We start from the raw sequence: 44,106 nt of genomic DNA, 5'->3' as shown, positions 1-44,106 counted from the left end.
AGGGGCTGCTGAGCGGTTCCTGGAAATAGCCCTCCACAAGACCGTACCCTAAACCGACACAGGTGGACTGGTAGAGAATACCAAGGCGCTTGAGAGAACCACATTTAAGGAACTCGGCAAAATACCTCCGTAAGTTCGCGAGAAGGAGGCCCCGTTGGCAGGCAACTGTCGGCGGGGGGCACAAACCAGGGGGTGGCGACTGTTTACTAAAAACACAGGGCTCTGCGAAGCCGTAAGGCGACGTATAGGGTCTGACGCCTGCCCGGTGCCGGAAGGTTAAAAGGAGAGGTGCAAGCCTTGAATTGAAGCCCCGGTAAACGGCGGCCGTAACTATAACGGTCCTAAGGTAGCGAAATTCCTTGTCGGGTAAGTTCCGACCTGCACGAATGGCGTAACGACTTCCCCGCTGTCTCAAATGTGGACTCAGCGAAATTGAATTGTCTGTGAAGATGCAGACTTCCCGCGGTTAGACGGAAAGACCCCATGCACCTTTACTATAGCTTCGCACTGGCATCAGGATTGCGATGTGCAGGATAGGTGGTAGGCATTGAGCCCGGGACGCCAGTTCCGGTGGAGCCATCCTTGAGATACCACCCTTCGCACTCTTGATGTCTAACCGCGGCCCGTTATCCGGGTCCGGGACCCTGCGTGGTGGGTAGTTTGACTGGGGCGGTCGCCTCCCAAAGAGTAACGGAGGCGCGCGAAGGTTGGCTCAGAGCGGTCGGAAATCGCTCGTCGAGTGCAATGGCAGAAGCCAGCCTGACTGCAAGACTGACAAGTCGAGCAGAGACGAAAGTCGGCCATAGTGATCCGGTGGTCCCGAGTGGAAGGGCCATCGCTCAACGGATAAAAGGTACGCTGGGGATAACAGGCTGATGATGCCCAAGAGTCCATATCGACGGCATCGTTTGGCACCTCGATGTCGGCTCATCTCATCCTGGGGCTGGAGCAGGTCCCAAGGGTATGGCTGTTCGCCATTTAAAGAGGTACGTGAGCTGGGTTTAGAACGTCGTGAGACAGTTCGGTCCCTATCTGCCGTGGGTGTAGGATACTTGAGAGGAGTTGCCCCTAGTACGAGAGGACCGGGGTGAACGTTCCACTGGTGGACCAGTTATCGTGCCAACGGTAGTGCTGGGTAGCTATGAACGGACAGGATAAACGCTGAAGGCATCTAAGCGTGAAGCCCCCCTCAAAACAAGGTATCCCTTGAGAGCCGTGGAAGACCACCACGTCGATAGGCCGGAGATGTAAGCGCAGCAATGCGTTCAGTTGACCGGTACTAATCGCTCGATAGGCTTGATTTGATCCGGAAGAAGACAGACCAGCTTGTCAAGGACAAGCAGCCCGCCTTCTTCCAAAAGCATCCTTGGACAATGTCTTCCCGATCCCGAAGCGGCGAAAGCCCGAAGGGAAGCGGAAACGCCGATCTCGCTCCTTTTCCGGTCTGGTGGCTTTAGCACGAGCAAAACACCCGATCCCATCCCGAACTCGGCCGTTAAGTGCCGTCGCGCCAATGGTACTGCGTCAAAAGACGTGGGAGAGTAGGTCACCGCCAGACCTGAAAAGAAGCGAAAATCTCTCGGAACGAAAAAGCACCGCAAACCACGCGATGCAAATGGCGCGGGGTAGAGCAGCCCGGTAGCTCGTCAGGCTCATAACCTGAAGGTCGCAGGTTCAAATCCTGCCCCCGCAACCATCTTTACTTGCGATTGCCCCGCCCCTCCGGCGGGGTTTTTCGTTTGTGCGGAAATCATAAGGATTCCAGCGAGATCGCCCTGGACGTCGATCTCCACTTTCCCCTCCACCGGCGTCAGCACGATCTTGTCCACCAGCGAGCGCAGGATGTCGGCCGCCTCGATCCGCTTTTCTTCCTCCTCGTCCTGCAAGGCTTCGTAGAGCTGCTGGACCCGCTTGCGGTATTGTAGCGCCATCGAGGGTTGCAGCAGGGGAGGCGGTTCTTCGGCCTCGGCCAAGAACGTGCGCAACTCGGCCTTCCGGCCTTCCAGCCGCTTCATGTCCTCCACGATGGCCTCAATCGGCCCGCCTGATTTGATGGCGGTCAGTAGCTTGGCCAGTTCGCGGTCGATCTTCGCCATCTCCGCCTCGGCCCCTGCGATGCCCGCACGGCCTTCCATCCGTAGCCGATTCATCTCCTGCGTGAACGTCTCGCAGAAGCGGGCGAACAGTTCGGGATCGACCAAGCGGGTCCGCAGCGCATTCAGCACGCGCGTCTCCAACTCGTCGCGCCGGATGTTGGTCCGGTTGTCGCAGGTGCCTTTGTTGCGCGCCGTCGAACAGCCGATCAGCGTGGCCGAGATCGCCGAATAGCCGCCCCCGCAGCAGGCGCAGCGGGTCAGGCCGGAAAAGAGGTATTTCGGCCGGCGGCGATGGTTCATCTTGCGGACGTCAGCCAGGCCGCTTTCATCGCGCTCGGTCCGCATCTCGCCCTGCCGCGCCTTCACCGCCTCCCACAGATCGTCATCGAGGATGCGCAGCTCCGGCGCCTCCTGAATGACCCATTCCGATTCCGGGTTGGGCCGGGCCTGCCGCTTGCCCGTATCGGGGTCTTTGACGAAGCGCTGGCGGTTCCAGACGATCTTGCCGACATACATCTCGTTGTTGAGAATGCCATTGCCGCGCTTCGGGTTGCCGTTGATCGTGCTGAAGCCCCAATCGCCGCCTGACGGCGCAGGGATATGGTCCCTGTTCAGGGCGAAGGCGATGGTCTTGGCCGACTTGCCGGCCGCGTAGTCGCGGAAGATGCGGCGCACGACCTCGGCCTGCGCCTCGTTGACGGTGCGATCGCCACGGACGGGCTCACCGTTGGCATCGAACTTCTTCACCACGTCATAGCCGTAGGAATTGCCGCCGCCCGACTTGCCGGCCTCGACGCGGCCGCGCTGTCCGCGCCGGGTCTTGTCGGCCAGATCCTTGAGGAACAGCGCGTTCATCGTGCCCTTGAGGCCGACATGCAGTTCGCTGATCTCGCCCTCGGACAGGGTGAACATCTTCACGTCGGCATAGCGCATGCGCTTGTAGATGCCGGCGATGTCTTCCTGGTCGCGGGAGAGGCGGTCCATCGCTTCGGCCAAGATCAGATCGAAGCGGCCGCCCATAGCGTCGGCCATGAGCGCCTGAATGCCCGGCCGGATCAGCGAGGCGCCGGAGATCGCGTGGTCCGAATACTCCTCGACGATGTGCCAGCCCTGTTTCTCGGCATGGAGGCGGCACATACGGAACTGGTCGGCGATGGAAGCGTCGCGTTGATTGTCGGAAGAATAGCGGGCGTAGATCGCGACTTTCAAAACGTGGCTCCCATCCGTATCAGGAGGAGCGCTTCCTCCTTTGCCGTGACATCTTCACTTCCTCTGCATAGCACTCCTGCGCCGCCTGCCTCGCCAGGATGCCGACCAGACGCAGAAGGCGCGGGTCTGGAGCGCCGCGCGGCGTAAACGTCAGCTCCGGCTCGTCCAGCAGCAAGGATTCGAGCAGCGCTTCGCGCTCTCCTCCTGTCATCTTTGCTGTGTTTCCTGGGGCTCGCAAGGTCATAACTTGCAGCATTCGCCCCGGAGGAAGCATAAGCAACGGAAATTGATGGCGAATATTCGGCGACAATTGGCGCGGGTGAGCGGGCTGTAGCGTAGCCCAGCGTGTCCCGGCGAGCCATGGCGTAGCAAAATAACCTATCGGAATCCCTCGCTGGCCCGGTCATCATTGGCCTCGTCGCCCCTCCTCATGAGGTCATTGACTGTTGATGTAACCCTATCGTATTGTAATTCGCGATACAAGGCACTATGTGCCGACCAAGGAGATTCGCCATGGCCACGAACGCCGAACGCAAGGAATATCCGATCTCGATGCGCCTGCCCGAGGCGGATGTCGCAATGATTGATCGCGCCGCCAGCCTCCGCGGCCGCTCGCGCACCGATTTCGTGCGCGACGCCGCTGTGCGCGCGGCCGAGGAGGTCGTCATGGAGCAGGGGCTGATCCGGATGAGTCCGGAGGGCTTCGCCGAGTTCATGGATGTGCTGGCGCGTCCTGCTGCTCCCGTTCCGGAGATGGTGGAAGTCCTGAAGCGGCCCGCGCCGTGGGAGCCCGGCTACGTGGCGAAGCGGTAAGCCATTGCAACTGTCAGGCCCCGAACCGCTTACCGCCGGTCACGAAGTGTCTGATTTCTCCTGTGGCAAGCCCACGCTTGACCACTGGCTGAAGACGCGCGCCCTCTCCAATCAGCAGAAGGGCTTCACTGCTGTTCTCGTGGTGCATGAGGCTGGGCGCGTGGTCGGTTACTACGGCCTGGCGCCGACTGCCGTTGTACCATCGGTGCTGCCGCGTTCGATCCGGACGGGGCAGCCACCCAATCCGGTCCCGTGCATGTTACTCGGCCAGCTTGCGACCGATACGGGATGGGCAGGGCTGGGCATCGGGACCGGTCTTTTGAAGCATGCTCTCCAGCGCTGCGTTCAGGCCGCTTCGCTGATCGGCGGACGGGCCTTGTTGGTCAATGCCGTCGATGGTGAAGCCGCCGAATTCTGGAGGCGGCGCGGCTTTGAGCCGTCCAGGGATGATCCCCTGGTTCTGCTCCGATCGATCAACGACATCGCAGCTTCGCTCCGCGAGGGTGGCGGATGAAAGCCGAAACTGCTTGCAAACGTAGCAGTCCGCCCAACCATCAAGATTGCAGCAGATCAGATCCGACCATGCAAATTCGTGTTTCTCTATTCTCCAACCTTCGCCAACAGATGGCCATCCTCCCCCTGACGCTTTGTGCCGCCGCTGGCGCTCCGCTCGAACCCGCCGCAGCTCAACCTCGGCCGCAGATTGGATACGCGCCTGACACGCCAGCAACGCGCGCGCCTCCGACGGATGCTGCGGGCCTTCGATGGCCATCGGGCCGGCGCGACGCAGCAGGAGATCGCGCGGGTTCTCCTGAACGCCGGCCGGCTTGACCGGGACGAATGGCAGGCATCTTCCGCCCGTCATGCCATCAAGGCACTCCTGCGTGACGCCCGTGCAATGGTTGCGGGCGGTTATCGAAAACTCCTGCGTCATCGCCGCCCACGATAGTGCGGCTTTGCGTCGGCAACAGCCACTTCGCCGCGCCGGTCGCCGGCGCGCGGCACTTCGGCGCGACGCTGCTCTACAAGATCAACTCCAGCACCAATGCGCGGATGCGCGGCTGGCTGGTGCTGAACGGCATAACGGAAATCCGCGGCTCGCGGGGGGGAGTTTCCGGCGCGCGTGTCTCCGAGGCGACGTAAGCGTCCGGCCTGACCGCCCTGCCGCGTGGTGAAAGAGGCGGATAGTGTCCACCATTGATAGTGGACACTATGGTGATGGCGTGGCGCGTCGGACGAAGCGACTTTGGACGGATGAGGAGTAAGCGCGACGCTGATCCCCTCCTGCCGCTGGTGATCTGAACGGGCCAATCTCCGTGCGCATGAACGTCGGAGGTGTTGGCTTGGAACGAGACGGCAAAATGGGCGGCCATTTGGACGGCTTCTCGGATGGTGGGGTTTCGCGGCTGGAAGTGATGGAGGGGCCGACCGGGCGTCAGCGACGCACGAAGGCGGAGCGGGCGCGGATTGCGGCGGAAAGCTTGGTGCCGGGAACTTCGGTGACCGAAGTCGCGCGGCGGCACGGGACGACGCGCTGGCAGGTTTATGACTGGCGGAAGAAGCTACGGGACGGACAGCTTGTCGTGCCCGAGAGCGTGGCGGCACTGCCGATGTTTGCAGAACTGGTCGTCGAGGGCGCCGCAGCGGAGATGCCGGCAGAGACGGAGGCCAGCACCGGCGTGGAGATCGTTGTGGGTGATGTCGTGATCCGCGTCGGCGCAGATACCGATGAGGTTCTGCTTACGCGGTCGATCCGAGCGGCGCGGGCGGCGGCATGGTGATGCTCGGCCAGGGCGGGCCGGTGAAGGTCTACGTGGCGACGCGGCCGGTGGACTTCCGCAAGGGCATCGACGGGCTGGCGCTGGCGGTGCAGGAGATGTTCGGGCTCGACCCGTTCTGCGGGGCGGTCTTCGTCTTCCGGGCGAAGCGGGCAGATCGTATCAAGATTCTGGTCTGGGACCAGACCGGGATGGTGCTCGTTCACAAGCGCCTCGAGGGCGGCAAGTTCGTCTGGCCGCAGGTGCGGGATGGGGTGATGCGCCTGTCCTCGGCGCAGCTGGCGGCGCTGTTCGAGGGGTTGGACTGGAGACTGGTAAGACCCGAGCGGGTGCGCCGCCCGCTGGTTGCAGGGTAAGTGCATCCGACGCACTGGAGGCCCCGTTTTTACTGGCCAGAACGGCATCAGCGTGATTCACTTCAGGCATGGATGCCGACACTCTCAGCCGCGAGAACGCTCATCTGAAGGCCCGCCTCGCGGAGGTCGAGGCAGCGCTCGCGGAGGTACAGGAGGCAAACCGCCGGCTGGAGGGTATCCTGCGCACCTCGCAGCGCGAGCGCTTTGGCAAGAGTTCCGAGAAGTTGTCACCCGACCAGTTCAATTTGCCGCTCGAGGACGCCGAACTGGCCCAGGGCGTGCTTGAGGCCGCGCAGGAGAAGGCTGAAGCCGCGCTTTCCCGGGCGCGAGGGGAAGAACCTCGCAAGCCCGCGCGCAACCGTGGGCATCTGCCGGCGCATCTGCCCCGGGTCGAGCGCGTGATCGAGCCGGCCAGCACCCTTTGCCCCTGCGGTTGTGGTGAGATGGCCCGGATCGGGGAGGATGTCTCCGAGCGGCTCGACGTGATCCCGGCGCAGTTCCAGGTTCTTGTGACGCGGCGCCCCAGATATGCCTGTCGCCGCTGCTCGCAGGCCGTAGTGCAGGCTCATGCGCCCGAGCACGTCGTGCCGGGCGGCCTGCCCACCGAGCGGCTGATCGCATGGATCATCATCTCGAAGTTCGGCGACCACCTTCCGTTTTACCGCCAGGCGGGGATCTTCGAGCGGCAGGGGCTCCACCTCGACCGCGGCACATTCGGCAATTGGGTCGGCCGCGCCTGCTTCCACCTGATGCCCGTGATCGACCACATGAAGGTCCACCTGCGCGTCGCCGACCGGATCTTCGTCGACGAGACCCGCGCGCCTGTTCTGGAGCCGGGCCGGAAGGCCACCAAGAGCGGCTACTTCTGGGCCGTCGTATCCGACGATCGCGGGCATGGCGGTGCCGGCCCGCCCCTCGTGCTGTTCCACTACGCTCCCGGTCGGGGACGGGAACATCCGCTTAGGTTCCTGGCCGGATACCGCGGCCGGTTCCTGCAATGCGACGCCTACCAATCCTACAATGCGCTGACCGAGATCACGCGCGATGAGGGGCCGTGGCAGCTGGTCTATTGCTGGACCCACGTCCGCCGCCGCTTCGTCAAACGCGTCGAGAGCGACGGCTCGCCCATCGCCGAGGAGATGCTGCGCCAGATCGCATTGCTGTATCAGATCGAAAAGACCGTGCGCGGCAAGGACCCGGCCGTCCGCATGGCCATCCGACGCGAGCAATCCGCCCCGATCATCTCCGCGCTCAAGCCCTGGCTGGAGACCCAGCTCTCGCGCATCCCGCGGAAGTCCCTGCTGGCCGAGGATATCCGCTACACCCTCGCGCACTGGCCCGGCCTGATCCGCTTTATCGACGATGGCACCCTCGAGCTGGACACCAACCCGGTCGAAAACCAGATCCGTCCGATCGCGAGTGGTGAGTCATTGTGCCCCTCTTCTTCAAGTATCTGGAAACATTTGAAGTTGGTCTCGGCTAACGGTGTGACGCGGGCGCCCTTTCTGCCGGAGGGCCTTGATGACGTCATCATTCTCAAGATCATCGGCCCGGATTTGCCATGGCGCGCCCGGAACGACCTGCTCGGCAGGCAGGATCCCGTCCTGGATCATCCGCCGCACGACATGGCTGGTCACCCCGAGTTTTGCCGCGGCCTCGCGCATTGTGAGCCATGCTCCGTCCTTCTCGGCCGAGCGAAAGGCGTGGATCCTGCGGACCCTGCGGATGGAGGCCACTCGGTGCGCCGTCCATGTCTTGTCCTGGCCGGTCCGCACGCCCATCCGGTTCAAGGTTGCCGCGATATCGGCGTCGGAAAAGCGCGTTGCCATGCTTTCCATCACGACAAGGGCCTGCTCAGGCGTCTGGCAACCGTGCTCCCCCGTCCGTGGCTTGCGCACCCGCAATTGCGAATGCTGACCGCCTTGCCAGTGGATCGTCAGCACGACCTCCCGTGTCGCGTCATCGACATCGGCGATGATGTCCGAGATCAGCGCCCGGATCAGTTGCTGGCGGCTTCGGGTCGTGACGCCCTGCGCCGACCAGGCTGCGGAGAGGTCCGCCGCCAAGCCCTCGAAGTCGGGCATCGGCGCGGTCGGGTCCAAGGTATCCGTTGCGGCAAGGCGCGCCCGGCAAGCCTCGACGCGCCGCAACGCAGCTTCCCAATGCTTCTCGAGCTGGGCTGCGATAAGCCGGTTCTCCGGGTCGCAGGCGGCATAGCGCCGTTCCGCCAGCGAAGCATCGTATTCTGACTGCTGCAGGTCGAGTTCGGCTACGCGCCGGCGCTCGGCCTCTCCTTCCCTGTGCATTCGCTCCGCCTCCAGCGCGGCCTCGATCGCCATCGGCTCGACCACGCGCAGTATCTCCGATGCGATCGCGGCGTCCACACGGGATCCGCCGAAGCTGAGACAGCGCGGCAGGCCGAGCATGAGATTGGGCCGGTCGCAGCGATAGGTCGGACGCCCCGGCGGGGCGCCGGCATAGGCGACGGCCAGGCCGCGGCCACAGCGCCCGCAGGTCAGCATGCCGGCAAGAAGGGCACGACCGCCCCGCCCCGACTTCTGTCCTCCCGCACGTCCATAGGCGTTGGCTGCGAGCAGCATCTGGTTCCGCTCGTATTCCGCCCAATCGATATAGGCGGCATGATGATCGCGGATCAACACGTCCCACGCCTCAGGCGGCTTGCCATGGCCGTAGGTCTTGCGCGCGCGACCGTCGACCAGTTCGATGCGCTTCTCGCTCTTTCCATAGACATAGGCCCCGGCGTAGAAGGGGTTCTTCAGCAGCCCGATGACGTTGCGATAGCGGATCGCCGTCCAGTCGAAGGAGGTCAGGCGCTTGCCGTCCGAGGGGCGCGGAAAGAACACCCCCTCCGCCGCCAGCGACAGATGCGCCTGCCGTGCGCTGCCGAGCTGGCGGAATCGCTCGAAGACCAGCCGGATGACCTGCTGGAGCCGGAAGTCGGGATCGAGGCCGAGGCCGGCCTCGCGATGCCAGATATAGCCATCGGCACGCTGATCCGAAGTTCGCCACGGCGCGCCTTCGCCCGGGCGGCGTCAAGCATGCGCGCCCGGATCACCCCGAGCTCGAACTCGCTGATGCTGCCCTTCATGCCGAGCAGCAGGCGGTCGTTCGGCAGGCAGGGATCGTAGATGCCATCGAGGTCGATGACACGCGCCTCGACAAGCCCGCACAGTTCGAGCAGGTGGTGCCAGTCCCTGCCGTTGCGCGCCAGCCGCGAAGCGTCAAAGCAGAGCACGGCGCCGACTTCCCCGGCGCACAAGGCGGCGACAAGCTTCTCGAAGCCGGGCCGGGCCACCATGCCGCTGGCGGAGCGGCCGAGATCGTCGTCGATCACATCCACGGTCCTGAAACCACGACGACGCGCGACCTCGACCAGTTCATATTGCCGTCGCCGGCTCTCGGTGTTGAGCTCCACCTGGGCCGGGGTCGATTGGCGCACATAGACCACCGCCTTGCGCTGCAGGATGGCCGGTGGAAGGAGATCACCGTCCATCATCGTCTTGCTCCAACTTGCTCGTTCCCGCCGCTTCGGCCAGCAAAATGGCCAGGCGCGTCAACACCTGCTGGCGCTCCCGTGGGCTCATTCCGCGCAACCGCTCCGAGTCGAACTGCATCTGCAGTTGCCTGGGGCTCGACGGCCCGGTGGGCAGGTCTTGCATCGGTCTGTTCCTTTCCGGCGATGACATCACCGGAAGAGCTTCGCCGAAGACCGTGCCGACTCAGAAGGTCATCGAGATCCGACAGGGCCGCGAGCGATACGCGCGGTGTGCCGAGGTCCATGCCGGTGCAAGCCGCCGGGTCGAGCATCCACGCGGCCACGACCATGAAGATACCAGGCAGCACCTCGATATGGACAAACTGACCGGACTTGCGTCGGTCGACACGCTCGACCCGAAACTGTCGGCCGAAAAGCGCGTGCCACCGGTAATGCACCTCAACAAGTTGCCCGACATGGGCAGAATGAACGGGTGATGGCCCTCGGGCGGAAAAACTACCTATTCGTCGGTTCCGAGGCAGGTGGAAAGGCCGCCGCCATCGCCTACACCCTGATCGAAACAGCCAAGCTCAACGTCAGCGATCCCCATGCCTGGCTCGCCGACACCCTGGCCCGTATCCCTGATTACAAGATCACAAAGGTCGATGACCTGCTGCCTTGGAAATGGCCCGGGTAGCGCTCAGGCCGGACGCTTACTTCGAGGTCGGCAATGCAGCGGCTGATTGCCGATTGCGACAGACCCAGTGAATTTCCTGCCTTTCGGAAGCTGCCGTGCTCGGCAGCGGCTATGAAGTAACGTAGGTGGCGAAATTCAATAGCATCCGAAGATGTAACCAATTTTCTGGTCATGCTGCCCCGTCCGCCTTTGTCGGCAGGGCTACTGTCACCACGGGCGCGCGCTAGGCTTTGTCCTTTCGAGATCAACATTCTGCGCCCCTTATATACAGATGCATCCTGTTCCGGCGGACACAGCCAGCCCAATAGTTTTCAGATCTGCTGGCCGGCTATCGGCTCAACGAAAGACTGCGCTCGCCTGGCTGGGCGGTATTGGTTGCTTTGAAGCTGTCGGCAAAACCACCGCCGCTTCAAAGCCAGACGAGCTTCCCGGTCTCGGCGACTGCAAGGTGAGCTTTGACGAAATCCGGTCCGCAATGCTGGCGACGATGGCAAGGCCAAGCCCGCTGCCTTCCGTTCCGGTTGTCCCCCTCTCAAAACGGCGGGCCAGCCGGCCAAGTGCTTCTGTCGGCACAACAAGGCCGTCATTGGCGACGCGGAACGTGCCATCCTCACCGAGGCTTACCTCGATCGGCTCGTCAGATGCGCCGTGCCGCAGGGCGTTCTCGACCAGGTTGCGGCAGATGATGCCAAACGCATCGGGGTCGAGGTCGGACATTACCGGGTGCTCCGGCAGAGCGAGTGCGATCCGGTTCGGTGCGGTCCTCTCGATATCGTCCACGACCAGACGGGCGGTGATGCGAAGATCGGATAGGTGATCGAGCCGCAACCGCCCGCCCTCCGCCCGAGCCAGTTGCAGCAGCCGCTCGGCGATCCGGGCCAGCCGCTTCAGCGAGGCCTCGATCTCGGCGGCCCTGTGGCCGGCGCCGGTATCTTTCGTTTCCACCTGTATCCGCTGGGCCTGCGCGATTGCGCCTGCCAGCGGTGTTCGCAATTCATGCGCTGCGTTGGCGGCGAAGGTGCGTTCGGCCTCGAATGTGGACTTGAGCTGCGCCAGCAGCACATTGACCGCCAGCCCCACCGGGGTGACCTCGACGGGGAGATCGTTGCAGGCGACGGGGGCAAGGTCGCGCGGTGAACGCGCGGCCAGCCGGTCGCGGTAGCGGCGCAGCGGGGCCAGGCCCGAGCGGACGGTCAATACGATCGCCAGCAGCGCGGCCGGGATGAACACCAGCAGTGGCAGTCCCAGGCCCGCCCAGACATCGCGTGCCGCCGCCGCGCGATGGGCAAGCGGCTCGGCGACCGTGAGGCGGATCGTGCCTTGCAGGGCGTCCTCGCCATACAGGCGATGGGTTGCGGTCGTGTGAAAGCCCGGCCCATCCCATTCCGGGAAGATGGAGGGGTCGGCCTCATGCGATTGCAGAAGGATTCTCCCCATGTCATCCCGCACGATATAGGTGAGGAATTCGTCGTGGTCGCGCAGGTCGGCAAGGTGTTGCGTCACACCTTCCTCCTCACGTCCGACGATCTCGACAGCGGCCAGCGGCAACAGGCGCTGCGCCGCCTCCTGTAGTGACGAGTCGAAGATCCTGTCCATCTCGTGCCGCAGCATGACCGCCGTGGTGGCGGCGGCGGCGATCCACAGCAGCGTCAGAAGGATGCCCAGAGACACCCCCAACCGCATCTGAAGGCTGCGTGGCATCGTCATGGCGAACCCAGCCGGTAGCCCAATCCGCGCTCGGTCTCGATCACCTCGGCGCCCAGCTTCTTGCGCAGCCGGCTGACATGGACCTCGATGGTGTTGCTTTCCACCTCGGTATCGAAGGCATAAAGCTTTTCCTCAAGCTGTGCCTTGGACAGAAGCTGGCCGGGGCGCGTGAGGAACGCCTCGAACAGCGCCCATTCGCGCGCCGTCAGTTGCACCGGCCGGCCGTCGCGGCGGATGCTGCGCGAGGCAAGGTCGACGGCAAGCGCGCCGTGGACGATGATCGGGTTGGGATTGCCGCTATAGCGCCGCGCGACCGAGCCGATGCGCGCGGAAAGCTCGGCCAGATCGAAGGGCTTGACCAGATAGTCGTCGGCGCCGGCGTTCAAGCCTTCGATCCGGTCCGAGATCTGGTCCAGCGCGGTCAGGATGATCACCGGCGTCACGTCGCCGCCGGCGCGCAGCGACCGAAGGAAGGTGATGCCGCGTCCGTCGGGCAGCATGAGGTCCAGCAATACCAGATCATAGCCGGCGCCGGCCATCGCATCGCCGGCCGCATCCAGGCGCGTGACCCAGTCCACCGACTGGCCACCCGCGGCGATCTGGTCCCGCACGGCGGCGCCCAGAACGGTGTCGTCCTCGATCAGCAGGATTCGCATGATCTTCCTACTCATTTGCCTCTGGCCATTATGGCGATCCGGGCTGACGCAAAGCTGATGGCGGGACGCCCCAGGCTTCAGCATCCCGTCAGGTTCGCGACGCAGAATGTCATCCGATGGCCGTTATGCGGAGTGTGGTCCATGAAGAGATCGCTGACAATTCTGACCTTTCTCGCGGCCCTTCCGTGCGGGGCTGCACTTGCCGGCGACGACTGTGCCGTGCCGCTGGCAGACTGGCAGCCAAGAAGCGCGGTGGTGCGGCTCGCGGAAGAAAACGGATGGGTGGTGCGGCGCATCAAGATCGACGACGGCTGCTACGAGATAAAAGGCACGGACCGGGAAGGACGCCGCATCGAGGTGACGGTCGATCCCGGCACGCTTCAGGTAATCGAGGTCGAATACGAGGACGGAGGTGAACGGCACTTCCGTGAGGGCAGGGGACGCAAACATGATTGAGGCGAAAAGGGACGGCGGTATTTCGGACGTTGCCGATACCACGCGCATGGTGCGGGTCTGGGATCCGGTGGTGCGCAGCTTTCATTGGGGCCTGGTTGCCGCCTTTGCAGTGGCATGGCTCGCGGCTGACGAGGTGCGGCCGCTTCACGAGGCGGCCGGCTATGCGGTGGCGGCATTGCTTGTGCTCCGCCTGATCTGGGGTTTTGTCGGCAGTCACCATGCCCGCTTCGCGCAATTCATGCGTGGCCCTGCCGCAACGCTGGTCTATCTCGGAGACATGCTGCGCGGGCGGGAGCGGCGCCATCTCGGGCACAACCCGGCCGGCGCCGCGATGATCGTGGCACTTATGGTTACGCTTTCCGGCACCGCGCTAAGCGGCTGGCTGCTCGAACAGTCGATCGAGGAAGCCCGTGCCGTGAGGGTTGTGGGCGAGCATGGCGGCCGGGAAGTCAGGGGGGACAAGACCTTGAAGGAGGTGCATGAAACGCTGGCCAACCTGGCGTTGGTCCTCGTGGCCCTGCATGTCGGAGGTGTGGCGCTCACCTCATGGCGCCATCGGGAGAACCTGCCCCGTGCCATGGTCACGGGCCGAAAGCGCCCCCCTGGCGCAAATGACGTGACCTGAACATTACGCATTCCCACTGTTGTTGCGGCCCCGTCTGTCTGGCGGGGCCGGTTTGTTTTGCGCGACCGTTGCGGTTCGTCGGGGCAGGCTGACGGAAAGCTGACGCAGGTTTTCCGCGGCGATCAGGATCACGTCAGCCGCGCCCTCCAGATTGGTTTCATCAGGCAACCAAGGCTGAGGAGCATAGCCATGAAAACCATCCTGACCGCCACCGCATTCGCCCTCGCGATCCCCGCCGGGGCCGCGCTCGCCGACGAGAAATGCAACGTGCCGACCGAGAACATGCAGTCCTGGGAAGCCCTTATCCAAGTGACCGACGAATTCGGCTGGAGCATCTCGAAAATGGAACTTGATGATGGCTGCTACGAGCTGAACGTCATCGACCAGGGTGGCAACACCCTGAAGATGACCGTCGATCCCGGAACCCTCGAGGTGATCGACGGCAAGGTCAAGCGCTGGAGCGACGGCACCAAGCCCGCAAAGCGCAACTGATCGCCGCAAGGCTCCGCCCCGTCATCGCGGCGGAGCCTTTCCCACGCGGGCGTTCGCCGCGGCCATAGCCGGGAAAATGCCCCCGAGATGATCGGAAAGGACATTCGAACCATGAAGACTCTGTTGATTGCCATAACCGCTCTCGCGGTATTGCCCGCGGCGGGGGCGTTGGCGGGCGACGACTGCCATGTGCCGCGCGGCGCCTGGCAGCCGCGCGAGGCGGTGATGCAGGCCGCCGCCGGCCTCGGCTGGCATGTCGAGAAGATCGAGGCCGATGACGGCTGCTGGGAGGTCAAGGGCCGCGATGCCCAGGGCCGCCGCATCAAGGCCAAGCTGGATCCCGCGACGTTGCAGGTCGTCAAGCTGCGCCACCGGGACGGCGAGCAGGACCGCAAGCGGGATCGCGGCGGTGCAACCCCTGTCGCCCCCTCGGTCCCGCCCGCCAATCCGCTGTTCCAGAACGGCACCCCGCCCGTGGTGCGGGTGAACTGACATATCAGGCAGAAGAGAGCAGAGACATGAAATCCATCCTCGCAGCCCTTGCGCTGACTTCGGCCCTGGTGGCCCCCGGCCTCGCCATGGCCCGGCCGGTCACCCTCACCACCACGCTGAACACTTACGGCGGCGATGGTGCCTATCTGGTTCTCTACGTTACCGATGCGCAGGGGGCATATGCCGGAACCCTGTGGATGGCCGGCGGCAAGTCGAAATATTACGAACATCTCAGCGACTGGTATCGCGCCAGCGGCGGCGACCTGGCGCAGATCGACGGCATCACCGGCGCCAGTGTCGGCGCGGGCCGGTCGCTGGAAATCACCCTCGACCTTGCCGATGCGCTGTTCGATGCCGGCTACACGCTGCATGTCGATGCCGCCGTCGAGTACATGCGCGACAGTCCGAACGACATCGCCGTGCCGTTGACGGCGGCAGGAGCGGGGCAGCCCGTGCCCGGCCGCCGCTATGTCGCCAGCCTCCGCTACGACATGTGAGATGGCGCCATGATCCGCATGCTGCATCGCTGGCCGGGTCTGCTGGCCCTTGCTCTCGTCATGGTCCTCGCGATCAGCGGGGCGGCGCTCTCGGTCTTTCCCGTGGCCGAGCGGTTTTCCACGCCGCAGGCCGAGGCCGGCCTGACCGTTGCCGATCTCGCTGAACGCATCCGGACTGCCTATCCGGGGGTGGAGCAGATCCGGCGTGCGCCCTCGGGCCGGATTACTGCGTTCTGGTTCGACGACGGCACGCCCGGCGCGGCGGTGATCGACCCCGCGACCGGCAAGGGCATCGCCAGCGCCGATCCGAACCCGGTCGAACGCTGGCTGACCAGCCTTCACCGCTCGCTGTTTCTTGGCGATGCCGGCCGTATCGTCATGGCTGCCGGTGCGGCGGCCATGCTGGTCCTGTCGGTCTCTGGCGCGATGCTGGTCGCACGGCGCATGGGCGGCTGGCGGCGCTGGTTCGCCCCTTTGCGCGGGCCAGCATCGAGCCGCATCCATACCGGGATCGCCCGCGTGGCGGTCGCGGGGCTGATTCTGTCCTCGGCGACCGCACTGTGGATGGCCGCTTCGACCTTCGATCTTCTGCCGGATGGCACTGCACCGCCGGCCTTTCCGACCGAGGTCAGCGGCAGCACCGGGGTCTCCCTTGCTGCGATGGAGCCGCTCTCCGTGATTCCTGTCACTGAGTTGCGCGAACTGAGCTTTCCCTATCCGGGCGACGCCACGGACGCCTTCACCCTGAAGACGGATCGCGGCACCGGCTATCTTGATCAGGGGACGGGTGAGCTTCTGGCCTGGGCCGAGCTGACGATGTGGGAACGGATATCTGAAACTATCTACATCCTGCATACCGGACAGGGGGCCGCATCTCTCGGCCTCGTGCTGGGTGTGATGGCGCTCGGCGTGCCGGCAATGGGGGTGAGTGGTCTTGTGCTCTGGTTCGCGGGGCGGCGGTCAAGGCCGCGTCTCCGTGGCAATCATCCTGCAAAAGGCGCTGGGACCATCTTGCTGGTGGGCTCGGAGGGCGGCAGCACCTGGGGTTTCGCTGCGACGCTCCAACATGCGCTGACCGCAGCGGGCCAGCATGTTCATGTCGCGCCAATGTCCGGTTTCGAGCCGGCGCGCTATCCGCAGGCCGAACGGTTCGTCATTCTCGCCGCCACCTGGGGCGAGGGACAGGCTCCCGCCACGGCGAAGGGGTTCATCGAACGCCTCGCGGCGCTGGAATCCGTCCCTGAGGCCCCGCTTGCCGTGCTTGGTTTCGGCGATCGCAGCTTCCCCGCGTTCTGCGCGTTCGCCGATGAAGTCGCGCGGCTGGCTGCTGCCAAAGGTTGGGCGCAATTGATACCTTTCGATGCGGTCGATCGCCAGTCGCCGCAGGATTTCGCCCGCTGGGGCCGCGCCCTGGGGGCGGCGCTGGGGATCGAGCTTACGCTCGAACATGTGCCAACCCCGCCGGTGACGGAGCGGCTTGTCCTGGTCTCGCGCCGCGATTACGGGATAGACGTGCAGGCGCCAACCGCGATCCTGCGCTTTTCCCTGCCCGAGACGACGCTCCTGCAACGGCTCACAGGTCGGGGCGTTGGCCGGTTTCAGGCCGGTGATCTCCTCGGCGTCCTGCCCGAGGGTGCGGACCTCCCGCGCTTCTACTCGCTGGCGTCCGGATGGCGCGACGGCTTCGTCGAGATCGTGGTGCGCAAGCATCCCGGCGGCCTCTGCTCCGGGCAGCTTCTGGCACTGGAGCCCGATCAGGCGATCCACGCCTTCGTCCAGCACAATCCTGCTTTCCATAACGAAGGAGGAAAGCCGCCGCTGATCCTGATCGGCGCCGGCACGGGGATCGGCCCGCTTGCAGGGTTCATCCGGGGCAACAGTGGGAAGCGGCCGGTTCATCTCGTTTTCGGGATGCGCCACCCCGACAGCGATTTCCTCTATCGTGAGGATCTGGCCGCCTGGCAGGCCGATGGCCGTCTTGCCCAGTTGACCACCGCCATCTCGCGGGGAGCGAAGCCGCGCTATGTGCAGGACGTGCTGCGCGCTGAGAGCGTTGAACTGATCCGGCTGATCCGGGACGGGGCGCGCATCATGGTCTGCGGCGGGCGCGACATGGCGGCGGGCGTGGCCGAGGCGCTGACGGACATTCTCGCGCCGGTCGGCCTCACCCCGCTCACGCTGAAAACGGAGGGACGCTATGCCGAAGACGTCTACTGACCCGATCCGCCACGCGCTGAATGGCCCGACCATGGGGACACGCTGGTCGGCGCTTTTCCATGCCGATGCCGGGCTGGACCCCGCCCCGGTGCAGGCGGCCTTGCAGGCGGCCGTGGCGGAGGTCGATGCCGCCATGTCGACATGGAAACCCGACAGTGACCTGATGCGCCTGAACCGGACGTCCGAAAATGTCTGGGTGGCCGTTCCCGCTGGGTTGGCCGAAGTGCTCGATCTTGGGGTAAGGATCGGCGCTCTATCGGGCGGTGCTTTTGACATCGGCATGGGCGATGCGGTGCGGGCCTGGGGGTTTGGACCCGAGGCGGTCAGCGCCGGGGCCATCCGCGCGGTGATGGCTGCTGCGCGCTGGCCCGCGCATGAGGTGCTGGAGATCGACCGCGCGGCCGGGCTAGTCCGGAAACACACGCCGATCACGCTGGACCTGAACGGGATCGCCAAGGGGTTCGGCGTGGACAAGCTGGCAGGGACGTTGCAAGGCTTCGGCATCACGGCTTTCCTCGTCGGCATCGACGGCGAAATGCGTGCATCCGGACTACGGCCCGATAGCATGCCCTGGACGGTCGCCGTCGAGACGCCGGATCCCGAACGCCGCGCGCCCCGCTCCATCCTGACGCTGATGGATGCTGCCGTCGCCACGTCGGGCGACTACCGGCATCATGTGACCGTTCGGGGCCAGCGCCTGTCACACACCATGGACCCCGCGACAGGCGGCCCGCTGCGCTCGTCACCGGCCTCGGTTACGGTCGTCGCCGGAACCTGTGCGGAGGCCGATGCCTGGGCTAGCGCGCTGATGGTGCTGGGTCCGCAAGCTGGCGGCGAACTCGCCGCGCGTCTCGACCTCGATGCGCTGTTTCTGATGCGCGAGGCAGGCGGCATCCGGACCCATGCCGTCGGGGCGCTGTTCGACAGCCCGATGGTATCGGCGGCAGGCCGCGAGGGTCTGGTTCGTGCCTGAGGTCTGTCCATTCGTGCAATGGGTCTTTGCAGTTTTCGTCAATTCTCGTGCGAAAACGGACAGCCTATGTCTATCCCAAGCCCGGCGGCGTCTGTCGATGCCCGCTGCGGCCAGAACCACTTGGCAGATACAGGAGATCACTATGAGGACTGTAAAATCTTTCACCGCCGTCGCTGTTGCTCTCGCCCTTGCGCTGGGGTCAGCTGGCATTGCAGCCGCGCAATCCCATGATCATGACAGCCATGGCGCGGGGGCTATCGAGATCACGCTGAACGATGGCGCCAAATGGCAGGGCGATCAGAACATGATCACCGGCATGACCGCGATTCACGGAACCATGGCCGCGAACCTGGACGCGATCCACAACGGCACCCTGCCGGCCGATGCCGCGAATGGGGTCGCTGCCGATGTCCAGAAGCAGGTCGATTTCATGGTCGAGAACTGTGTGCTGGAACCCGAGGTGGACGAGCAGTTCCATATCGTCCTTGGTGAGGTGATGACCGGCATCTCGGCATTGGAGGCCGGCGAGGTCGAGACTGGCGCGGTGACGATCGTTCAGGCGTTGAACGCATATGGCGAGCATTTCGAGCATCCGGGCTGGCAGATGATCGACTGACGCCACGGGCGCAGGCATGGGCCGGCGCGGGCGTTACGCCTGCGCCGGCCTTGTCTTGCACGGGCAGCGCCCCTCCAGCAGGTCGGCATCGGCCGCCAGGGCCGTCGCCATGAAGTCCAGAAACAGGCGGATGCGCGCGGTTTGGCGCAGATCCTCGTGAATCAGCAACCACAGGTCCAGCATGAAATCCTCGGGCAGCGCGGCGGCGCGGATCAGGCTGGGGTCGCAATCGGCAATCACGCAAGGCAAGGCAGCAAGTCCGATCCCCGCCTTCGCACCGGCATGGGCGGCGATGATCGAGTTTGTCCGGTAAACCTGTCGCGCATCCGGCCACCAGCGGGTCAGATTGCGGCTGAGCGGGCCATGCGCAGACCCGTAGCCGATCCAGTCACCCTTGGCAGGATCGCCCGGCGGCCGGTCCGCCGCACCATAGGCGGCAAAGGCCAACCGCCCGACCCGCCGCCCGATCAGTGTTTCCTGTCCCGGATTGCCGATGCGCAGGGCCACGTCCGCCTCGCGCCGGGTCAGGTCCAGCACCGTATCCGCAACGATTACCTCGATCTCGATCTCGGACCATTCGGCGCGGAAGGCGGCGACATGGCGGGGCAGCACCCCCACCGCCAGCAGGTCGGTCGTGGTGATGCGGATCGTCCCAGTGGGCCGCTGGTCCTGTCCGGTAACCTTCAGCGCCAGCGCGGTGATTTCTTCCTCGATGCGGATGACGGAATCGCGCATCTCCTCGCCGGCCTGGGTCAGCGCGTAACCGCCGGGCAGCCGGTCGAACAGGCGCACCCCCAGCCGCGCCTCGAACGCGCCGATGCGGCGGAAGACGGTGGAATGGGTAACGCCAAGGCTGCGCGCCGCCCCCGAGAGCGACCCCGCCCGTGCCACGGCCAGAAACAACCGCAGATCGTCCCAATCCTGCGCCTGTGCATTCATGCAATGAATCTTTGCCTGAGTTGCCAATCCTGATCCTGAAAGGACAGCATATCTTGAGTTCACAAGCAATGACCGCCCACCGGGCGGCGACATGAAAGGAACCAGCCATGACCAAGACCATCCTGCGCAGCGACGAATTTTCCTGCCCCTCCTGCGTCACCAAAATCGAAAAGGCGCTGGCGGCAACTCCTGGCGTGACCGCCGCCAAGGTGCACTTCAACACCGGCCGCATCGAGGTCGAGCATGACCCCGCATCCGCCCCGGTCGAGGCCCTTGTCTCGGTGGTGAAATCCACCGGCTAAGAGGCCCGCCCCGCCGCATTCTGACCCATCCCTTCCAGCCCGGCCGTGCCTGCCCGCGCTGCCGGGCCTTCACATCATGAGGCCCCGCATGTTGACCCCTATCCTGACAATTCTTCACCAGCCGGCCAGCCGCAGGAAGTGGCTGACCATCATCAGCGGCAGCCTGATCGTGCTGGGCCTGATCGCCCTTTACGGGTTCGACCTGCGCGGGCTCTGGGCGGCATCTATGCTGGTGGCGGCCTTTGTCGCCGGCTCTGACATCGCCTGGCGGGCGTACCACGCGCTGCGCATTCGCCATTTCTCGATCGAGTTGCTGGTGACCGTTGCGGCTATTGGCGCGCTGTTCATCGGCGAATATTGGGAATCGGCCGCCGTTACTTTCCTGTTCAGCTTCGGCGCCTGGCTTGAGGCCCGCACCCTGCGCCAGACCCGTGGCGCACTGGCCGATCTGCTGAAGGCCGCGCCCGAGGTCGCTACCGTGATCCGCGACGGCCAGCCGGTCGAGATTGCCGCCAGTGCCGTCCAGCCGAATGAGGTCGTGCTGGTGCGCGCCGGAAACCGCATCCCCGTCGATGGCGAGGTGATCGACGGTAACGCCGCCGTGTCCGAGGCCGCCATCACCGGCGAGCCGATCCCGGCCGAGAAAGCCCCCGGCTCCCACGTCCATGCCGGCACCATCGCGGAAAATGGCGTGCTGCGGATCCGCGCCACCGGCATCGGCGCCGATACCACGCTGGCCCGGATCATCCGCCGCGTCGAAGAGGCGCAGGAGGAACGCGCCCCCAGCCAGCGCATGATCGAGCGTTTCGCCCAATGGTATACGCCCGGCATCATGATGCTGGCGCTGGGTGCCTGGGCGGTGACGCAGGATATTCGCCTCGCGCTGACCCTTCTGGTGGTGGCCTGTCCGGGCGCCCTGGTGATCTCGACGCCGGTCTCCATCGTCGCCGGCATCGGGCGGGCGGCGCGCTCGGGCATCCTCATCAAGGGCGGGCAGCATCTGGAAAGCGCCGGCCGCATCGACATGCTGGCGCTGGACAAGACCGGCACCCTGACCGAGGGCCGCCCCAGCCTGGTCGAGATCGTGCCTCTTGGCGGCATCGATCGTGCCGAATTGCTGCACTGGACGGCGATCGCCGAATCCGGCTCGGACCACCCGCTGGGCCGCCCGATTATCGAGGCCGGCCGTGCCGAGGGCGAGATTCCCGCGCCCGAGACGGTCGAGGAAGTGGCTGGCATGGGTCTGGTGGTCCACCACGAGGGGCGGCAGGTCGCGGCCGGCAACCGGCGGCTGTTCGACCGGCTGGGCATCGGTTTCTACGCCGAGGCCGAGGCCGCGCTGGCCGGGGTTCTGGGCCGCGGCTGCACGCCGATCATCGTGGCGCTGGACGGGCGCATCGCGGGCATCTTCGGGCTGTCCGACCAGCCCCGGCTTTCGGCCCAAAGCGCCATCGCCCGGCTGCGCGATATCGGGGTGGGGCGCATCGCCATGCTGACCGGCGACCAGCCGCAGGCCGCCCACGCCATCGCCGCCGAAATCGGCATCGACGAGGTTCATGCCGGGCTGCTGCCCGAGGACAAGCTGGAGCTGATCCGCCACTTTCAGGCCGAGGGCCGCCATGTCGCCATGATCGGCGACGGCATCAACGACGCGCCGGCGCTGGCTGCCGCCGACACCAGCGTTGCCATGGGGGCCGTGGGCTCGGACGTGGCGATCGAGACCGCCGACATTGCGCTGATGGCCGACGATCTGGAGAAACTGCCCGAGGCCATGGCGATTTCCCGCGCGACGCTGCGCAATATGCGCCAGAACTTGGCCATCGCGCTGCTGACTGTGGCCGGGCTGCTGGCGGGCGTGTTCAACGGCGATGTGCATATGGCCGAGGGCATGCTGATCCATCAGCTTTCGGTACTGGTGGTGATCGCCAACGCTATGCGCCTGCTGCGCGTCCCGCGCGGGCCCGGCGGGCGCCGACCTGTGCCGGCAACGGTGCCCGCGACGGCATAGAGCGCGCTTGTGCTTCATCGGCAAATCCGCTCCCGTGCCCATGGCGCGGGGGCGTTTTCAATGGGGGGATGACATGGCCGATAGCAATGATGCCAGACAGATCGGCGAGGTTCTGGATTTCTGGTTCCCCGAGGGCCGCGCGCTGGACATTGACCCCGACCGCCATGCCGAGCACTGGCGCTGGCGGATGCATGGCGGCGCGGATGGTGCGATTGCGGCGCGCTTTGGCCCGCTGACCGAACGCGGCGCGGCGGGGGACCTCGATCACTGGGCCGGGACGCAAGAGGGCCGGCTGGCGCTGATCGTGGTGCTGGACCAGTTCCCGCGCTCGCTGTGGCGGGGGAGCGCGCTTGCATATGCGCAAGATCCGGCGGCTCTGGCGCAGGCGCTGGCGGGGTTGGACAACGGAGACTGGGCGGCCCTTGGCCTGCCGTGGTTCCAGATCGGCTTCACCCAGCCCCTGGGCCATGCCGAGGGGCCGGACCATCTGGCCCGCATCAACCGGCTGATTGCCCTGCGCAACGACATCGCCGCCCGCGCGCCGGCAACGTTGCAACCGCTCTATGCCTCGTTGGTCGATCAGGCCGGCAAGGTGCGCCGCGTCATCGCCCGCTTTGGCCGCCACCCGCACCGCAACGCCATCTTGGGCCGCAACCCGACGCCCGAAGAGGAGGCGTATCTGCAAGGGGGTGATTTCCCCCATCAGCGCGCTTTCAGGGAGTGACGCCCCTTTCGAGTCAGGCCGGCAGCGCCACACCCGGCAATGCCTGTCGGCTCGCCGGTGCCTTGGGCCGGCGGATCGGGTCCGACAGCAGCCGCAGCCCGTTCAGCACCACCAGCACCGTGCCGCCTTCATGGCCGATCACCACCAGCGGCAAGGGCAGGTCGAAGAACAGCCCGCCGATGACCAGAACCACCATGGCGCCGATGGCGAAGGTCAGGTTCTGGCGGATCACCCTTGAGGTTCGGCGCGACAGGCGCTGCGCATCGGCCAGCCGCTCCATATCCTCGGAGAGTAGCGCCACATCGGCGGCCTGAAGCGCCACCTCGGACCCGGCCACGCCCATGGCGATGCCGACATCGGCGCGGGCCAGCGCCGCGGCGTCGTTCACCCCGTCGCCGACAAAGGCGACGCAGCCGGTTGGGGCCAGATCGCCCACCGCGCGAACCTTGTCCTCGGGCAGCATTTCGGCGTGGATCTCGTCGGGGGCAAGGCCAAGCTCGGCGCCGATGCGCAGGGCGACCGGGCGGCGGTCGCCGGTCATCATGACGATGCGGCGGATGCCACTGTCGCGCAGGGCCGCAATCGCCCCGGCGGAACTGGCCCGCGCCTCATCCGCCACGCTGACGGCGCCCAGCACGGTGGCGCCGCGGCCCAGATAGACGACCGAATTGGCGCCATCCGCCAGCGCCTGCAACGCGGGGTGATCCGTCGCGGCCCCCATGTCCCTGGCAAGATAGGGGTTGCCCGCCCAGACCGGGCCAGAGGCATCGCAGCCCTCGATGCCGATGCCCGGCCTTGCGTTCACGTCGGCAATGCGCGCCGGATCAAGTCCGCGGGTGTCGGCCTCGCGGCGGATCGCGGCGGCGATATGATGCTCGGAATGCGCCTCCAGCCCCGCCAGCAGCGACAGGAACCCGGCCTCGTCGCCATCCAGCGCGACGATTTCCGTCACCTCGGCGCGGCCGGTGGTCAGGGTGCCGGTCTTGTCGAAGGCGAAGATATCGACCTCGGCCAGCGTCTCCAGCGCGCCGCCGCCCTTGAACAGAACTCCGCCGCGCGCCGCCGCCGACAGGGCCGACAGGATCGCGGCGGGGACGGAAATGACGATGGCGCAGGGGCTGGCGGCGACCAGCAGCGTGGCGGCGCGGTAAAGCGCCAGTTCCCAGTCGCCGCCCAGCCACCAGAACGTGGCAAAGGCGATCACCGCACCCGCCAGCACCGCGACCGTGTAGCGCTGGCCGAACCATTCGCTGAACCGCTCTGAGGGTGCGCGGGCGGCCTGCGCCTCGGTCACCAGGCGGATCATGCGGGCGATGGTGCTGTCGCTGACGCTGCGCGTGACCTCGACCTCCAGCACGCCGTCCAGATTGATCGTGGCCTCGAAAACCTGCGCACCGGCCTCTTTTGACACGGGCATGGATTCGCCGGTGATATTGGCCTCGTCGATGCCGCCGCGCCCGGTGACGACCACGCCATCACTGGGCACCCGGGCGCCGGGGCGCAGCACCACCACATCGCCGACGGCCAGCACCTCGGCGGGAACTTCCTCCACAGCGCCGTTGGTGGACTTGCGCAAGGCGGTCTCGGGGCGCAGCGCCATCAGCGCCTCGATGGCGCGGCGGGCGCGGCCAAGCGCGCGTTCCTCCAGCGTGGTCGAGATGCTGAACAGCGTCAGCAGCACCGCACCCTCGAACGGGGCGCCGACGATTGCGGCGGCGATTGCCGCGACGATCATCAACAGGTCGATGTCAAGCACGCGCGCGCGCCACAGTTCCGACAGCGCGCGCCAGCCGGTGGGCAGGCCGCCAGCCAGATAGACTAGCACTAGCCCCGGCAGCTCCAGAGCGTCGAAAGCTCCGCTGGGCAGCCACCTGCCGGCCGCCGCCATTGCCATGCCGAGCACGGTGACGAGCGAAAGGGTCAATGACAGATCAATGGTTGGAAATCGTCTCATGTCGGGTTCCTGGCTGGCGAGATGGCTGCTGGCAGCCGCCATCGCTGGCTGGGTGAATGGATCAATCGGATGGCTTATGGCACCGCGATGCGAAGGCCGCGATGGTAATCCAGATGGCGCTGCGCAGGATCATCGCGCCCATGGTGCGCGCTTCCCAGGCGCCGCCCGAGCCGACATGCCACAGGAAGGCGGCGAAGACGGCCGCAGTCGCCACGGCGATGGCGAGCGACAGCACCGGCGCCCAGCCCGCGCCGCGCCACAGGCCGATGCCGGCCAGAACATAGGCAAACCCCGCGCCGAAATTGAACCACAGCACGAAGGGCACCACCGCGCCCATGTCGACGCCGCCGAAGAGCGCCCTGCCGCCCGAGACGAGGGTGAGCAGGCCGAAGATCACTGCGACGGCGGCGGCGATAGCCAGGGTGCGGGGTCTTACGGGCATGGATAGCTCCGGGGTCAGGCGTCGGCGAGGCGGCCGTCGCGCAGGTGGATCAGGCGGTCGAAACGGTCGAAGATCTTTTCGTCATGGGTGACGGTGACGATGCAGGCCTCCTGCTCGACGGCAAGCCTGCGCAACAGGTCCATCACCAGCCCGGCCCGCGCGCCGTCGAGCGCGGCGGTGGGTTCGTCGGCCAGGATGATGCGGGGGCGGTTGGCGAGCGCGCGGGCGATCGCCACGCGCTGCGCCTCGCCGCCCGAAAGCAGCGCCGGCTTGACCGTCGCCCGGTGGCCGACTTCCAGATAGGTGAGCAGCTCGCGCGCCCGTGCCCGGCCCTTGTCGGCCGACCAGCCGGCAAGGTCCAGCACGACCGCGACGTTCTCCTCCGCGGTGAGGAAGGGCAGGAGGTTGTGCGCCTGGAAGATGAAGCCGATCTTGTCGAGCCTGAGGCGCCTCAGGTCGCGCCGCAGCCATCTGCCGTCGAACACCGGCTCGCCATCAAGCACCACCCGTCCCGCCGATGGGGCGAGGATGCAGCCGATGATGTTGAGCAGCGTCGTCTTGCCCGACCCGGACGGGCCGAGCAGCGCGACAACCTCGCCGGCGCGCACGGTCAGATCGACCGCGCGCAGGGCATCGACGCGGGTTGAGCCCTCGCCGAAATGCTTGGCCACGCCCGAGACCTCGATGAGGATGTCGCCGAGCGCCATGTCAGCTCCCTAGCGCGGTGGCCGGGTCGACCTTCATCGCCGCCCGCACGCCGAGCGCGGAGGATAGAAGGCAGACCGCGGCGATGATGCCGGCAAGGACCATGACGTTGAACGGCTCCAGCACCACGCGGCGGGGAAAATAGTCCTTCACCGCAAGGATCAGTATCAGGCCGATCCCCCAGCCCGAGGCGCCGAGGATCAGCGCCTGCTGCACGATCAGCGCAATGATGGTGCGGTCGGGCGCGCCGATCAGCTTCAGCGTGGCGATCTGCTTCAGCTTCTCCATGGTCATCGTGTAGATGATGAGGGCGATCACCACGGCGCTGACGGACAGCAGGATGCCGAGGAACAGCCCGATCTGGCGGCGCGCCTTGTCGACCACCGAGGCGAGCAGCAACTGCTCCTGCTCGGCCTGGGTCATCGCGGCGAGGTGCTTCCACTGGCGCACGGTCGCGGTCAGCAGATCGACATCGGCGCCCGGCGCCACGCGGGCGATGACGGCGGCGACGGATGCGGATTTGACTGAAACGGCGCCGCGCGCGGCCTGCACCCGCTGGGCGGCGGGGTTGAGTTCAGTCTGAAGCGCCATCGCGTCGGCCAGCGTCACATAGACCGCCGGATCCCCGCCCGAGTTCATCGCGCCTTCCACAAGCCCGACCACGGTAAAGCGGTTGCGCCCGAGCCGGATCGTCTCGCCGGGCAGCAGGCCGGTCTTGCGGTCGGCCACCAGCTCGAAATGGCTGGCGCCGATGCCGCGCCCCTCGGCGATCGCCTGCGGCCCGCCCGGACGCCCCGGCTCGTAGCCGACGACGTAGAGTCTCAGCGTGTGCCCGGCATGAGGCGCTTCGACGTTCTGGTAGTTCACCGCGCCGGCCTCGGCCACGCCGGGCATCCGTGCCACTGCATCGCGCGTGTCGACCGGAATGCTGGAGGCTTCCGCGAACGGTCCCTTGGTGCCAGCCTCCACAACCCAGACATCTGCGGTCGGTGCCTTTACCACCGCCAGCGCGTCCGAGACGAGGCCGTTATAGATACCGATCATCGCCAACACGACCGTCATCAATAGCCCCAGCCCGAAACAGGTCAGCACGAACCGGAACAGGCCGTGGCGGATATCTTTGAGCGCGAGGTTCATGGCGCCTCGCTGAGGTGGGCGCGCCGGCCCTCTGCGGCGCCCCTGGGCGGGCTGGTGACGATGGCGGCTCCTTCGGGTAGGCCGCCCGCGACCTCGACGCGGCCGCGATCATCGCGGGCGCCGAAGGTCAGCCCTATCCGTGCGAGACGACCGTCTTGCACCGTCCAGACCGTGCCGCGATGGCCGTCGAAGCCGGTGATGGCGACCTCGGGCACCATCAGTGCGCTCGCGCGTGTGCCAGTCAGGATGCGCACTTCGGCCTGTTCGCCAAGAAACATCTCGGCGGGGCAGTCGGCGCAGGTCAACCAGACGCGGCGCTCCTCGTTCACCCGGTCGCTTTCGAGGCCGATGCGGATGATGGTGCCGTGGAACTCGGCCGAAGGCTGCGAGCGCAGCCGGATCGTGCCGGGCTGGCCGGGGGCAAGCTGGCCGGCGCGCTCCTCGTCGACATAGGCCTGGATCCAGACGGTGGCCGGGTCGATCAGGGTGAAGATCGCATCGCCGGCTTTCACTACCGTGCCCGGCTCCGCATGGCGCGCGACGATCAGCGCATCATAGGGCGCGACCAGCCGGTGGTGGGCGAGAAGGGCTTCCTCCTGCCGCAGCGCCGCCGCCGCATCAAGGCTCTGTGCCCGGATCACCGCCACATCTGCCTCGGCCACGGCCAGATCGGCGCGGGCCACATCCTCGTCACGTTGCGCTTCCTCGGCGCGCTGGACCGAGGCGATATCACGCTGCACCAACCCTTGCTGGCGGCGGTTCGCTGCCTCACGCTCGGCCAGAACGGCATGGGCGCGCATCACGGCTGCGGTGGCCTTGGCAAGATTGGCCTCGTTGGCTGTCACCGCTGCGCCGGCGCGGGCAACGCGCGCTTCCTGTTCGGCAGAGTGAAGGATGGCCAGTTCCTGCCCCTTGGCCACACTGTCCCCGGCATCGGCGGCCAGCGAGGTCAGGGCGGCGCCCACCTCGAAGCCGACGCGGCTGAGTATTCGCGCCTCGACAGTGCCGAGCCCGTAGATGCGAAGGGCCACATCATGTTCGGGCTGAACGATCGCCACCGTCAGTGGGCGTTCGGTGAAGAACAGAAAGCCGGCAGCGACAGCCGCCGCTAGAAGAAGACCCGATAGCCAGATGCGCCGCATCGTCTATTTTCCTTCCGCAGCCAAAAGCCGGCACTGTGCGTCGAACAGGCGCAGCCCCTCGGCTCGCAAATCGAAATCGCGGGCGCCGAGCGCCCAGCGGATCGCTACGCCCTGCACGAGCGAGGTCAGCAGCACCGCCGCATCGTTTGCGGCTATGTCGCCGCGCAGCACGCCGGCTTTCTGCGCGGTTCTGATCTCCGTCGCCAGAAGGCCGTGGAAGGTTGTGAGCCTACCGTGAAAGGTGGCGCGCAGCTCCGTGTTGGTGACGTTCAACTCACGCGAAAACAGCAGCATCGGCAGCGCGGGGGTCGCGTCGATCTGCGCGAACTGTGCGGAAATCAGTGCACGCAACCTGACGATCGGCGTGTCTCCGAGGCTTAATGCATTTTCCCAAGCCGTTGCCAGCCCCTCGGCCACATGCTCGGCCACCGCCTGCCACAAGGCGGCCTTGGTCGGGAAGTGCCGGAACAAGGCGGCCTGCGTGACGCCGATCTGCGATGCGACCGCCCCTGTCGTCACCCGGTCCGGCCCGATCCTGTCGGCCAGGTCGAGTACGGTGGCCATGATCTCGGCCTTGCGAAGCTCCGCTGACTTTCGCACGGGGCACCTCGTTAGTTAGTGATCGGTCACAAACATACTTAGGCGGGCTCCTGCGATGCGTCAATCACGAGGCGTCATTTTCTGCATGCATTGATTGCCACGACACCGGGTCGCGGCGGGTTTGCCAGTTGCGTCTCCAGACCAGTTCGGCCTTCAGGGACTTGAAGAAACTTTCGACGGTCGAGTTATCATAGCAATTGCCTTTGCCGCTCATTGATGCCTTGAACCAGTTTTTGCGTAGAAGCTTCTGGTAGTCATGGGCGCAGTATTGCGCGCCGCGATCCGTGTGGTGAATACAGCCGGGTGGCGGTCGTCGCAGGGCAACAGCCATGTTCAGCGCCCTGATCGCCAGATCCTGCTTCATCCGGTTGCTGATGGCCCAGCCAATCACGCGCCTCGAGAACAGGTCGATGATGACGGCCAGATAAACCCAGCCCTCGCGCGTCCAGATGTAGGTGATGTCTCCCGCCCACTTCTAGCCCCCCGCCCGGGTGCAGCATAGGCTTGGCATACTATCAGGCTTGACATGCAGGATGGAAAGATGCGCAAGGGTGAGGAGAGGATTGCAAATGCCACGGGCAATGGACGCAAAGGACGACAGGGCGGGTGCTGCGCTGACGGATGCGGCCTGGTCCGATGTGCTGATTGCGGTGGATCGCACCTATGCCGAGCTGATCGAACATCAGGAGCGGCTTGAGGCCCAGAACCGCGAGCTTGAGGCGCTGCGCCAGTTCCTGTCCTCGGTCATCACCTCGGTTTCCGATGTGCTGATCGTGCTGGATCGCGACGGGCGGGTGGATGAGGTCAATGCCTCGACCTGTGTCTGCACCGGGCTGCCTGTCGCGGCCCTGGTCGGCCGGAGCGTGGCGGATCTGGTGCGCGAAGAGGATCGCGCGGGTCTTTCGGCCCTGATTGCGGAGATTGCGCGCACGCGGGCGCCGGGGCGGATGGAGCTTTCGCTTGTGAGTTCGCGCGAGCCGGCCCCGGTCGAGGCGGTCCTGTCGCCGCGCCTCGATGATCGCGGCCGGATCGAGGGGCTGGTGCTGACGGGGCGTCCGGTGGGGGAATTGCGCCGCGCCTATGCCCAGCTTGAACGCAGCCATGCCGAGATGAAGGCCGCTCAGGCGCAGCTGGTCCATGGCGAGAAGCTGGCTTCATTGGGGCGTTTGCTGGCCGGGGTGGCGCATGAGCTGAACAATCCGATCAGCTTTGTCTATGCCAATGCCCATGCGCTGGAACGCTATGCCGCCAAGTTCGAGACCTATTTCGACCGGGTTCAGGCCGGGGCCGACAGGGATGAACTGGTCCGCCTGCGGGAAGAATTGCGGCTGGACCGCGAGTTGCGCAACCTGCGCGAGGCGGTGCAGGGCGCGCGCGAGGGGGCCGAAAGGGTGCGCGATATCGTCGAGGATCTGCGCCGACTGTCCTCGGATGGGGGCGGAGAGATGGCGGCCTTCGATCTGGTCGAGACCGCCCGCACCGCCGCCTTCTGGATCATGCGCGGGGCAGGCCACAGCACCGTGCCCGAGATCAATGCCGAAGGGCCGGTGATGGTTCTGGGGCATACGGGCCATATTCAGCAGGTGGTGATGAATCTGGTGCAGAACGCGCTGGATGCGGTTTCGGAAACCGCAGCCCCGCAGATCGCCTTGCGGATCATGCGCGAGGAAGGCCGTGGCGTGCTGGAAATCCACGACAACGGGCCGGGCATCGACGAGGCAACGGCCGCAATGATCTTTGACCCGTTCTTTACCACGAAACCCGTGGGAAAAGGCACCGGACTTGGCCTGTCGATCAGCCTCAAGATCGCCGAGGATCATGGCGGCAGGCTGAGTTACAGCCCCGCCTCTGGTGGTGGGGCGCTGTTTCGGCTGGAGCTGCCGCTGGCAGGAGAGGGCGCATGAACATTCTGTGGCTGCAAAGCGCCGGTTGCGGTGGCTGCACCATGTCGCTGCTATGTGCCGAGGGGCCGAATGTCTTTGACCTGCTTGCCGGGGCGGGGCTGACCTTTCTGTGGCATCCGGCGCTGAGCCTTGAAAGCGGTGCCGAGGTGCGCGGGATTCTGGCCAGCCTTGTTTCGGGCGAGGTGCCGCTGGACATTCTCTGCGTCGAGGGCGCGATTGCACGCGGGCCGCGTGGCACCGGACGCTATCAAATCCTGTCGGGCACCGGGCGTCCGTTACTGGACTGGATGCGGGACCTGGCGCCGCTGGCGGCCCATGTGGTGGCGGTGGGCACCTGTGCGACCTATGGCGGCGTGACCACGGCAGGGGGCAACCCCTCGGATGCGGTGGGGGTGCAATATGACGGTGCCCATCCCGGCGGCGCCCTGCCGGCCACGTTCCGCGCCCGTGCCGGTCTGCCGGTCATCAATATCGCCGGCTGCCCGACCCATCCCGATTGGGTGACCGAGACGCTTCTGATGCTGGCGGCGGGCCGGCTGGGGGCCTCGGATCTGGATGCGCTTGGCCGGCCCCGGTTCTATGCCGATCATCTGGTCCATCATGCCTGCCCGAAGAACGAGTTCTACGAGTACAAGGCCAGCGCGCGCGCATTGTCGGAAATGGGCTGCATGATGGAGCATCTGGGCTGTATCGGCACACAGGCGGTGGGCGATTGCAATATCCGGCCCTGGAATGGTCAGGGCAGTTGCACACGCGGCGGATATCCCTGCATCAACTGCACCGCGCCGGAATTTGAAGAGCCGCGCCACCTGTTCACCGCCACGCCCAAGATCGCCGGCATTCCGGTTGGCCTGCCGACCGATATGCCCAAGGCCTGGTTCATGGCGCTGGCATCGCTGTCCAAGGCCGCCACGCCCGAGCGGATCGCGAAGAATGCCGTGGCCGATCGTATCGTCACCCCGCCGACGCTGAGAAAACCCCGATGAGCGGGGCAGGGGGCGAAACGGGGCAGGGGCAGTTGATCGTCGGCCCGTTCAACCGGGTCGAGGGCGATCTGGAGATCCGGCTGGACATCGCAGAGGGGCGAGTCAGCGCGGCGCGGATCAACTCGCCGCTTTATCGCGGGTTCGAGCGTATGCTGCCCGGCAAGGATCCGCGCGATGCGCTGACCATCGTGCCGCGGATTTGCGGCATCTGCTCGATCAGCCAGTCGGCGGCGGCGGCGCGGGCGCTGGCCATGGCGGTGGGCGAGGTCCCCGAACCGCAAGGAGAGCGGATGGCCGCGCTGATCCACGCGGTCGAGAATGTCTCGGACCATCTGACGCATTTCAGCCTGTTCTTCATGCCCGATTTCACCAGACCCCAATATCAGGCGCGGGGCTGGTATGATCGGGCGGTGGCCCGGTTCACGGCGATGGAGGGATCGGCCCTGAAACGCGCGGTCGAGGCGCGGGCGGGGTTGATGCATATCCTTGGGCTGATGGCCGGGAAATGGCCGCATACCCTGGCGATCCAGCCCGGCGGCGTGACGCGCGCCCCGTCCGAACGCGACCGGCTGCGTATTCTGGCCAGCCTGACGGCCTTTCGCCGCTATCTGGAGGATACGGTCTTTGGGGCAGCGGTCGAGGATTTCGCGGCCCTTTCCTCGGTCCCGGCGCTGATGGGATGGCAAGGGGGCGATGCCGGCCTGTTCCTGCGCATCGCCGCCGATCTGGATCTGGCGGATCTGGGGCGCGGCTCGGGGCGCTATCTGTCCTTTGGCGCCTATCCGCTGGAGGGCGGCCACGGCTTTGCCCCCGGCATCTGGGATGGCGGGGCGCAGCCTCTCGACATCGCGGCGATCAGCGAGGATTTGTCGCATAGCTGGATGCTGGGGCCTGCGGCGCATCCGGCCCAGGGTGTGACCGATCCCGACGAGGATATGCGCGACACCGCCTATAGCTGGTGCAAGGCCCCCAGACTGGCCGGACGCACCATGGAAACCGGCGCGCTGGCCCGGCAGGTGATCGACGGCCATCCGCTGGCGCTGGATCTGGTCCGCGATGGCGGCGGCGGGGTGCTGGCGCGGGTGGCGGGGCGTCTGCTGGAACTGGCGCGCAGTCAGGTTCTGATGGAGGATCTGGCGCGCGGGATCGTGCCCGAGGCCCGCTTCATGGCCGGCCCCCTGAAAATCAGCGATGGGATCGGCGAAGGGCTGGTCGAAGCCGCGCGCGGCGCGCTTGGCCATTGGCTGAGGATCGAAGGCGGGCGGATCGCCTCGTATCAGATCGTCGCTCCGACCACCTGGAACTTCAGCCCGCGCGATGCCGGCGGCGTGCCCGGTCCGGTCGAGGCGGCGCTTGAGGGGCTTGTGGTCCAGCCGGGCGAGACGACCCCGCTTGGCGTGCAGCATGTGGTGCGCAGCTTTGACCCCTGCATGGTCTGCACCGTGCATTGAGGAAGGAGTGCCCGCCGGACATGACTCTGCCGACCATGGAACAGGGCTTCGCCATCCGGGTGCGCGGGCAGGTGCAGGGGGTCGGCTTCCGGCCCTTTGTCTGGCGGCTGGCACGGGCGGCGGGGTTGCGCGGCGAAGTTCTGAACGATGCCGAAGGGGTCCTGATCCGTCTGGTCGCGCAGGATTGCGGCGATTTCATCGCGGCCTTGCGCGCGGATAGGCCGCCTCTGGCCAGAATCGACGCGATCGAGGCCGTGCCACAGGTTTTTGCCGCGATGCCCGAGGGGTTTTCCATCGCGGCCAGCGCGGGCACAGGCGCCGAAACGCGGGTCACGCCCGATGCCGCGACCTGCCCGGAATGCCGGGCCGAGATCTTAGCGCCCGGTAGGCGGCAGGGCTATGCCTTTACCAACTGCACCCATTGCGGGCCGCGCTATACGATCCTGCGCGAACTGCCCTATGACCGGGCGCGAACCACGATGGCGGGCTTTGATCTTTGCCCCGATTGCGCCGCCGAATATGCCGATCCCGCCGACCGCCGCTTTCACGCGCAGCCCATCGCCTGCCCGGCCTGCGGCCCAAACCTGTGGTATGAGGCCGGGGGAAAAGAGGTCGCGGGCGATCCTGTCGCATTGGCGGTGGCGGCGCTGAAGGCGGGGCAGGTCGTCGCGGTCAAGGGGCTGGGCGGCTTTCACCTTGCCTGCGATGCGGCCGATGCCAGGGCCGTTGCGCTGTTGCGGGCGCGCAAAAGGCGGCCGTCGAAGCCCTTTGCCCTGATGGGGACCGCGGCGATGATCCGCGCCCATGCGACGCCATCCGAGGCTTGCTGGCGATTGTTGCGCGACCCGGCGGCGCCGGTGGTGCTGGTGCCCGCCCGGGGCACATTGCCCGAGGATGTGGCGCCGGGGATGCGCGCGCTTGGCGTCATGCTGCCCTATACGCCGCTGCATCACCTGCTGATTGCCGCTTTCGGGGGGATGCTGGTGATGACCTCGGGCAATCTTTCGGGCGCCCCGCAGGTCACCGGCAATGACGAGGCGCGCAAGGCGCTGGCGCGCTTTGCCGATGGTTTCCTGATGCACAACCGCGAGATTGCGCGGCGGCTGGATGACGGGGTCGAGCGCGCCGATCCGCCAATGGTGATCCGCCGCGCCCGTGGGCGGGTGCCGGGCACGCTGCCCCTGCCGCCGGGGTTTGACGGAGCGCCTCGGGTGCTGGCCTTTGGTGGTCAGATGAAGGCGGCGATCTGCCTGACCAAGAACGGTCAGGCGATGGTGTCGCAGCATCTGGGCGATCTGGACGATGCCGAGACCGCGCTGGAATACGACCGCACGCTGTGCGATCTGGCGGCCCTGTTCGACCATGCCCCCGAACTGGCCGCCTGTGACCCGCATCCGGGCTATCGCGCGACGATCACCGCCGAAGGCGCAGGCCTGCCGCTGATCCGGGTCTGGCATCATCACGCGCATCTGGCCTCGTGTCTTGGCGATAATCTGTGGCCGCTGGACGGGGGCAGGGTGGCCGGGATCGTGATGGACGGCCTTGGCCTTGGACCGGATGGCACGATCTGGGGCGGAGAGCTGTTGCTGGGCGATTACACCGGGTTCGAGCGCCTCGCCCATCTGGCCCCCGCCCCCCTACCGGGCGGCGACCGCGCCAGCCGGGAGCCCTGGCGCAATGGGCTGGCCCGTCTGGATCAGGCGGGGCTTTCCGCCGTGGCGGACCGGCTGTTCCCCGACGCGCCCCGCGCCCTTTTGCGGCAGGCGGTCGGTGCGGGGGTGAATGCGCCGCGATCATCCTCGGCCGGGCGGCTGTTCGATGCCTTTGCGGCGCTGGCGGGCTTTGCCGGGGCGCAGAGCTACGAGGGCGAGGCCGCGATGCGGCTGGAGGCCATGGCGCGCCCTGCTGCGCCCTATCCCTTTGAATGCCGGGATGGGATCATCGACCCCGCGCCGATGTTGCGCGCCGCCGCGGCCGATCTGGCGGCCGGGCGCGATCGGGGCGATATGGCGGGGGCCTTTCATGCCGGGCTGGCGCGTGCCTTCTGTGCGCCGGCCCGCGCGCTGGTTCAGGGCGACCGGGCGCGGGCGGTGGCCCTGTCGGGCGGTGTGTTACAGAACGCATTCCTGTTGCGCGAATGTCTGGCGGCGCTGGACGGTCTGCCGGTCCTGCTGCATCGCCAGATCCCCGCCAATGACGGCGGGCTTGCTTTCGGTCAGGCGCTGGTTGCTGCGGCGCAGCACATGGCTGCGGCGAAAAGCTTGTAACCGGCGGGCGCGTCCTCTGGCTGAACCCTGACCATCCGGGCGACGCGGGATTTTCGGCAGCCGATTGAAAAGACGCCATAAAATTTGTTTCTCCATCTGCGACATTCTGTCATTGCCCTGCGCCCCCCTGCCTTGGCATGCCTTGAAAGACCACGCGAAGGTCCGCGCTGCCGGGCCGCCAGGCTGAGAGGAGGAGGACGTCTTGTCGCAAATCGAGACATTCTACGATGTCATGCGCCGGCAGGGGATCACCCGCCGCAGTTTCATGAAATATTGCTCGCTGACAGCGGCGGCGCTTGGCCTCGGCCCGGCTTTCGTGCCCAAAATCGCCCATGCGATGGAAACCAAGCCCCGCACACCGGTGATCTGGGTGCATGGTCTGGAATGCACCTGCTGTTCGGAAAGTTTCATCCGCTCGGCCCATCCGCTGGCCAAGGATGTCGTGCTGTCGATGATCAGCCTTGATTACGACGATACGCTGATGGCCGCCGCCGGCCATGCCGCCGAGGCCGCCTTCGAGGACACCATCCAGAAATACAAGGGCCAGTATATCCTTGCCGTCGAGGGTAACCCGCCGCTGAACGAAGACGGGATGTATTGCATCACCGGCGGCAAGCCATTTGTCGAAAAGCTGCGCCATGCGGCCAGGGACGCCAAGGCGATCATTTCTTGGGGGGCCTGCGCGTCCTATGGCTGCGTTCAGGCCGCCGCGCCGAACCCGACGCGGGCGACGCCGGTCCACAAGGTCATTCTGGACAAGCCGATCATCAAGGTGCCGGGCTGCCCGCCCATCGCCGAGGTGATGACCGGCGTCATCACCTATATGCTGACCTTCGACCGCATGCCCGAGCTTGACCGCCAGGGCCGGCCAAAGATGTTCTACAGCCAGCGCATCCACGACAAATGCTATCGCCGCCCGCATTTCGATGCCGGCCAGTTCGTCGAGCATTGGGACGACGAAAACGCCAAGAAGGGCTATTGCCTTTACAAGATGGGGTGCAAGGGCCCGACCACCTATAACGCCTGCTCGACCGTGCGCTGGAACGAGGGCGTTTCGTTCCCGATCCAGTCGGGCCATGGCTGCATCGGCTGCTCGGAAGACGGGTTCTGGGATCAGGGTTCGTTCTATGACCGGCTGACCAATATCAAGGCCTTCGGGGTCGAGGCCAATGCCGACAAGCTGGGTGGTATCGCGGCGGGTGCGGTCGGTGGGGCCGTTGCGGTCCATGCCGCGATTTCGGCGCTGAAACGGGCGCAGAAAAAGACCCAGGACAAGGTGGAGGCCTAGGCCATGACGATCAATACGCCGAATGGCTTTACCCTCGACAATTCCGGGCGCCGCATCGTGGTGGACCCGGTCACCCGGATCGAAGGGCATATGCGCTGCGAGGTCAACGTGGATGATCAGGGTGTCATCCGCAATGCGGTCTCGACCGGCACGATGTGGCGCGGGCTGGAGGTCATCCTGAAAGGGCGCGATCCGCGTGACGCCTGGGCCTTTGTCGAACGGATCTGCGGCGTCTGCACCGGCACACATGCGCTGACCTCGGTACGCGCGGTCGAAGATGCGCTTGGGATCATGATCCCCGACAATGCCAATTCGATCCGTAACATGATGCAGCTGGCGCTGGAGATCCACGATCATGTCGTGCATTTCTATCATCTGCATGCGCTGGACTGGGTGAACCCGGTCAATGCCCTGCGCGCCGACCCCAAGGCGACCAGTGAATTGCAGCAGATGGTCTCGCCCTCACATCCGATGTCATCGCCGGGCTATTTCCGCGATGTGCAGAACCGGCTGAAGAAATTCGTCGAATCCGGGCAACTGGGGCTGTTCAAGAACGGCTATTGGGACAATCCGGCCTATCTTTTGCCGCCCGAAGCCGATCTGATGGCGACGACGCACTATCTGGAAGCACTTGATCTACAAAAGGAAATTGTCAAGGTTCACACGATCTTTGGCGGCAAGAACCCGCATCCGAATTGGCTGGTGGGCGGGGTGCCCTGTCCGATCAATATCGACGGCACCGGATCTGTCGGCGCGATCAATATGGAGCGGCTGAACCTCGTTTCCTCGATCATCGACCTGTGCGACGAGTTCAACAAGAACGTCTATATTCCCGATGTGATCGCCATCGGCGGCTTCTACAAAAGCTGGCTTTACGGGGGCGGGCTGTCGTCGCAGGCGGTCATGGCCTATGGCGACATCCCCGAAAACCCGAATGACTTTTCAACCGAGCAACTGCACCTGCCGCGCGGCGCGATCATCAACGGCAACCTCAACGAGGTGCATGACGTCGATCCGCGCGACCCAGAGCAGGTGCAGGAATTCGTCGACCACTCCTGGTATTCCTATGGCGAGCCGGGCCGCGGCCTGCATCCTTGGGATGGGGAAACCAATCCGAAATTCGAGCTGGGGCCGAATCTCAAGGGCACAAAAACCCGCATCGAACAACTGGATGAATCCGCAAAATATTCCTGGATCAAGGCGCCGCGCTGGCGGGGGCACGCGATGGAGGTCGGCCCGCTTGCGCGCTATATCATCGGCTATGCCAAGGGACATGAGGATATCAAAAATCAGGTCGATGGCCTACTGAGAACCATGGATTTGCCCTTCGAGGCGCTGTTCTCGACTTTGGGGCGCACGGCGGCGCGGGCGCTGGAATCGGAATATTGCGGGCGCCTGCAGCGGCATTTCTTCGACAAGATGGTGCGGAACATCAAGAATGGCGATCAAAGCACCGCCAATGTCGAGAAATGGGACCCCTCGACATGGCCGAAAGAGGCCAAGGGTGTCGGCATGACCGAGGCGCCGCGGGGCGCGCTTGGCCACTGGATCCGCATCAAGGATGGCCGGATCGAGAATTATCAATGCGTGGTGCCGACCACCTGGAACGGCTCGCCCCGCGACAGTCAGGGCAATATCGGGGCCTTCGAGGCCAGCCTGATGAACACGCCGATGGAACGCCCGGACGAGCCGGTCGAAATCCTGCGCACGCTGCACAGTTTCGACCCCTGCCTTGCCTGCTCGACCCATGTCATGTCACCGGATGGCGACGAGCTTGCCACCGTCAAAATTCGCTGAGAAAGGGACGATCCAATGAAAAAACTGACGCTGGCCACGCTGGTCGCACTCATGGGCTCACCCGTTCTGGCCCATACCGGGGTCGGAGAGACCTCGGGCTTCATGGCCGGGCTCTCGCATCCGATCTTTGGGCCGGATCACCTGCTGGCGATGCTGGCGGTGGGGCTGTGGTCGGGCTTTGTCCTGCCGCATCGCTTCTGGCTGGGGGCGGCGACCTTCATGGGCGCGATGGCCGTGGGGGCGTTGATTTCATGGGCCGGGCTCCCGATTCCGATGGTGGAAACCTGGATCGTGCTGTCGGTCGGGGCGTTCGGTCTGTTGACCGCGCTTTCGCGCCGCGGGCAATCCGACCAGATCACCTTTGCCTCGCTGGCCGCGATCGCCCTGTTCGCCATGTGCCACGGCCATGCTCATGCGACCGAGGCGCATGGCAATGCGGCAGGCTATATGCTTGGCTTCCTGATCTCGACGGCGGCGCTGCATATCGTCGGCATTTTCATCGCCCGCACGATCTCGAACGCCACGGCGGCCAGAATGGTGCAGGCGGCAACCGGCACCGGGATCGCCATGGCGGGCCTTGCCCTGATGGCCGCCGGGTGATGCCATGAGCGACATCCATTCCGGCGATGATCCTGTCTTCGAGGGTCGCCCCCTGGGCGCCCCTGATCGGGCCAGCCGGCAAACCTCGGTCTATGTCTACGAGGCGCCGGTCCGCATCTGGCACTGGATCAACGCGGCCTGCATCATGGTCCTGTGCGTGACCGGCTGGCTGATCGGCAGCCCGCCGCCCTCGATGCAGATCGCCGAAGCCTATGACCAGTTTGTCTTCGGCTATATCCGCTTTGCCCATTTCTCGGCCGCGATGATCCTGACGGTCGGCTTTTTCGGCCGTCTCTACTGGGCGCTGATCGGCAATCACCATGCAAAGCAGCTTTTCTATGTGCCGATCTTCTCGCGCCGGTTCTGGGCAGAGCTGCTGTTCGAGCTGCGCTGGTATTTCTTTCTGGAAAAAGAGCCAGAGAAATATGTCGGCCACAACCCGTTGGCGCAGCTTGCGATGTTTCTGTTCATGACGGTCGGTCTGACTTTCATGATCGTCACCGGATTTGCGCTTTATGCCGAAGGGGCGGGCAAGGACAGCATGTTCCATGCCGTCTTCGGCTGGGTTCAGGACCTTGTTCAGAACACCCAGCGCCTGCACACGCTGCACCATATCGGCATGTGGTGGATCGTGATCTTCATGATCATCCATATCTATGTGGCGATCCGCGAAGACATCATGTCGCGCCAGTCGATGGTCTCGACGATGATCTCGGGGCACCGCACCTTCAAGGATGATCGCCCCGACTGAACGCGGCTGGCGGCAACTGGAAGGATCGTTTCCGGTTTCAGGACAAGTCGGCAGGTCACTTGCCGCACCATATCCAGAAATCCCGCCCGCATTGGTGGGATTTCATTTTTATATCATCATCTTGCAAGGAATTTCGAGGGTTGCGACTTTTTGTCTCTGCTTTCGGAACTGGTGGCTATACTTTCGGCTCATAGGGGTGGGGCACATGACCGCACCGCCTGCCAGCAATGCTTCGGGGAGGGGGCAGATGCCAGCGGAAGCGCCTGCAAATATCCTTGTTCTGGGGATCGGCAATGTGCTTTGGGCCGATGAGGGCTTCGGGGTGCGCTGCGTCGAAGAGATGGCCGCGCGCCATGCCTTGCCCGAACGGGTGAGGCTGCTTGATGGCGGCACGCAGGGGCTGTATCTGCTGCCCTTTCTGGAAGAAGCCGATGCGCTGATCGTCTTTGACGCGGTGGATTACGGACTGCCCCCCGGCACGCTGAAGCTGGTCGAAGGGGCAGAGGTTCCGGCCTTTCTGGGCGCCAAAAAAATGAGCCTGCACCAGACCGGCTTTCAAGAGGTGATCGCCACCGCCCAGCTGCTGGGGCGTTGCCCGGCGCAGCTGATGCTGATCGGCTGCCAGCCGGTCGAACTGGAGGATTACGGAGGAGGGCTCCGCCCCGAAGTGGCCGCGCAGATCGACCCTGCCATCGGGATTGCGCTGGCGAAGCTGGCCGAATGGGGCGTTCAGGCCGGCGAGGGTGCGACCTCGGGCCAGCTTGCGGATCCGGCGATCCGGCGCGAGGCCTATGAGACGGGCCGCCCCGCCGCCTCTGATGCCTGCCGCGAGGGCGATGCGCGCTTTTTCCCGGGGGCCGGCTGATGTGCATGGGCATCCCGATGCGGCTGGCGCAGGTCGACGGCATCGCCGGGCAAAGCGAGGGCGGCGATCTGATCGACCTCAGCCTGACCGCCGATGCGCAAGCCGGCGACTGGGTGCTGACCTTCCTCGGCACGGCGCATGAGGTGATCGACGCTGACCGCGCCGCACGGATCGCGGCGGCATTGCAGGGGTTGCGGGCGGTCATGGCGGGGGGCGACGCTTCGGGCGCCTTTGCCGATCTCGAGGGTCGCACCCCGGCGCTTCCGTCCCATCTTCAGGCGGCGCTGGCCGCAGGCCGCAAAACGGGTTGACCCATGCATGACCATTCCCACGACATTCTGCACAGCCCCGGCGGGGGCGCCCTGCACCCGCTGCTGGCGCGGCTGGAGGCCGAATTCGGCTGGCCACGCCTGCATTCGCTGCATGACGTCGCAGAGTTTACAGCCCGCCCCGGTCTGCATTGCCTGTTCGTTCCGGGCGACCCCGCCCGCAATCTGGAGACGGTGGACGCGGCGGTGATCCTGCCGGAACTGCGCATGGCCTTTCAGAACGCCTTTGATTGCGCCGTGGTGGATGACGCCATCGAAGCAACGGTCCGCGAAACCCACAGGGCGCTGAAAACGCCGGGTTTTCTGTTCTTCCGCGATGCCTCTTATCTTGGCTCGATCGAGAAGATCCGCGACTGGAACGATTACATCGCCCGCACCAGCCACATCCTCTCGCTGCCGGGTTGAAAGGCAAAGACAATGGCCCAGAATTTTCACCTGCCCCCTGTTGGTTTCGGCCCCGGATCGCAGCCCGACGATGGCGAGGGGCTGGAGTGGCTGCCGCTGCCCTCCGGGATGCGCACCTATGACATGCATCTGCCCGAGGTCGGGAATGTCGCGCCTCTGGCGCCCGCGCTGGCGATGCTGGCCGAAATCGCCGCGGCCTGCGATCGTGTGGCCCAGGGGGCGGCGCCGGTGTCGTTCGATCTGTCCGCGCTGGATGCGGCCAACCGGGCGCTGATGGCGGAAACGCTGGGTCAGGGCGAGGTGTCGCTGCGCGTGCGCGGCGTGCCGGCGGTGGCCGTGCAGGAAAGCGTCTTTGCCGGGGTCTGGGTGCTGAAGGCCGAGGGGATCGACCGGGTCGAGGTCGCGCCCGTGCCGCAGCTTGCCCTGACGCGGGCGTTCCATGCGCAGCGCCCGGCGATCGGGGCCCTGGCCCCGCGCGCGCCGGGGGTGGTGAACGCCCCTGCCTTGCTGGCTGAACTGATGGACAAATCCCTGTCATGGCGCAGCCCCGGTGATCTGCATGTGGTGAACCTGACCCTGCTTCCGCATACCGAAGAGGATCTGCTCTGGCTCGATCAGGCTCTGGGCGAGGGGTCGGTGACCATCCTGTCGCGCGGCTATGGCAATTGCCGCATCACCGCGACCGCGCAGGATCGTCTGTGGCGGGTGCAGTTCTTCAACTCGATGGATGTGCTGATCCTCGATACCTTCGAGGTGACCGCCATGCCCGAGGTGGTGCTGGCCGCGGCCGAGGATCTGGCGGACAGCGCGGGCCGCATTCGTGAAGTGCTGGGGGCGATCCGATGAGCGTCGAGACCGCACGGGGCGGGTTCGAGGGGTCTTATCTGGGCGCCAATGACCGGATCAGCCCGCAGGCGATCATGGAATGCAAGATCTGCTGGACCAGCTATGACCCGGCCGAGGGGGATGAATACCGGCAGGTTCTGCCCGGCACGCCGTTCGCGGCCTTGCCCGCCGACTGGAAATGTCCCGGCTGCGACGCGCCGAAGGAACAGTTCATCGTGCGCGAGGATCCCGGCTCTGACGAGATGCGGATCGCGGCCGAGATCGAGCGGCGCTGCGCCCGGCTGGTCGCCGACTTCCGCGAGGTCTTCAAGGCAAAGATGCGCGACGTGCCGATCATCAATCAGGCGCTGCATGTCGAGGCGCTGGCCTTTCGTCCCTGGCAGGGCGGCTTTCTGGGGGTGCTGATCGCGCCCTGGTTCATGAACCTGATCTGGCTGCCGGGCGAGGATCAGGACTGGTCGGCCCTGAAGGCGGGCGAGAAAGAGGTGGTCGCCTTTCCCTCGGGCGAATATGAATTCATCCATAACAGCCGTGAGATGACCGGCCCTTACAAGGCCTGTTCGCTGTTCTCGCCGATGGCAGATTTCACCAGCCAGTTGCAGGCCGTCGATGTCGCGCGCGCGGTGATGGTCGAGCTGTTCAAACCCGAAAACCGCGACGGGACCGACCGCGCCGCCGAGATTCGCGCCGCCCGCGAGGCCGAGCTTGCGCCGCCGCCCGAGGCCGCATCCGAGGCCGGACCGGCATCGGATGCACCGATCCCCGATCCGCGCCCCACGCGCCGGGCGCTGCTGACCGGCGGGCTGGCCGCTGCTCCGGCAGAGGGCGACGATCCGGAGATATCCGGGGGCGTGGAATGATCTCTGCCGCCGTCAGCTTTCGCCTTTTGCCCCGCGACGGAGGGCTTGCCCTTGCGCAGGGGACGCAGGCGGGGCTGGCGGTGGATGCGCTGATGACGGGGCGCAGGGTGGATGAGGTCAGGCAGATGCTACCTGCCCTGTTCGGCCTGTGCCGGTCCGTGCAGGAATGGGCTATGGCGCTGGCGCTTGGGCTGCCGCTGCCGCCCCTGGACGATCTGCGCCGCGACATGATCCGCGACCATCTGGCCAGGCTGTGCCTGCATCTGCCGCCGCAGCTTGGGCTTGCGCCCCTGGCGTTGCCGCAGGGCTGGCAGGCGGGGGGGCGCGCGCTGCGGGTGGCGCTTTTCGGGCAGGATGGCCTGCCCGGACCCGGTGATCTGGCCGCATGGAGCGCGGGCCCCGCGCCGCTTGCGCGCCTTGTCGCGGCGGTTCAGGGGCATTTCGCGCCGGGCGAGGCGGTCAGCGATCTGCCGGCGATGACGGATCCGTTCGGCCACGGCCCTGTCGAGAACAGCCTTGCCACACGCCATGCCGGACATCCGCTGCTGATGGCGGTGCGGGGCGCATATGGTCACGGGCCTCTGGTGCATCTGCTGGCCCGGCTGGTCGATCTCGACGCCCTGTCGCG

General features: G+C 65.7%; 45 protein-coding genes, 1 tRNA gene, 2 rRNA genes and 3 pseudogenes (2 of these 51 running past the window's edge). 37 read left to right on the top strand and 14 right to left on the bottom strand.

Going from position 1 to position 44,106, the window contains the following annotated elements; all coding sequences use genetic code 11:
- From KF941_RS08440 to KF941_RS08430, 3 genes are all read left to right on the top strand, one after another.
- Positions 1 to 1,304 (top strand): 23S ribosomal RNA (locus KF941_RS08440); it begins 1,543 nt to the left of the window's first position.
- A 139-nt stretch (positions 1,305 to 1,443) separates the two neighbouring features.
- A 5S ribosomal RNA gene (gene rrf / locus KF941_RS08435) occupies positions 1,444 to 1,558 on the top strand.
- A 61-nt stretch (positions 1,559 to 1,619) separates the two neighbouring features.
- Positions 1,620 to 1,696: transfer RNA gene (locus tag KF941_RS08430), tRNA-Met, on the top strand.
- Here KF941_RS08430 and KF941_RS08425 read toward each other — a convergent pair.
- A complete protein-coding gene (locus KF941_RS08425) occupies positions 1,653 to 3,305 on the bottom strand; it encodes a recombinase family protein (protein ID WP_214273674.1) in 1,653 nt (550 codons plus the stop codon). The genes KF941_RS08430 and KF941_RS08425 overlap by 44 nt on opposite strands.
- Before the next feature lie 513 nt (positions 3,306 to 3,818).
- Between KF941_RS08425 and KF941_RS08420 the strand changes: the two genes are divergently transcribed.
- The 7 genes and pseudogenes from KF941_RS08420 to KF941_RS08390 form a co-directional block, all read left to right on the top strand.
- Complete coding sequence (locus tag KF941_RS08420) at positions 3,819 to 4,118, top strand: DUF1778 domain-containing protein (protein ID WP_028714593.1); 300 nt, start codon at positions 3,819 to 3,821, stop codon at positions 4,116 to 4,118.
- 46 nt (positions 4,119 to 4,164) lie between these two features.
- Entirely contained in the window at positions 4,165 to 4,632 is a 468-nt protein-coding gene (locus tag KF941_RS08415) for a GNAT family N-acetyltransferase (RefSeq protein ID WP_341802370.1), read from the top strand.
- 234 nt (positions 4,633 to 4,866) lie between these two features.
- Complete coding sequence (locus tag KF941_RS08410) at positions 4,867 to 5,067, top strand: DUF2285 domain-containing protein (RefSeq protein WP_084637936.1); 201 nt, start codon at positions 4,867 to 4,869, stop codon at positions 5,065 to 5,067.
- Positions 5,067 to 5,261 carry a hypothetical protein gene (locus tag KF941_RS08405; RefSeq protein ID WP_214273706.1) on the top strand — a complete coding sequence of 65 codons (195 nt, stop codon included), beginning with the start codon at positions 5,067 to 5,069 and terminating at the stop codon, positions 5,259 to 5,261. Before KF941_RS08410 ends, KF941_RS08405 begins: the two co-directional genes overlap by 1 nt.
- A gap of 200 nt (positions 5,262 to 5,461) precedes the next feature.
- Positions 5,462 to 5,899 carry a transposase gene (locus KF941_RS08400; protein WP_240540267.1) on the top strand — a complete coding sequence of 146 codons (438 nt, stop codon included), beginning with the start codon at positions 5,462 to 5,464 and terminating at the stop codon, positions 5,897 to 5,899.
- Positions 5,893 to 6,252 carry an IS66 family insertion sequence element accessory protein TnpB gene (tnpB, locus tag KF941_RS08395; RefSeq protein WP_214273084.1) on the top strand — a complete coding sequence of 120 codons (360 nt, stop codon included), beginning with the start codon at positions 5,893 to 5,895 and terminating at the stop codon, positions 6,250 to 6,252. The genes KF941_RS08400 and tnpB overlap by 7 nt, the downstream gene beginning before the upstream one ends.
- A gap of 68 nt (positions 6,253 to 6,320) precedes the next feature.
- Positions 6,321 to 7,616 (top strand): annotated as a pseudogene (locus KF941_RS08390) (IS66 family transposase); the annotation flags it as partial.
- 81 nt (positions 7,617 to 7,697) lie between these two features.
- Here KF941_RS08390 and KF941_RS08385 read toward each other — a convergent pair.
- On the bottom strand, positions 7,698 to 9,185 hold the full coding sequence (locus KF941_RS08385; protein WP_346428994.1) for a recombinase family protein: 1,488 nt from the start codon (positions 9,183 to 9,185) through the stop codon (positions 7,698 to 7,700).
- The gene (locus tag KF941_RS27930; protein WP_240540266.1) at positions 9,080 to 9,769 is read right to left on the bottom strand and encodes a recombinase family protein; all 690 of its coding nucleotides are present in this window, start codon (positions 9,767 to 9,769) and stop codon (positions 9,080 to 9,082) included. Before KF941_RS27930 ends, KF941_RS08385 begins: the two co-directional genes overlap by 106 nt.
- A 44-nt stretch (positions 9,770 to 9,813) precedes the next feature.
- Between KF941_RS27930 and KF941_RS08380 the strand changes: the two genes are divergently transcribed.
- Together KF941_RS08380 and KF941_RS08375 are read left to right on the top strand one after the other, a co-directional pair.
- Positions 9,814 to 10,245 (top strand): hypothetical protein, encoded by a 432-nt coding sequence (locus KF941_RS08380; RefSeq protein WP_214273083.1) that lies wholly within the window; start codon positions 9,814 to 9,816, stop codon positions 10,243 to 10,245.
- A pseudogene (locus KF941_RS08375) lies at positions 10,245 to 10,445 on the top strand (transposase domain-containing protein); the annotation flags it as partial. The gene KF941_RS08380 and the pseudogene KF941_RS08375, both read left to right, overlap by 1 nt.
- Here KF941_RS08375 and KF941_RS08370 read toward each other — a convergent pair.
- The 3 genes from KF941_RS08370 to KF941_RS08360 form a co-directional block, all read right to left on the bottom strand.
- Positions 10,394 to 10,618 carry a LysR family transcriptional regulator gene (locus KF941_RS08370; RefSeq protein WP_084637888.1) on the bottom strand — a complete coding sequence of 75 codons (225 nt, stop codon included), beginning with the start codon at positions 10,616 to 10,618 and terminating at the stop codon, positions 10,394 to 10,396. The pseudogene KF941_RS08375 and the gene KF941_RS08370 sit on opposite strands and share 52 nt — an antisense overlap.
- Before the next feature lie 163 nt (positions 10,619 to 10,781).
- Positions 10,782 to 12,152 carry an ATP-binding protein gene (locus KF941_RS08365; protein WP_104494096.1) on the bottom strand — a complete coding sequence of 457 codons (1,371 nt, stop codon included), beginning with the start codon at positions 12,150 to 12,152 and terminating at the stop codon, positions 10,782 to 10,784.
- Positions 12,149 to 12,808, bottom strand: a complete 660-nt coding sequence (locus KF941_RS08360; protein ID WP_028710783.1) for a response regulator transcription factor — start codon at positions 12,806 to 12,808, stop codon at positions 12,149 to 12,151. The genes KF941_RS08365 and KF941_RS08360 overlap by 4 nt, the downstream gene beginning before the upstream one ends.
- A 141-nt stretch (positions 12,809 to 12,949) precedes the next feature.
- On the opposite strand from KF941_RS08360, the gene KF941_RS08355 reads away from it, so the two are divergent.
- The 8 genes from KF941_RS08355 to KF941_RS08320 all read left to right on the top strand — a co-directional run bounded on the left by KF941_RS08355 (position 12,950) and on the right by KF941_RS08320 (position 19,176).
- Complete coding sequence (locus KF941_RS08355; protein ID WP_104494098.1) at positions 12,950 to 13,264, top strand: PepSY domain-containing protein; 315 nt, start codon at positions 12,950 to 12,952, stop codon at positions 13,262 to 13,264.
- Positions 13,257 to 13,889, top strand: a complete 633-nt coding sequence (locus KF941_RS08350; RefSeq protein ID WP_104494095.1) for a cytochrome b/b6 domain-containing protein — start codon at positions 13,257 to 13,259, stop codon at positions 13,887 to 13,889. Before KF941_RS08355 ends, KF941_RS08350 begins: the two co-directional genes overlap by 8 nt.
- 189 nt (positions 13,890 to 14,078) lie before the next feature.
- On the top strand, positions 14,079 to 14,381 hold the full coding sequence (locus tag KF941_RS08345; RefSeq protein ID WP_214273082.1) for a PepSY domain-containing protein: 303 nt from the start codon (positions 14,079 to 14,081) through the stop codon (positions 14,379 to 14,381).
- 111 nt (positions 14,382 to 14,492) lie between these two features.
- On the top strand, positions 14,493 to 14,873 hold the full coding sequence (locus KF941_RS08340; protein ID WP_214273081.1) for a PepSY domain-containing protein: 381 nt from the start codon (positions 14,493 to 14,495) through the stop codon (positions 14,871 to 14,873).
- A 26-nt stretch (positions 14,874 to 14,899) separates the two neighbouring features.
- Positions 14,900 to 15,370: a DUF2271 domain-containing protein gene (locus KF941_RS08335; RefSeq protein ID WP_104494093.1), complete on the top strand. Its 471-nt coding sequence runs from the start codon at positions 14,900 to 14,902 to the stop codon at positions 15,368 to 15,370.
- Between the two features lie 9 nt (positions 15,371 to 15,379).
- Entirely contained in the window at positions 15,380 to 17,587 is a 2,208-nt protein-coding gene (locus tag KF941_RS08330) for a PepSY domain-containing protein (protein ID WP_104494092.1), read from the top strand.
- A complete protein-coding gene (locus tag KF941_RS08325; protein ID WP_028714026.1) occupies positions 17,568 to 18,560 on the top strand; it encodes an FAD:protein FMN transferase in 993 nt (330 codons plus the stop codon). Before KF941_RS08330 ends, KF941_RS08325 begins: the two co-directional genes overlap by 20 nt.
- Positions 18,561 to 18,702: 142 nt before the next feature.
- Positions 18,703 to 19,176, top strand: a complete 474-nt coding sequence (locus KF941_RS08320; protein WP_028714025.1) for a hypothetical protein — start codon at positions 18,703 to 18,705, stop codon at positions 19,174 to 19,176.
- 33 nt (positions 19,177 to 19,209) lie between these two features.
- On the opposite strand, the gene KF941_RS08315 is transcribed toward KF941_RS08320, so the two are convergent.
- Entirely contained in the window at positions 19,210 to 20,115 is a 906-nt protein-coding gene (locus KF941_RS08315; RefSeq protein WP_028714024.1) for a LysR family transcriptional regulator, read from the bottom strand.
- Between the two features lie 107 nt (positions 20,116 to 20,222).
- Here KF941_RS08315 and KF941_RS08310 point away from each other — a divergent pair, with 107 nt between their 5' ends.
- The 3 genes from KF941_RS08310 (at position 20,223) to KF941_RS08300 (ending at position 23,149) form a co-directional block, all read left to right on the top strand.
- On the top strand, positions 20,223 to 20,417 hold the full coding sequence (locus KF941_RS08310) for a heavy-metal-associated domain-containing protein (protein ID WP_214273080.1): 195 nt from the start codon (positions 20,223 to 20,225) through the stop codon (positions 20,415 to 20,417).
- An 88-nt stretch (positions 20,418 to 20,505) separates the two neighbouring features.
- Positions 20,506 to 22,425 (top strand): cation-translocating P-type ATPase, encoded by a 1,920-nt coding sequence (locus KF941_RS08305; RefSeq protein WP_104494091.1) that lies wholly within the window; start codon positions 20,506 to 20,508, stop codon positions 22,423 to 22,425.
- A gap of 73 nt (positions 22,426 to 22,498) precedes the next feature.
- Positions 22,499 to 23,149, top strand: coding sequence for a DUF924 family protein (locus KF941_RS08300; protein WP_028714021.1), 651 nt, complete (start codon positions 22,499 to 22,501; stop codon positions 23,147 to 23,149).
- A gap of 13 nt (positions 23,150 to 23,162) precedes the next feature.
- Here the strand turns inward: KF941_RS08300 and KF941_RS08295 are convergent, their stop codons facing one another.
- The 7 genes and pseudogenes from KF941_RS08295 to KF941_RS08265 all read right to left on the bottom strand — a co-directional run.
- Positions 23,163 to 25,103 carry a cation-translocating P-type ATPase gene (locus KF941_RS08295; RefSeq protein ID WP_051416314.1) on the bottom strand — a complete coding sequence of 647 codons (1,941 nt, stop codon included), beginning with the start codon at positions 25,101 to 25,103 and terminating at the stop codon, positions 23,163 to 23,165.
- Between the two features lie 61 nt (positions 25,104 to 25,164).
- Positions 25,165 to 25,545, bottom strand: coding sequence for a hypothetical protein (locus KF941_RS08290; protein WP_214273079.1), 381 nt, complete (start codon positions 25,543 to 25,545; stop codon positions 25,165 to 25,167).
- Positions 25,546 to 25,559: 14 nt separating this feature from the next.
- Positions 25,560 to 26,252, bottom strand: coding sequence for an ABC transporter ATP-binding protein (locus KF941_RS08285; protein ID WP_028714019.1), 693 nt, complete (start codon positions 26,250 to 26,252; stop codon positions 25,560 to 25,562).
- A gap of 1 nt (position 26,253) precedes the next feature.
- Positions 26,254 to 27,387, bottom strand: coding sequence for an ABC transporter permease (locus tag KF941_RS08280; RefSeq protein ID WP_028714018.1), 1,134 nt, complete (start codon positions 27,385 to 27,387; stop codon positions 26,254 to 26,256).
- On the bottom strand, positions 27,384 to 28,529 hold the full coding sequence (locus KF941_RS08275) for an efflux RND transporter periplasmic adaptor subunit (RefSeq protein WP_214273078.1): 1,146 nt from the start codon (positions 28,527 to 28,529) through the stop codon (positions 27,384 to 27,386). The genes KF941_RS08280 and KF941_RS08275 overlap by 4 nt, the downstream gene beginning before the upstream one ends.
- Before the next feature lie 3 nt (positions 28,530 to 28,532).
- The gene (locus KF941_RS08270) at positions 28,533 to 29,093 is read right to left on the bottom strand and encodes a TetR/AcrR family transcriptional regulator (protein WP_240540265.1); all 561 of its coding nucleotides are present in this window, start codon (positions 29,091 to 29,093) and stop codon (positions 28,533 to 28,535) included.
- A 148-nt stretch (positions 29,094 to 29,241) separates the two neighbouring features.
- A pseudogene (locus KF941_RS08265) lies at positions 29,242 to 29,604 on the bottom strand (IS3 family transposase); the annotation flags it as partial.
- 94 nt (positions 29,605 to 29,698) lie between these two features.
- On the opposite strand from KF941_RS08265, the gene KF941_RS08260 reads away from it, so the two are divergent.
- The 14 genes from KF941_RS08260 to KF941_RS08195 form a co-directional block, all read left to right on the top strand.
- Complete coding sequence (locus KF941_RS08260) at positions 29,699 to 31,033, top strand: ATP-binding protein (RefSeq protein WP_028714016.1); 1,335 nt, start codon at positions 29,699 to 29,701, stop codon at positions 31,031 to 31,033.
- Positions 31,030 to 32,019 (top strand): HupU protein, encoded by a 990-nt coding sequence (locus KF941_RS08255; RefSeq protein WP_028714015.1) that lies wholly within the window; start codon positions 31,030 to 31,032, stop codon positions 32,017 to 32,019. The genes KF941_RS08260 and KF941_RS08255 overlap by 4 nt, the downstream gene beginning before the upstream one ends.
- Positions 32,016 to 33,470, top strand: coding sequence for a nickel-dependent hydrogenase large subunit (locus KF941_RS08250; protein WP_028714014.1), 1,455 nt, complete (start codon positions 32,016 to 32,018; stop codon positions 33,468 to 33,470). The genes KF941_RS08255 and KF941_RS08250 overlap by 4 nt, the downstream gene beginning before the upstream one ends.
- Before the next feature lie 35 nt (positions 33,471 to 33,505).
- Positions 33,506 to 35,737 carry a carbamoyltransferase HypF gene (gene hypF / locus KF941_RS08245; protein ID WP_028714013.1) on the top strand — a complete coding sequence of 744 codons (2,232 nt, stop codon included), beginning with the start codon at positions 33,506 to 33,508 and terminating at the stop codon, positions 35,735 to 35,737.
- A gap of 202 nt (positions 35,738 to 35,939) precedes the next feature.
- Positions 35,940 to 37,025: a hydrogenase small subunit gene (locus KF941_RS08240; protein WP_028714012.1), complete on the top strand. Its 1,086-nt coding sequence runs from the start codon at positions 35,940 to 35,942 to the stop codon at positions 37,023 to 37,025.
- A gap of 3 nt (positions 37,026 to 37,028) precedes the next feature.
- Positions 37,029 to 38,822: a nickel-dependent hydrogenase large subunit gene (locus tag KF941_RS08235; protein WP_104494088.1), complete on the top strand. Its 1,794-nt coding sequence runs from the start codon at positions 37,029 to 37,031 to the stop codon at positions 38,820 to 38,822.
- Positions 38,823 to 38,837: 15 nt separating this feature from the next.
- A complete protein-coding gene (locus tag KF941_RS08230; protein WP_104494087.1) occupies positions 38,838 to 39,422 on the top strand; it encodes a HupE/UreJ family protein in 585 nt (194 codons plus the stop codon).
- 4 nt (positions 39,423 to 39,426) lie between these two features.
- Entirely contained in the window at positions 39,427 to 40,173 is a 747-nt protein-coding gene (gene cybH, locus KF941_RS08225; RefSeq protein WP_104494086.1) for a Ni/Fe-hydrogenase, b-type cytochrome subunit, read from the top strand.
- 247 nt (positions 40,174 to 40,420) lie between these two features.
- The gene (locus KF941_RS08220) at positions 40,421 to 41,038 is read left to right on the top strand and encodes a HyaD/HybD family hydrogenase maturation endopeptidase (RefSeq protein ID WP_028714008.1); all 618 of its coding nucleotides are present in this window, start codon (positions 40,421 to 40,423) and stop codon (positions 41,036 to 41,038) included.
- Positions 41,038 to 41,349 (top strand): HypC/HybG/HupF family hydrogenase formation chaperone, encoded by a 312-nt coding sequence (locus KF941_RS08215; protein WP_011749370.1) that lies wholly within the window; start codon positions 41,038 to 41,040, stop codon positions 41,347 to 41,349. The genes KF941_RS08220 and KF941_RS08215 overlap by 1 nt, the downstream gene beginning before the upstream one ends.
- 3 nt (positions 41,350 to 41,352) lie before the next feature.
- The gene (locus KF941_RS08210) at positions 41,353 to 41,772 is read left to right on the top strand and encodes a hydrogenase accessory protein (protein ID WP_104494085.1); all 420 of its coding nucleotides are present in this window, start codon (positions 41,353 to 41,355) and stop codon (positions 41,770 to 41,772) included.
- Positions 41,773 to 41,784: 12 nt separating this feature from the next.
- Complete coding sequence (locus KF941_RS08205; RefSeq protein WP_028714006.1) at positions 41,785 to 42,618, top strand: hydrogenase expression/formation protein; 834 nt, start codon at positions 41,785 to 41,787, stop codon at positions 42,616 to 42,618.
- The gene (gene hybE / locus KF941_RS08200) at positions 42,615 to 43,478 is read left to right on the top strand and encodes a [NiFe]-hydrogenase assembly chaperone HybE (protein ID WP_214273076.1); all 864 of its coding nucleotides are present in this window, start codon (positions 42,615 to 42,617) and stop codon (positions 43,476 to 43,478) included. The genes KF941_RS08205 and hybE overlap by 4 nt, the downstream gene beginning before the upstream one ends.
- On the top strand, positions 43,475 to 44,106 hold the 5' portion of the coding sequence (locus KF941_RS08195; RefSeq protein ID WP_214273075.1) for a hydrogenase expression/formation protein HupK. 271 nt of this gene lie beyond the right edge of the window; only the first 632 of its 903 coding nucleotides appear in the window; its start codon is at positions 43,475 to 43,477; the stop codon falls past the right edge of the window. The genes hybE and KF941_RS08195 overlap by 4 nt, the downstream gene beginning before the upstream one ends.

The organism is Paracoccus sp. pheM1 (genome assembly GCF_018499825.1).
In the GTDB taxonomy this organism is placed as follows: Bacteria; Pseudomonadota; Alphaproteobacteria; order Rhodobacterales; family Rhodobacteraceae; genus Paracoccus; species Paracoccus versutus.
This window is presented reverse-complemented; position numbering and strand designations above follow the sequence as displayed.

Excerpts from the sequence above, each read along its gene's own strand:
- tnpB (WP_214273084.1), top strand. The coding sequence starts at position 5,893 with ATGGTGATGCTCGGCCAGGGCGGGCCGGTGAAGGTCTACGTGGCGACG.
- KF941_RS08270 (WP_240540265.1), bottom strand. The coding sequence starts at position 29,093 with ATGGCCACCGTACTCGACCTGGCCGACAGGATCGGGCCGGACCGGGTG.
- KF941_RS08220 (WP_028714008.1), top strand. The coding sequence starts at position 40,421 with ATGCCAGCGGAAGCGCCTGCAAATATCCTTGTTCTGGGGATCGGCAAT.
- KF941_RS08255 (WP_028714015.1), top strand. The coding sequence starts at position 31,030 with ATGAACATTCTGTGGCTGCAAAGCGCCGGTTGCGGTGGCTGCACCATG.
- KF941_RS08365 (WP_104494096.1), bottom strand. The coding sequence starts at position 12,152 with ATGACGATGCCACGCAGCCTTCAGATGCGGTTGGGGGTGTCTCTGGGC.
- KF941_RS08230 (WP_104494087.1), top strand. The coding sequence starts at position 38,838 with ATGAAAAAACTGACGCTGGCCACGCTGGTCGCACTCATGGGCTCACCC.
- KF941_RS08290 (WP_214273079.1), bottom strand. The coding sequence starts at position 25,545 with ATGCCCGTAAGACCCCGCACCCTGGCTATCGCCGCCGCCGTCGCAGTG.
- KF941_RS08320 (WP_028714025.1), top strand. The coding sequence starts at position 18,703 with ATGAGGACTGTAAAATCTTTCACCGCCGTCGCTGTTGCTCTCGCCCTT.
- KF941_RS08300 (WP_028714021.1), top strand. The coding sequence starts at position 22,499 with ATGGCCGATAGCAATGATGCCAGACAGATCGGCGAGGTTCTGGATTTC.
- KF941_RS08410 (WP_084637936.1), top strand. The coding sequence starts at position 4,867 with ATGCTGCGGGCCTTCGATGGCCATCGGGCCGGCGCGACGCAGCAGGAG.
- KF941_RS27930 (WP_240540266.1), bottom strand. The coding sequence starts at position 9,769 with ATGATGGACGGTGATCTCCTTCCACCGGCCATCCTGCAGCGCAAGGCG.
- KF941_RS08205 (WP_028714006.1), top strand. The coding sequence starts at position 41,785 with ATGGCCCAGAATTTTCACCTGCCCCCTGTTGGTTTCGGCCCCGGATCG.
- KF941_RS08295 (WP_051416314.1), bottom strand. The coding sequence starts at position 25,103 with ATGAGACGATTTCCAACCATTGATCTGTCATTGACCCTTTCGCTCGTC.
- KF941_RS08305 (WP_104494091.1), top strand. The coding sequence starts at position 20,506 with ATGTTGACCCCTATCCTGACAATTCTTCACCAGCCGGCCAGCCGCAGG.
- KF941_RS08325 (WP_028714026.1), top strand. The coding sequence starts at position 17,568 with ATGCCGAAGACGTCTACTGACCCGATCCGCCACGCGCTGAATGGCCCG.
- cybH (WP_104494086.1), top strand. The coding sequence starts at position 39,427 with ATGAGCGACATCCATTCCGGCGATGATCCTGTCTTCGAGGGTCGCCCC.
- KF941_RS08315 (WP_028714024.1), bottom strand. The coding sequence starts at position 20,115 with ATGAATGCACAGGCGCAGGATTGGGACGATCTGCGGTTGTTTCTGGCC.
- KF941_RS08285 (WP_028714019.1), bottom strand. The coding sequence starts at position 26,252 with ATGGCGCTCGGCGACATCCTCATCGAGGTCTCGGGCGTGGCCAAGCAT.
- KF941_RS08260 (WP_028714016.1), top strand. The coding sequence starts at position 29,699 with ATGCCACGGGCAATGGACGCAAAGGACGACAGGGCGGGTGCTGCGCTG.
- KF941_RS08310 (WP_214273080.1), top strand. The coding sequence starts at position 20,223 with ATGACCAAGACCATCCTGCGCAGCGACGAATTTTCCTGCCCCTCCTGC.
- KF941_RS08360 (WP_028710783.1), bottom strand. The coding sequence starts at position 12,808 with ATGCGAATCCTGCTGATCGAGGACGACACCGTTCTGGGCGCCGCCGTG.
- KF941_RS08330 (WP_104494092.1), top strand. The coding sequence starts at position 15,380 with ATGATCCGCATGCTGCATCGCTGGCCGGGTCTGCTGGCCCTTGCTCTC.
- KF941_RS08345 (WP_214273082.1), top strand. The coding sequence starts at position 14,079 with ATGAAAACCATCCTGACCGCCACCGCATTCGCCCTCGCGATCCCCGCC.
- KF941_RS08380 (WP_214273083.1), top strand. The coding sequence starts at position 9,814 with ATGGCCAGGCGCGTCAACACCTGCTGGCGCTCCCGTGGGCTCATTCCG.
- KF941_RS08340 (WP_214273081.1), top strand. The coding sequence starts at position 14,493 with ATGAAGACTCTGTTGATTGCCATAACCGCTCTCGCGGTATTGCCCGCG.
- KF941_RS08420 (WP_028714593.1), top strand. The coding sequence starts at position 3,819 with ATGGCCACGAACGCCGAACGCAAGGAATATCCGATCTCGATGCGCCTG.
- KF941_RS08275 (WP_214273078.1), bottom strand. The coding sequence starts at position 28,529 with ATGCGGCGCATCTGGCTATCGGGTCTTCTTCTAGCGGCGGCTGTCGCT.
- KF941_RS08215 (WP_011749370.1), top strand. The coding sequence starts at position 41,038 with ATGTGCATGGGCATCCCGATGCGGCTGGCGCAGGTCGACGGCATCGCC.
- KF941_RS08350 (WP_104494095.1), top strand. The coding sequence starts at position 13,257 with ATGATTGAGGCGAAAAGGGACGGCGGTATTTCGGACGTTGCCGATACC.
- KF941_RS08335 (WP_104494093.1), top strand. The coding sequence starts at position 14,900 with ATGAAATCCATCCTCGCAGCCCTTGCGCTGACTTCGGCCCTGGTGGCC.
- KF941_RS08355 (WP_104494098.1), top strand. The coding sequence starts at position 12,950 with ATGAAGAGATCGCTGACAATTCTGACCTTTCTCGCGGCCCTTCCGTGC.
- KF941_RS08250 (WP_028714014.1), top strand. The coding sequence starts at position 32,016 with ATGAGCGGGGCAGGGGGCGAAACGGGGCAGGGGCAGTTGATCGTCGGC.
- KF941_RS08280 (WP_028714018.1), bottom strand. The coding sequence starts at position 27,387 with ATGAACCTCGCGCTCAAAGATATCCGCCACGGCCTGTTCCGGTTCGTG.
- KF941_RS08210 (WP_104494085.1), top strand. The coding sequence starts at position 41,353 with ATGCATGACCATTCCCACGACATTCTGCACAGCCCCGGCGGGGGCGCC.
- KF941_RS08370 (WP_084637888.1), bottom strand. The coding sequence starts at position 10,618 with ATGACCAGAAAATTGGTTACATCTTCGGATGCTATTGAATTTCGCCAC.
- hybE (WP_214273076.1), top strand. The coding sequence starts at position 42,615 with ATGAGCGTCGAGACCGCACGGGGCGGGTTCGAGGGGTCTTATCTGGGC.
- hypF (WP_028714013.1), top strand. The coding sequence starts at position 33,506 with ATGGAACAGGGCTTCGCCATCCGGGTGCGCGGGCAGGTGCAGGGGGTC.
- KF941_RS08235 (WP_104494088.1), top strand. The coding sequence starts at position 37,029 with ATGACGATCAATACGCCGAATGGCTTTACCCTCGACAATTCCGGGCGC.